Source organism: Lysinibacillus sp. NPDC093210 (assembly GCF_044753985.1).
Classification (GTDB): domain Bacteria; phylum Bacillota; class Bacilli; order Bacillales_A; family Planococcaceae; genus Lysinibacillus.
Genome location: NZ_JBIVOE010000004.1, coordinates 230,687 through 275,694, shown reverse-complemented (window position 1 = coordinate 275,694; position 45,008 = coordinate 230,687). Strand labels below are relative to the sequence as shown.

Genomic DNA, 45,008 nt, shown 5'->3' with positions numbered 1-45,008 from the left:
AGGCGAGTGACTCCTGCGGGAACAGCACAAAACGAAAGCCACAACAGACGGCGCGACAGCGACGGTTGTGGCTTACGATGTGCCCGCGGAAAGCACACGCTGTAGCGGACATCAAAGACGTGGCAAAAAAAGTGTTAGATTGATGGCATTTTTCCTTTATGTAATAAAAATGAAACCTTAGTGGGTCAATCTTTTGCAGTAAATCAAAAATTAGAAGTGAATGATGGTAGCGAAGGCGAGTGACTCCTGCGGGAACAGCACAAAACGAAAGCCACAACAGACGGCGCGACAGCGACGGTTGTGGCTTACGATGTGCCCGCGGAAAGCACGCGCCGTAGCGGACATCAAAGACGCGGCAAAAAGTGTTAGATTGATGGCATTTTTCCTTTATGTAATAAAAAGGAAACCTTAGTGGTTCAATCTTTTGCAGTAAATCAAAAATTAGAAGTGAATGATGGTCGCGAAGGCGAGTGACTCCTGCGGGAACAGCACAAAACGAAAGCCACAACAGACGGCGCGACAGCGACGGTTGTGGCTTTCGATGTGCCCGCGGAAAGCACGCGCCGGAGCGGACATCAAAGACGCGGCAAAAAAGTGTTAGATTGATTACACAATCTAACACTTTTTCCTTTTCCTCTATCTATTTTTAGATTTCAAAAAGGAAAAGGCATGATTTTTACATGGGATTGCAATAAATTTAACTTTTTATCATCTCATAATGAGATGAAATTAATATTTATTATGCATAATAAGTATTATTTATTGATTTTTAATAAAAAGCTAGTATATAATTCTTTTATCAGAAAATTCTATTAATAAAGGAGGTAACAAAAATGGAGCACATTTTTAACTCAAAATTTGAAACATATTTGATGGACCAGGAGTCGGAATTACAAATTACTGACCAAAATATTGAGGAGCAACCAATTCAAATACACTATGAAGAATATCCAGAGGGTTTTTTTACAAGTTTATAAATCATTTTTCGAAAGGCTGTGCTAAAAGTGGAACATTATCTTTTAGCACAGCCTTTTGTTATGTATAAGAAATGTACAGACACTATTTGTATGAAGTTTACATAAAGTAGGAAGAAGGTTTTAAACATTTTCTTAATATTAAGTTATATGATATTTAAATAAATATAGTACTAATTTCATATATACTTTTCTAAAAAGCTTTCATGTATAATGGGGGAGAAAAAAGGTATATCGAGGTGTAGTTATGACAAGTGCAGCAATGTTAGAAGAAACAATGTATCAATGGTTTGAACATTTTCATAATTATCCAGAAGTAAGCTGGAAGGAGTATGAGACAACAAAGAAAATTGCATCTATATTAGATGAGTTAAATGTTTCTTACCGTTTGTTAGGCGATGTACCAGGGCTAATTGCAGAAATTGGTACAGGCGATGAGATTGTTGCAGTACGTGCAGATATTGATGCACTATGGCAAGAGGTAGATGGGAAATGGCAGGCAAACCATTCATGTGGTCATGATGCCAATATTACAATGGTTCTAGGAGCATTATTGTTACTAAAAGATCGACCGCTACAACATCGTGTACGATTTATTTTCCAACCTGCTGAGGAAGTAGGAAATGGTGCTTGTGCCGCATTTGATCGTGGTGCTGTAGATGGTGTTTCACATTTATTTGGTGTCCATTTGAGACCTATTGAAGAGCTTCCTTTAGGAAAGGTTTCACCTGCTATCCATCATGGTGCTGCGTATTTTTTAGATGGGTCTATTCATGGTACGGATGCACATGGTGCAAGACCACACCAGGGGAAAAATGCGATTGATGTTATTATGGCTATTCAGTTAATGTTAAATAGCATCCATTTGTCACCGTTCGAGCCACACTCTGCAAAATTAACAAAGATTATTGCAGATGGTGGTAGCACGAATATTATCCCAGGTACTGCTAGCTTTGCAATGGATATTCGTGCACAGCATAATGATCAGCTTGAGTTGCTTCGAAGCCGTATTGAAGCAGGTTTGAAATCAATTCAGCAGCAGTTTGAAATTGAACTGAAATGGAAATGGGTCGATTTCACACCTGGTGCAGAAGTTTCTCCTATAGCTGCTCGTATGGCTAAAAATGCTATAGTAGAATCACTTGGCGAGCAATTTTTAGCTGAGGAAATTACAACACCGGGTAGCGATGATTTTCATTTTTATACAGTTAAAAAACCAGAGCTAAAGGCAACGATGATTGGAATTGGTGCTAATTTAGGCCCGGGGTTACATCACCCGAAGATGACTTTTGAACGAAGTGCATTAATAGATGCATCGAAAGTACTTGCGTGTGTATTAGAAAAACAGCCTGAAAATAAGTAGAATATTTTGAAAAGGTTCTATCCAACTGTTTACTTTGGGTAGAACCTTTTTAGTTTGCCTCAAAACTGTAGAAATGCATAAAGATACGCTGTTTTGAATGGTTTGTAAAAGCTATTTGGAAGCGTTTTTTTTCCCTTTAACAGTCATAATTGCTATAGAAGCATAAAATTTTTGCGTTGACTTTATATTTTTTGAATATTAAGCTAAAAAACGTAAAAATATATTTGCGCCTGTGAAATAGCAAATCGTATTTAGGTGCAAAAAAAGGGGATGGGACAATGAAAAAGGAAATTAGTGCGAGTTGGGCACTCCTAACTTTCGCAATAATGATTACTACGATGCTTGTTACAGTAGTTATGTTAGAGCAGAGTCCTCACGTGCCATTGATTGTTGGAACAATTGTAGCAGCGATTGTTGCCAAAATGCATGGCTTTAAGTGGATGGAAATTGAGGAAATGATGTATAAAGGTATCCGCCTAGCTCTTCCGGCCATTGTCATTATCATTTTAGTTGGTTTGACAATAGGAGCATGGATTGGTGGTGGAGTCGTTGCCACAATGATTTTCTACGGATTAAAATTAATTTCTCCAGCCTGGTTTTTAGTAACGATTTTGCTATTATGTTCGATCGTTTCGTTAGCAATTGGTAGCTCATGGTCAACGATGGCAACTATCGGTGTTGCTGGTATGGGTATCGGCTTAAGTATGGGTATTACTGCACCAATGATTGCAGGAGCAGTAATTTCAGGTTCTTATTTTGGTGATAAGATGTCACCATTATCTGATACTACAAATTTAGCAGCAGGTCTAACTAACACAGACTTGTTTGATCATATAAAACATATGCTTTTTACGACAATTCCTGCACTAATCATTACACTTGTCGCATTTGGCTTTATGGGAAGACGTTTTGCTGATGTATCAATGGATTCAGAAAAAATTATGACAACGCTCGATGTGATGGAAAAAAGCTTTGTGATTTCTCCTTGGTTATTACTTGTCCCAGTTGGCGTTATTGTGATGGTGGCAAAAAAGGTCCCGGCAATCCCAGCATTAGTTATTGGTATTATTTCAGGCTTCTTATTACAAATTTTTGTACAAGGTGGTTCACCAACTATGGCTGTCCATGCCTTACAAGAAGGGTTTGCAATTTCTACAGGAAATGAAATGGTGGACGAGCTCTTTAATCGTGGTGGCTTAGATTCAATGATGTATACGGTTTCAATGACAATTGTTGCCATGACATTTGGTGGGGTGCTAGAGTATTCGGGCATGTTGAAGGCTCTTATGGATGTTGTCGTTAAGTTTGCTAAATCTACAGGTAGCCTTATTGCTTCAACAATTGCTGCATGTATTACAACAAATGCGACATGTTCTGAGCAGTACATATCAATTGTTGTACCTTCACGAATGTTTGCTGACGTTTATCAAAAACGAGGCTTGCACTCAAAAAATTTATCGCGTGCTTTAGAAGATGGGGGAACATTAACATCTGTATTCTTCCCCTGGAACACTTGTGGTGTATTTATATTAGCGACATTAGGTGTAAGCGCTATGGAATACGCACCTTATGCAATTCTTAACTTTGCTGTGCCGATTATTTCAATCATTTATGGTTATGTTGGGTTTGCTATTGTAAAGATGACACCAGAAGAGATTGAAGAGGCAAAGCAACGAAAAAAAGAAGCGCAAGAACAAGAGATGAATAATATGGTTGTAGCAGACTAATAAAAATGAGTTTGACTTAAAAAGAGCTATTGCTCGAAGAATAGAGCTTATTAAAGGAAAACAGTACAAGCCCCATCACATAGATTGCTGTTGGAAAGTGAAGAGACGCTCTAAGCATGGTTGATGCCGTCGTATGAGATTCTTCGCTCGCCAATGAAAAGCGCTGTGAGGGGGCTTGCCTTGTATATTAATAGGTTGCAAAGTCCAATTCATAAATAGTGCGTGGTCGTCCTTGTTGGTGGGGCATTTCTTCGCCAACAACTTTAGCATAGCCATGATCAACTAATTTTTTGATAATACGTTCAGTAGTACGTCGTGTAACTTGTAAGTATTCTGAAAGATTCTGCGCTGTAAAATGTGATGTCTGTCGTTCTTTGCTAAATTGAATAATTTTAGATATGTTTAGAGGGCTTAAGCTTGTCTGTTTAGCCATTTCTAAAACAAACGGATCTTTTGTTTTTAAAGAGAGTTTATTCGCTGAGTTTGGGAATGGACCAGATAAATTTTTATGTTCATCCAAAATATAAATTTCAAAAGGTTTGGCAAATTTTAATGCATGTGTAGCATTTTCAGCTGCTTCAAAAATCGAATGACCATAGCCAAAAGCAAGCCTAAAGGGAACGTCAATTCGTTGTATAAGATGCTGCAAATTTTCTTTTTCGAGTGCATTTTGCAAATGCCCAGCTGTTGTATAAAGCTCAAAATAGTTAGGGCTAATTTGCTTATAGGTTGAATGTGTTGTTGCCGTTATTTGCTGTAAAATATCCGCGCAATGACTAGTTTCAGGAATATCTAAAAATCCAACGGCGGCCTTTGCAGATTCCGATTTAGTAAGAAGAGATTGTGATTTCGTTTCTTCTAGACATTGTATAATGGAGCTCGTTGCATCTAGCATTCGCATAGCAGGAATGTTTCGTAGCTGCAATTCATCAAATACTGTATGAATGCTTGTAACGATATAGTCAATTTGTTTGGACTCCCATAGAGCGATATGCTTTTGCAAAACATTGTCAGCTGTTTCTGTAATTGAAATAGAATGAACATATGGTTTTGTACCGGTATATTCTATCTCCGTTAGAACGTTATCAACGAATATAGGGTGCATGACATCGATAGAAAGCCTTTGTAAAGGAATTGCCTGGTTCGCTATAAGAGATAATAAAGTCGTAGAAATTGTCATCTCATCTTGTTTTAAATAATTCCATGGAATCGGTAATGTCGCTAAAGATGTTTGCGCATGTAAATACGGCAATGTTCCTCCAAACAATAGTGCATCACATGGCTTAATTTGTTTTAACAAGGACGGTGCATCAGAAGGCTGATTGTAAAGATAAAATTCTAATTGAATATTCTCTATGTTTTGTGCGATACTAATTATACGATTCTTAAAAGCTTTCGAACATATAATTGCTATTTTAGTAGACAAAGGCATCTGTCCTTTTCTATTATTTTTTGAACAATTAGCGACGTATTAACGACAACTATAAACTAAATAGGAGTATGATATAAAATGAAAATCCAACAAATAGAAATTTTTGCAATTCAATTACCACTTATTGATCCTTTTATTATAAGCTATGCTACATATGATACAATGCCTTCTATCATTTTGAAAATAACAACTGATACAGGTATTGTAGGATATGGAGAAGCAGTACCTGATGAACATGTTACAGGTGAGTCGTGGGAAAGTACGTATGCAATATTAAAAAACCAACTTGTACCTGCAATCATTGGAGAAAATCCTATGGCTTTTGAAAAGCTACACGATAAAATGAATCACATCGTAAAAGATGTACCTGCTGCTAAAGCGGCAATTGATATCGCATGTTTTGATATTGCTGGTAAAGCATTACAGGTTCCAGTTTATCAACTACTTGGCGGTCGCTATCATGAGAAATTCCCAATTACCCATGTGTTGAGTATCGGAACGCCTGAAGAAATGGCAAATGAGGCAGCTAAACGCGTGGAAATGGGCTATCAATCATTTAAAATGAAGGTGGGAACTGAAGTTAGACGTGATGTTGCCCGCATAAAAGCAGTACGTGAGCGTGTAGGTGAGGATATTGCGATACGTGTTGATGTAAACCAAGGATGGGGAAATGCTTCTACAACATTACAAGGATTACGAGCACTAAAGAATTTAAATATCGACTGGTTGGAACAGCCTGTTGATAGTGAAGACATTGATGGAATGGTAGAAATTAAATCGAAATCCGATGTACCGTTAATGATTGATGAGGGACTTCGCGGAGTACGTGAAATGCGTGAAATCATTTTGAAGCGCGCTGCAGACAAAGTGAATATTAAATTAATGAAATGCGGTGGGATTTACCCTGCTATGAAATTAGCAGTAATGGCAGAAATGGCAGGTATTGAATGTCAAATTGGTTCTATGGTTGAGTCTTCTGTAGGTTCTGCCGCTGGTTTCCATGTAGCATTTTCTAAAAAAATTATGACAAGTGTCGAATTAACAGGTCCATTAAAATTCTCAAAGGACATCGGCAATTTACACTATGATGTTCCATTCATTTGCTTAACAGAAAAACCAGGCTTAGGTGTAGATGTAGATGAAGAAATCCTGAAGGAACTAAGTGAATTTTCAACAACAGTAACAGCTTAAGGGGGCTTCGACATGGAAAGAATTTATGAAGGAATACTCGGAGAAACGCCTTTTTATGTTACTCAATTACAGCTGAAGCATTTACCAGCGATAGAAAAATTACAGCAAGAGGTATATGAAGCATTGCCCGACCAAAGTATTTTACAGCCATTAACTACAGAAGAATTCGAATACATTTTACAGGGAAATGGTTTGATGATCGGGGCATTCGTTAATAATGCGTTAATCGGTTTTCGGGCATTATTGAATCCACCTATTGATGACGAGCATCTTGGATATGATTGCGGCATTGTTGAGGATCAATTCCATCGCGTGTTATATCAAGAGATATCAAATGTTTCACCACATTATCGTGGCTACGGACTACAAAAAACGTTAGCGACTATTGTGATGAATGAAATTGATTTGGATTGCTATGACTATGTCTGTTCTACGGTTAAACCATATAATATACCAAGTTTAAAAGATAAGTTTTCTCAAGGGCTCGTGATAAAGGGCTTGAAGATTAAGTATGTTGATAAATTACGCTATATTTTTTATAAGAATTTACAACAGGAGCAACCTGTATATACTGAAAAAAGAGCTGTTTTGATGCGAGATACCGCCTTACAGCAGCAATTTTTGAAAGAGGGCTATACGGGAACTGCAATGTATGAAGAACAAAATGACTGGTTCGTTGTCTATGAAAAATAAACGTAATGTTAACTAACAAATATAGTTATATTTATTTAAAAAGAAGGCCTTACTTTTTCACGCAAATGTGAGAGTAAGGCTTTTTGTTATTTCTTAAGTGGACAAAATCCACATGCAAGTAGGCCGGGAATATCCTTTGAAAAGCAGCAGGATTTCCGTACAGGAACGTTAACTAAGTTTGTAGGGCTCTGACCGCCAGTATATTCCGCCCACCATGATTTTTGTGAAAAGCGAGCCCATGTTTTTGGGTTCTCTAAAATTTCAATATCATCCATTGCTTGATCTGCCAAGCCGGGGTTAGACAACAGTATATGATAATGCCAGAGGAGGTAGCCAAAGAAATTTTCCCAAATTGTTAAGGGTGAAATCGATGTTACTTTGCGCAGTTGCTGAACGATAACATGCCCGTCATATAAAATTTTTTCAATGACCGATTGTCGCTCCTCTTCATCCACATATCGCCAATCGTTAGGATTAACGAACATTGCGACAGTGAAACTATTGAATTCCTTAGCCGCATCAAAGCGAATTTCAATAGGTTTTCCATCCCATACTTCATCGTAGGCAGCAAGCATATAAAGCTGCATAGCGAAAAACATACCATAGCGACGTGCAAAATGGGAAATGGCTGCTGTTTCTGTTGCAGCATCTGTAATGCCCATCATTAGATTTAAAAAATCAGGATGGTAAAAGTCTTTATGTATATCAGCCAATGTAAATAATGTTCGTTTTGGCTCCGTTGTATAAATACTGTAGGAATTCAGTTGTCTGACTTGATCCATCGTTAAAGCGGGCATTGTCATCACCTTTTCTTTCAATCATTAACTTCAATTATAAGTTATTCATTTTTACTTCACAAATGGTATGCAATATAGTAAAATACATTAAACATATCTGAAAGGTAGGTTTTTAAATGTCATTGCCACATGCAATTCCACGTCCGCTCGTACGACTCAATCAGTGGACTATACTGATAAGTGTTATACTGACATGGCTAACAGGAATTGAAGAGATATTAGCGATTCCTTTAGTAGCAAATTTACTTGGTGTATTATGTGATTTTAATCCAATTATCCGATTTGGGAAGCTGTTTTTGAAAAAAGCTCCTACTGCGTATATACCAGAGGACGCACAGCAACAAAAGTTTAATTCAAGTATTGCAACCATATGTTTAGCTGGTGGTCTTGTCGCCTTTTTGTTTAATTGGCAAGTAGTAGGGTATGTGTTTACAACGATGGTAGCAATCGCTTCATCAGTTGCAATTGCTGGGTTTTGTATCGGTTGCTTTTTGCATTTTCAGCTAAAGCAATGGCAATATAGACGGAAACTTAAGAAAGCATTATAATCATTAAAAAAATTTTAAGATAATTAAAAGATAATAGTTGACATTTTAATTGATAATGATTATCATTATCATTGTAAAGATTATTCCTTCTCTGCAAAACAAGTGTAGAGAGGATGAACTTTAGCTACTTTTCTCCAGAAGTTTGCTAGTTCATAAAGCGCTCCTAAAACCCCCCTCATTTTTTGGGAACGTAAAATCTCTAGACGGCTTATTCATACGGAATGAGCCGTCCTTTTTTATTCGTAAATAAGTTCAACAGCCTTTGTTAAGTTGACTGCTCAGAAGGGCTAGATTGTTGAGGAATGCTTTTTTTTCCAAGCACCATCGTATAGTAGCTATGCAACAACATACCAACAATAATAATACCAAGTCCAGCAAGTGCAATTGGCTCTGGAAACGCAATTCCGAGTAATAACGCCTCACCAATAATGACAAATAGGATTTCAGTTGATTGAGTTGCCTCAACAGCGGCTAGTTTGCCTTGATGTTCACGAACGCGATCAGTTGCGATGAAAAATAGAATGGTTGCAATTACACCTGAGCTAATCCCAACTAGTAGAGATTGTAGAACTTGACTTAATGAAGGTAGTCCAACTGTTACAATGGCATAAATGGCCATCACAATCCATGCAGGCATTGAAGCAACTGTCATTCCAAGCACCCGCTGGAATGTATCAACACGTCCCCCGCATACCTCCATCATTTTGCGATTTCCGAGTGGGTAGGCAAATGCAGCAACTACAACAGGTAAAATCCCTAATAAAAGATTTTTTGTTGGAACAGACTGTGCCTGTGGTACTTGAATCAATAAAATTCCTGCTAAAATAACACATGAAATAAGCAAAGAAATTAACGGGATTTTTTGACGTACTGTTTTTCCAGCAATTACTGTTACAAAGAGGGGAGCGAGTAGAACACCTGCAACAATTGTAAATTGCCATGTTCCAGAAACGAGCCAGCCCGGACCGAATGCCGCAGCAAATGTAATTGGTGCATAAAATAGCACGAAGCCAACGAAGCTCCATAGTAGCCATGCCACAGGTCTACTTTTCATTTCATTCGTTAGTTGCGAAAAGCCTTTTCGATAAAAGACGATGGCTAATAAAAATGGCAACATGAAGAAATAACGAAGTGATGCACTCCATAGCCAACTGCCTCCTTGCATTTCCATCGCATGATTTAAAATAAAGGTCACTGCAAAAAAAAGTGAAGCTAAAATGCCTAATGCAATTTCTTTCAAAATCCATCATCCTAACTTTTATGTAATTTGAAAATTCAGTTATTATTATCGAGAAATCAACATCGACATAATGAGCAATCTTAAACTTGATTCAGTAGAATCCGCTAAATCAGTAAAAGGTGAAAAAAAGCCTTTATGAACGGTTTATGGTGATGATTCACCTACAATTAAAGGCCTCAGCATATGTAGCAGATTTTTTGAGGTGCTTTTCGAGCGGGCTATAAAAATTGTGGACGCAATTATGCCAAGACAAAATTGATTATTAAAGTAAAAATCCGCGTTGACTCCTAAGAAAAGAAAATGCACTGGCCTAGTAGCATCACTAGCCGTACCTTACCCATCAGGAGCGAAGCGGATTTTAGTATCTTGAAGACTTTTTAGAGCGCCCTCGCTTTAAATTGTTTCTTATCGCTCGAATTTAAAAATGACTTATTTGCCTTGCTGTTCAAATAATTGCACGATTTCAATAATAACTTGTGTAGCTTTTTCCATTGTTTCGGCAGATACATATTCGTATTTACCATGCATGTTCTCGCCACCTGCAAAAATGTTTGGCGTTGGTAAGCCCATATAAGAAAGTTGAGAGCCATCAGTACCACCACGAATCGGTAATGTATTCGGTGTAATATCTAATTTTTCCATTGCTTGACGTGCAATGTCAACAATTTCTTTTACAGGTTCAATTTTTTCACCCATGTTATAGTATTGATCCTCGATAGAAATTGTTAGTGCATCCTTACCAAACTGAGCTTGTAGTTTAGCAGCAGCATCACGCATTAATTGCTTTTTCGCCTCAAATTTTTGACGATCATGGTCACGTACAATATAAGAAAGCTCAGTATGTTCAATAGCGCCTTTAAAGCCCATTAAATGGATAAAACCTTCATAGCCTTCTGTTTTTTCAGGTACTGCATCTGTAGGCATTTCGTTTTGGAAAGCAATCGCCATTGTGATAGAGTTGACCATTTTATTTTTCGCCGAACCTGGGTGTACGCTTGTTCCTTTTGTGATGACTTTAACACCTGCAGCATTAAAGCTTTCGTACTGTAGTTCACCTAGTGGTCCGCCATCCATTGTATATGCGTAATCAGCTCCGAATGCAGCGACATCAAATTTATGCGGTCCACGGCCGATTTCCTCATCAGGAGTGAACGCTACACGTAATTTACCGTGCTTAATTGAAGGATTATTTATTAAATATTCCATAGCAGTCATAATTTCAGCAATGCCCGCTTTATCGTCCGCACCTAAAAGTGTTGTACCATCTGTTGTAATTAGTGTTTGCCCAATGTAATTTTTTAGTTCAGGGAATTCAGTTGGAGATATGGCTAAATTTTTGTTTAATTGAATGTCACCGCCATCATAATTGTCAATACGTTGCGGATTAACATTTGTACCAGTGTAGTCTGTTGCTGTATCCACATGCGCTAAAAAGCCGATAGTCGGTACTTCTTTATCTGTATTTGCTTCAAGTGTTGCAAATAAATAGCCATTGTCATCTAATGTAATGTCTGTTAAGCCGATTGTGGCAAGTTCATCCTTCAATACATGCAATAAGTCAAATTGCTTTTGAGTGGAAGGAGTTGTTTCACTTGTGAAATCTGATTGTGTATCGATTTTTGCGTAGCGAATTAATCGCTCGATTACTTGTTCTTTCATAGAATATACGGCCTCCTTTGTAGGTGTCTGGCACTCAAACAATTCAGAATTGTTTGAGTGCCAGGCACTTTCATTGTACCACTTTACTTCGGATTTCGGAATATTGAAGAATGCTCAATGCAATAAGTATTTGAGCACTATAATATGTGATCATAATAACTTCATGTGAAAAAGGTAATGGCATGACAAATTTATTAATCGCTAAATAGGAATCCGATGCGATAAATAATATTGCACCAATGATAGCCAAAGCAGAACCAGTGCGAATGGCAGTCCAGCCCATTGTTAAAATGATTGAAATATACGCTAAAACTGCAAAAGTGAGTATAGTTTCACCAGATTTAAAGACAGTAGTGGCAATCCAGCCCGCCATTAATACACCATATAGCAGTAATACAACCTTTGCCCAAGTTGGTACTGGCTGTTCATTTGTACTTGAAAAGGCAAAAATATAAAAAATATGGCCAATTAAGAAGCTTGTAAGACCAATAAGAAACCACTGTAATGTGTAGTCACCTACCATACAAAATAGTAGCCCAATAACTATTAATAGTTGATATTTTTTAATTGATTGTGCTTTTTGGGTTGCAGCCATAATTATAATCAAAATCATAGGAATGACTTTGAATATTAGTTTCAAACTTTGGTCAATATGTGAAAAGAAAAAAATATAATAAAGACCAAATAGTATGATGAACGTTAAAAAATTTTTTCTAGCCAAGTTTTTCAGCTCCTTTACAATGAAATTCTCTATCGTTGTTTAAATTTCCTTTTTCAAGTATAAGCTCTTTTTACCTCGCAATGTTCTTCTATTAAGGGTAAGGGGAGAGGTATCCAATTCAACTTATGTTTGAAACTTTTTTAATATGTAACCGTAAATAAGTAGACAGTAAGTGAGGAGAGGGTGAACGGTATGACTAAGCTATTGATAGCTTCTGTAGTCATTGCATTAATTGCGAGTGTACTATTAACACCGCTAATAACGAAGAAGCGTGAAGATGGAGAATCGAAAAAAGTAGTTGGTTACTTTTTCATTGGTGTTTTTGTAATAGGATTTATAGCGTCGGGTATTACGCTGTATGTTACAAAAATTGATGTTAACTGGCTTGTCTTTTGGCCAGTAATTATATTATTAACTTTATGTGGTGCATTTCTTGCAAGTGGTATTGAAAGAAAGATTAAAGGTGTTTTATTTTTAGCAAGCTTAGTTGTGGGGGTCTATGTATTATCCGCACCGCTGTGGAATGCTAACGATAAATTCAAATCAGCGGAAATGAAAGAAGAGGTTGAGATTAAGCCGTTTGATGAAACGCAAACACCGGCGAGTGTCCCACCTAAATTCGTCCGAAATAAAATGAAAAAAGCATTTGGGCAAGTACCGAATACAAGTTATTACGAGCTAGGACGTTTACAAATTCAGAAAGTAAATGGTGAGTATGTTTATATCGCTCCAGTTGAATTTTCTGGTTTCTTTAAATGGATGAATGGTAAGACGACACCAGGTTATTTTACGATGAGTGCTACTGACTCAGCTGACAATCCTAAATTTATCCCGCAGGAAATGAAATACGTTCCTTCTGCGTTTTTAAATGCTAATTTAGAGCGTCATATGCGCTTGCAACATCCATTCCTTATTTTCTATGGAGATGTTCAGCTAGAAATTGATGATGACGGTAAACCATACTATATCCGTTCGTATGGGGAATTTATTTCTGCACGAAATGGCTTTGATGTACAGGGCATTGTACTTGTGGATGCATTAACAGGCAAATCTGAGCTTGTAAAATTAGATGATGTTCCGGAATTTATTGATGGTGCCGTTTCACCAGAGACAGTAAGTTTACAAAATAGCTATTATGGAAAATACGTTCATGGTTACTGGAATAGTATGTTTGGTAAGAAAGATGTCAAGTTGCCTTCAGATGAAGGCACGGAATCAAATGTTAGCCCGATATTCGATGAGGCAGGCGATATGTATTATTTCACTGATTTCACAAGTCCGAAAGAGGGCGTGGATTCAATGCTTGGCTACTCATTAACGAATGCTCGAACTGGGGAAGCGACATATTACACAGGAAATCAAGATGAATCGTATATGGATTCACAAGGGAATTTGCAAATCATTGAAAAGAAATTTATTGAGAAAAAGTGGGCAGGAGAAATGCCTGTATTGTATAACTTTTATGGTGAGGCAAGTTGGTTAACAGCAGTGCTAGATGCTAATGGCTTCTTACAAAATTATTTCATCGTGTCCGCAGCAAATCCTGAAATTTCAGCCTATGCAACAACACCGAAAGAAGCGCTGAAATTATATAAAACAGCACTTAGCCGTGGTGGAAGTACGGTTGATGGTAGTTCAAATGCAGAAGAGAAAAACGCAAGTGGAACAGTACTACGCGTTTATAAGGAACGCCTCGGTGACTTTACCCTCGTATCGTTTTTACTGAATAATGGTGAAAACTATTTAGTAAGTGCAGAAACGGAGCCTCTTGCAATTTATTTACAAGAAGGTGACGAAGTAATACTAACTTATGGTGATACAGGAGAGCAATTTTTACCGGTACGCTCGCTAATAATTAAAGGCTTACAATAAAGAAAAGACGATCAGCACAATGAATTTTGTTGTCTTGATCGTCTTTTTTATGTAGTCTGATTCTCGATGTAACGTAGCATCTTTTCTTTATGATTAGAAAAGAGTGTTGCAGCATGATCGTTTAATGCAAAAATCTCTTGAATATAGCCTTGCAACAAATTATTTTCGTACTCTAAAGAATGTGTTGTTTCGTTTGCTATAATATGCTCCAATAAAAGCGCATGCAGCACAACCACTTCTAGGTTCTGTGTATTTGTCACAAATTTTAAGTTTAAAATAGTTGTATAGGAAACGAATTGATCGACATATGCAATAGCTTCTTTGTATTGATTGAGGTCGATATGTTGTTCAAGTCGCTTTCTTAATAGTAAGCATTCGTTATTTAAGTCTTGGATTTTTAAAAATAAACCTCTTACGCTTCTCTTATGTTGTTGTTCTAGGGTACGGGCAAGATGCTTATTAACAAAGGACATTTTTACAAAACTCCTTTCGAGATAGGGTCCTTCTATTAATATTAATGGAAATGTTGGAAAAGGGAAGAGTCTTTTCGTTTAATTTGTACCTGAATTTAACATATCCATCAAGTCAAAAATACTAGGTTGGCATTAAAAAAACGTTAAAAATATGAAAAAAGTGGAGTTATTATCAGACGATAGTAACCCCACTTAAGTAATGTTATTTCCAATTAAATCCTTTTTGTGCTAGGAAGCTATTAATGTGTGGACGACGCTGTTCAACTAAAAAATCAGCCATTTGCTTTGTCCAATTATCAATTTTCCGATTTGAGGAACGACTATTGTAATATTCTTCCATAATTTCGTTATAAGCAGGTAACAGTTCCTCATATTTTTCTGTATTGTACGCATTTTCATGGAGGATAGCAGCAACTGGTAAACGAGGCTTAACCTCATTGCGTCGAGCTGGAATGCCAATTGTTAAACCGAACAATGGGAAGACATAATCCGGTAGATTAAATAATTCACTAATTTCTTCAGGCTTATTACGTACACCGCCTATATAACAAATACCGTACCCCATAGATTCAGCTGCAATAACAAAGTTTTGCGCAAATAATGACACATCCGCTACGCCAACAAGAACGTTCTCAGCCGAATCTGCGACAATATCAACGCCTTCTAATCTCCCTGCCATTTGTAGGCGTTTAAAGTCTACACAAAATACAAAAGCACCACCTGAAGTTTCGTACTGACGTGGATTTCCTGACAGCAAACCTAGCTTTTCTTTTTTCTCCTCGTCTGTTACCCAAATTACGCTATATGCTTGTACAAAGTGAGAAGTTGCTGCCATCTGTGCAGTAGCAATTAAATCCTCAACGATTTCTTTAGATATAGGATTCCCATCATAAATACGAACCGAAGAGTGGTTACGTAATAATTCTTTAACCATCTATAAAGTCCCCTTTTCCCAATTAATATACCAAGAGCATATCACGATTTTTTGCTAAAATCGAATCAAATCCAATATAAAAAAGGGTGAACTATTAAGATAAAACTATTTTCAAATAAGTAAGACTAATTATAAATTTACTCGTAAAGTAAAATATTTTGTTGGATATAGCTTAAATGTTCTGAATAGTGTAAAATTATGTATGACGACAGGTTATTTATCTCCTGTTTTTTTACATTGGTTGGGTGTACCGATGTGGATGTGAAGGGCAAATAATCTAGTTGAAGTAAATAAATGTGGGATGGGGGAATAAGGTATGGATGAAAAGTTAGCAAAAAAGCTTCGTAATGAACAATTACGAAACAAAATCGTATCAGCAGAAGAAGCAGCATCTTGGATTAAGGACGGCATGGTACTTGGTATGAGTGGATTTACACGTGCAGGTGACGTAAAAGTAGTCCCGCTTGCACTTGTTGAGAAAGCAAAAACAGAAAGCTTCAAGGTAGATGTATATACAGGTGCATCACTTGGACCTGAAGTTGACCAGTACTTAGCAGAAGCTGGTGTGATTCGCAAGCGTGGACCTTTCCAAGGAGACGCAGGCATTCGAAACATGATTAATAGTGGAGAAGTCACTTATGTTGATGCCCATTTATCACACAATGCTGAATTAGTACGTCAGGGCATTATTGGTCCGATTGACTTTGCTATTATTGAAGCTGCTGCTATTACAGAAGATGGCTTATTAATTCCTACAACTTCAGTTGGTAACTCTCCAATTTTCGTACAAGAAGCAGACCAAGTTATCATCGAGCTAAACGTAGCACAGCTTGATGCATTAGAAGGTGTGCATGATATTTTTGTTCCAGGACCACAAGGTAAACGTGATCCAATTCCAATGCTAAATGTGTCAGATCGTCTTGGTACAATTGGCATTCCACTAAATTTAGACAAAGTAAAAGGCATTGTTATTTCAGATATTTTAGATGCGCCATCAATGATTGTTCCGGCTGATGAAGAAACAGATATAATGGCAAATCATCTACTGAATTTCTTAAGAGAAGAAATTAAAGTAGGTCGTTTAACGACGAGTTTACGCCCATTACAATCAGGTGTAGGTTCAGTGGCAAATGCTGTATTATTAGGTTTCAAAGATTCCGAGTTTGAAAATTTAGAAGTTTATTCGGAAGTACTACAGGATGCTGTATTTGAATTAATGGATGCTGGAAAAGTAAGTTTTGCATCTGCAACTTCTATTACCCTATCTGAAAAAGTAGGAAACCAAGTGTACGGAAATTTTGAAAAATATGCAGATAAATTAGTATTACGACCACAGGAAATTTCTAATCACCCAGAAATTATCCGTCGACTCGGCTTGATCTCTGTAAATACAGCGCTTGAATTAGATATTTACGGGAATGTAAATTCAACTCATGTTTCTGGTACAAAGATGATGAATGGTATTGGAGGTTCTGGAGATTTTGCTCGTAATGCACGATTAGGTATTTTCGTGACAAAATCGTATGCAAAAGGTGGGAAAATTTCTAGTATCGTTCCAATGGTTTCGCATGTAGACCATACTGAACATGATGTGGATGTTATCGTAACAGAGCAGGGTGTTGCAGATTTACGAGGTCTAGCACCTAAAGAGCGTGTCGGTCTAATCATTGAAAACTGTGCGCATCCAGATTATAAGGAGCAACTATGGGCGTACTTTAATGACGCAAATGAAGCAACAGGTGGTCACCATACACCGCATGATTTAGAAAAAGCACTTTCTTGGCATGTGAATTTAGCGAAGAACGGTACAATGCTAGATCCATCATTTGCTAAATAATAATATATTTAAAAAGTGTTAGATTGACTGTCATCGATCTAACACTTTTTGCTATGCGTTGATGTCCGCTTATACGGATGCATTTCACGGGCACACCGTAAGCCGCAACCGCTGCCGCGCTGTCACTTGCGTCTGACGTTTGTGTTGTTTCCACAGTAGTCACCGCCCTTAGTACCACCAACTAGTGTCCTCGAAGTTATATCTCATCCTCTTGTTTTATGCTGATTTTTTAAAGGCAGATGTTACTTTCGGTTCTGTTCCAAGGAATAGCCTTTTAATATTTTCGATATGCAAGATGAACGCTATACATAAAAGTAGAATGGAAATGATCGTTGGGCCAATTCCGGGTATCCATAAATAAGTTGCTGTACAAAATACAATATAAAATTCTAACACACCGACGATTAAATAGTTTGTTGCTAAAGATAAAATCACAAATAATATGAGTGCACATAAAGCAATTTTCCAATCGACAGCAAGTAAAATCCCGATAATGGAGGCGGTACCCTTGCCGCCTTTGAAGCCCATATGGAATGGGAAGTTGTGTCCTAAAATAACACTAGCAGCCATTGTATAGATTAAGAGCCACGTTTGTATTTCTGTGAATTGAGACGCATTAGAAGAAAAGTAGTAGATGGCACAGAGAATAGCACCAACGCCTTTACCAATATCAATCAGTGCCACTAATATGCCGTATTTCCAACCGAGAGAAAGCGTTGCATTTGAGGCACCAGCATTGCCATGACCAGTCTTTTTTAAATCAACACCTGAAAGAAATTGTGCCACTTTAGATCCGTGAATACAGCCTATTAAATAACCGATAACAATTATAATAAAAAAAATCATAGCTTTTTCCATAAAAAATGCTCCTTTCATTTTTATTTTTTATATAGTGTATGTGCTCTTATTACGTAAATTAGCAGACAGAAGTTTCAGAAAAAAATAAATTTTACTGTTGACAGAAAAAAAGTCTATGTTTATACTGTGTAACAACGATGGAAATTGAATCACATACTCTTATCAAGAGCGGCGGAGGGATAGGCCCTATGATGCCCGGCAACCAGTGAGTGACGAACTTGCTAAGGTGCTAATTCCTACAGATTCTTACTTGGATCTGGCAGATAAGGGGAGGAAAACTTGCAACCGCAACCCTCTTCTTAACTGAAGAGGGTTTTTGTTTTCTACACATAAATCCTCCTCATCTCCGGTACCATCGTAAAACCATTAAGGAGGAAGAAAATATGTCGAATTTCAAACCAGAAACATTACTATTACACGGTGGTCAAGAGCCAGACCCAGTGACAGGCTCTCGAACTGTACCAGTGTACCGTTCAACAGCCTTCGTATTTAAAGACACTGCTCATGCGCAACGTCTTTTTGCATTAGAAGAAGCGGGCAATATTTACACACGTATTACAAATCCAACTGTAGATGTTTTTGAAAAACGCGTCGCTTTATTGGAAGGCGGTACAGCAGCAGTAGCACTTTCATCAGGTGCAGCAGCTATCGCATTTTCAATTTTAAATCTAGCAGGAGCAGGGGATGAAATCGTAGCAGCAAGCTCTTTATACGGAGGAACATATAACTTATTAGCAAATACACTACCAAACTACGGTATTAAAACAATTTTTGTAGATGAAACAAACCCTGAGAATTTCCGATCTGCGATTAATGAAAACACAAAAGCAGTGTTTGCTGAAATTTACGGCAATCCAAGTTTAAAGGTTTTAGATGTTGAAGCAGTAGCAACGATTGCTCATGAAAATGGCTTGCCTTTAATTATTGATAGCACATTTGCTTCACCATATGGCGCAACGCCAATCGACTTTGGTGCAGATATAGTTGTTCACTCAGCGACAAAATGGATCGGCGGTCATGGTACAACTTTAGGCGGCGTAGTTGTAGATGCGGGGAAATTTGATTGGACACAAGGTAGATTCCCTAGATTTACAGAGCCAGACACATCTTATCATGGATTGCGATACGGTATTGATACTGCAGCGGCTGCATTTGCCACAAAACTGCGAGTGCAATTACTACGTGATTTTGGCCCAACATTAAGTGCTGATGCAGCTTTTAACTTACTACAAGGTTTAGAAACGCTTCATTTGCGTATTCCTAAACACAATGAAAATGCGTTAGCAGTCGCTGAATATTTACGTAACCACCCATCCGTGGAATATGTAAACTATAATGGATTAGAGGATTTTGCTTCCCATGACTTAGCGAAGAAATACTTGAAAAATGGCTTCGGATCAGTGCTTACATTTGGCATTAAAGGTGGACGAGAAGCAGGGCGTCAGCTAATAGATAGCGTGAAACTATTCTCACATGTAGCAAACGTTGGAGATGCAAAATCGTTAATTATTCACCCGGCATCGACAACCCATCAACAATTATCTGCTGAGGAATTAATCCAAACTGGCGTATCCGAGTCGCTCATTCGCTTATCAATCGGTTTAGAGGCAGTTGAGGATATTATTGCAGACTTAGAACAAGCAATTGCACAAGTAACACCTGCTGAACAAAAAGTAGAAGCTTAACATAAATTAATAAATTAGATTCATGTCGTAGCGTTAACGTATTTTCTCATTCGAAATGCCTCATTTGGTAATGCGTATAACGTTGCTACATCAATCATTACCTCATTCGGTAAGTTATCAGAAATTTCCTATAAATAATACCTAGTATTTTTATAAGTATTGTTGACTTGATTAAAACCATGCTATATACTAGGGATTAAGTTAAATGTTCGAATGGCTACCAACCTAGAACAATTTTAAAGAGTGTTGATGTTACGTAATTCTAAATCCCGCCACTGTTTTGGCGGTAACAACCAATTTGTTTTCATAAGTGCTCCCCCACTTTTGAATATATGAAAAGAGTGTAGCTACATAGCCAGTAGCTATGCTCGCTTTAAAAAACTGATCGAAAAGGAGTGTTATAAATGGGAAATGTTTATCGGGCACAAAATGTAACAGCTTATATAATTTATGAATTAAATGAAAGTCATCATTTTGTGAACAACCTTTCCATTCAAAACTTACTTTCGACAGTTGAAACAAAATGGCAACAAACTTTTGGACATAGTGCTTTTGAAGAAATCGTATATGCTAAAGAAGAAGGCTATATAGTCAAAGAAGTTTTTGAAGAGTATGAGGCTTACGGTACAAGTCATATTGCACTACCAGCGACAGAATATTATTTAAAATACGGATCGTTTCAATTAATTGAACGCACATATGCGGTACCGAACTTTACACAAGAAGAAGTAATGCTAGTGCAATCAGCTTTAGCGCAATATCGTTATCGATTATTTTTACAAGCAAGTTAACTTTCCCTTATATTTTTTAGCTCATTCTCTACTGCTATAGGGAATGAGCTTTTTGTTGCGTTTCACTTTGTGAAATTAGTTACTGCTTTTCAAAAACAACTTATTCTATAGCGGGTATCTTCATACATATATAATAGAAGAAAGACATTTCTTTTTTTAAAGAATTCGTCAAAAGTTGTTCAAAAATTATAGATTTAGTAATAAAACGTATAATAAAGGCAATGAAACCGATTTCTTTTGCACGCCTAGAGAAAACAAATGTCCATCCTAGAAAGATTTTTCTTGTGCAATATATTTATTTGCGTTACAATTTTCTTTAGGTTAAATTTTGAATTATTTGAATATGTGCTTGTAGGCACAGACTTTATATATATATAAAACTGGAGAAATGTACGTTGGAGGGAATAACAAGTATGGCAACTATAAAGGCAGCAATCTTAGGATTTGGAACTGTAGGTCAAGGTATCTATCATATATTGAATGAAAAGCGTGAAGAACTAAAACGGAAATTAGGCATTGAATTGGAAGTAGCAAAAATATTAGTAACGGATACTAGTCGTGAACGTGTTCCAGGTACTGCTCATTTATTAACAACAAGTATGGATGAGGTTTTAGCAGAGCCAGGCATGCAAGTTGTATTTGAAGCAATTGTCAATGAAGAACCGGCATTTGGTTATTTAAAGCGTGCAGTTGAACATAAGTGTCATGTGATTACAGCAAACAAGGTGATGTTTGCAAAACGTGGCTTAGAATTACAAGAGCTTGCAAAGTCAAATGGTGTATTCGTGGGCTTCGAAGCAACAACAGCAGGCGGCGTGCCTGTTATTAAAACAATGAAAAATATTTTGCTTGTAAATGATGTGAGCCGTATTCAAGGTGTTTTGAATGGAACATCAAATTATATTTTAACAAAAATGCGCGCACAGGGTTGGTCCTTTGAGAAAGCTTTAAAAGAGGCGCAAAACTTAGGTTACGCAGAAGCTGACCCGTATAATGATGTATCTGGTCAAGATGCTTTTAAAAAGTTAATGATTTTAAGCGCATTAGCATTTGGTGAACAACCAGATTGGGCTGACGTCGAAGTAATTGGTATTGACTGTATCTCAGCTGAGCAGGTAAAGGATGCTTGTGAAAAAGGCTTACGTTATCGCCATGTAGCTGAAGTGGAGAAACTTACAAATGGTAAAGTCGTAGCAAAGGTCGGTCCACAATTAGTAGATAAAGAGCATCCACTTTATCCGGTCGATGACGTTAATAATGCGGTTGCGCTCGAAACAAATTATATTGGTACATTAACATTAGTAGGTCCAGGCGCAGGCATGTATCCAACGGCAAGTGTGATGGTTGAGGACTACGCTGAGATTATCGGAAAACGTGCCGGATTTGTAGTAAGTATTTAGTTGAGTAGGTGCCAGGCACTCAAACAATTTTGAATTGTTTGAGTGCCTGGCACTTTTAAAGTTTAGTCTTCGTCCTTCACATCAATATCTTCAGGAATAGGTGTGTTACGCCAAATTTCTATTTCTTCTTTTATCCGTTCTAGCTGTTCAAAATAGGTACTAAATTGTCCACTATTAATCAATATTTGATCCCCATCATAAATTGAACGGATGCGTCCTTCATAAACAAGTCGTAGTATCTGCTCCTCAGGCATGCCAAGTTCTAGGGCTGTTTCTTCAATAGTTTTATACATAAACAGTCGCTCCTTTTAATGTTACTATTATACCTCCTCTGTTATAGAAAACATAATAATGGATTGTATGTAAGGAAAGTAAGTTGGGAATTGTTTGGTTTTGGATAAATCTGTATAGTTAACAGTAATAGTGTTAAAGGTTAGGAGGGAATCAACAATGGTCTATCCATATTTTTTTGTACTTCTAGCAGCTATTTTATGGGGAATGACAGGGACAGCACAAACTTTTTTAGATAATGGTGTATCGCCGTTTGCAGTGGCAACTATTCGCTCAGCAATCGGTGGTGGATTATTATTAGTTGTAGTAGTGTTGTTACGTAAAATTACTTTTCGAACATGGTCCTGGAAATGGACAATATTGGCGGCGGCAAGTATTGCTTTATTCCAAGGTCTTTTTTTTACATCTATCCGTCTAACAGGCATAGCGATTGGCACTGTTGTGACAATTGGTAGTGCCCCGATGTTTTCAGGCGTGCTGGAGTGGCTACTAATGAAAATGCGTCCAACAAAAGTATGGGGCGTCGCAACTGTTATGACAATTACAGGATGTATTCTATTGTTTATTAATAATGGAGATGGAACGATACATATGGGTGGCATAGGGCTAGCCATTTGTGCAGGTGTTTCTTTCGCAGTATATACAAATATAAGTAAAAAACTAATGGCACAGCAGGAAGCATTACCTGCAGTTGCTATGACGTTTTCAATTTGTGCACTATTATTACTACCGTTTTCAATTGGCAGTGGATTTAGCTGGCTATTAGATACACAAAACTTATGGACAATGCTTTTTATGGGCGTTATGTGTACAAGCATAGCGTATTTATTGTTTTTAAGTGGTCTTCAGAAAATTAGCTCGTCATCTGCTGTAACATTGTCCCTTGCGGAGCCCTTAACTGCAGCAATGTTAGGCGTAGTGCTAGTTGGCGAGCATTTAAGTGTAACATCTTGGTTTGGTGTTGCAATGCTACTTGGTGGCATTGTGGTTCTTACATTTGCAGGGAGGAAAAAATAGAAATAGTAAGAATGGAAAATGGTAAAAGCTTAAGAAATTCTTCATTTTTATCCTAGTTGGTTTTTAAGATTTTATATGTAGACTATTAGTTGAGAGCGAGGTGTATATCATGACGAAGTTAACAGTTCTTGTAACAGACGATGATCAAGATATTCGTGATGGTATTGAAATTTACTTAAAAAATGAAGGTTATCATGTCATTAAGGCAGCAGACGGTGTAGAAGCACTTGAAAAGCTGGAAAATAATGAAGTACATTTAATTATTTTAGATATTATGATGCCAAATATGGATGGTATTACGGCGACGTTTAAAATTAGAGCAGAACGCAACATTCCGATTATAATGCTTAGTGCGAAAGCTGAAGATGGTGACAAGATTCATGGCTTATCCGTTGGAGCTGATGATTACGTGACGAAACCTTTTCATCCATTAGAGCTGTTGGCGCGTGTTAAATCACAATTGCGTCGTTATGTACAACTTGGGACGTATAATGACGGCGCAGCAAAGGTAGAAATTGATGGTTTAGTGCTAGATGAAGATGCAAAGGAAGTAGTGTTGGAAGGCGAACCTGTTCGTTTAACGCCAATTGAATATAAAATTACAGAATTACTAATGAAAAATGCAGGACGTGTTTTTTCGATTCGAGAAATTTATGAACGTGTATGGAATGAGGAAGCTTACAATGCAGAAAATATTGTAGCTGTTCACATTCGGAAAATACGTGAAAAAATTGAGGCAGATCCGAAAAATCCGCGTTATTTAAAGGTGGTATGGGGCGTTGGCTATAAAATGGAAAAATAAAATAGAGAAGTATGCAACAATAGCAGGATTTGTGGCAGGTGTTATCGGTCTCGTTTATTTCGGTATTTATGCATATAAAATGGTAAATTCCCGCTCCTCCGAAATGCTACAATTTTTTGAAAAAATTTTTTAGAGGGGAGTTGAAAACATGATGAAAATTTGGAAGCCTCTTCTTGTACTTATTTGTTTAACATGGTTTATTTTTGGTGTATTTACGTTTTCTAAAATTGGCTATCAATATGTAGGGAAATCGTATTTTCAATCCGGAAATTTTCAAAATGAACTGGATAATTTTCAAGCAGAGCTAGGGCCGTTAGTGCTTAATTTACCAACTGCTGAGGAATTGAAGAGCAAGATTACAGTTTCAGAAAATGAAATTGAGGAACACCGCAATTATTATGGCTCATTAGGCACACAAATTGATAATATAAAGAGTCAATATGAAGAGAAGATTCAAGAAGCTGCTGATAATAATGCCAACGAATTAAAAACAAAGCTTGAAAATGAGCGAGATGCCAAAATAAAAGATATTACGAAAAACTTTGAAGATGATGAATATGTTCGGAAGAAAATTGCGGCGCAAAAGGGTGCGCTCATCGATAAATATATAAAAGCGGTAAAAGATGAAGCAAAAGATTTTACGAAAAACTATAACTATTTGTCTTATGAATTAACGAATGTCGAAACTGGAGAAACTTACCGATATGGAGATATTACTGACAGTAATGTATACAAAATAACATATGTACACCCTCCGCTAAGAACAGGTAGCATCAGTAACAATTCAAGTCATTTGTTATACGGTTCGGATGTGTACATTGAATCCGACGTATTAAATGAAACGAGTGAATACACAGGAACGATTACTATCTCTAAAAGAGCTGCACAATCTGCAGCGATAATGGATGGGTATGACCAATTTAAACGGAATCAATACATGTTTTTTGTTATTTGGCTTACAAGTCTAATAGCAGCATTCTTTGCTTGGAAAGGACGTAAAGAATTACTTCCTACTATAGGCAGCTTAAAGGAAAAAGAATCTTTAGCCAAGCTACGCATTGATATCCAAATAGTATTACTGTTCATTACAGGTTGTATATACTGGTTTTCTTCACATATTGCCTTCGAAGCAATTGAATATACGTATCAATACAATTATGTACGATTTTTAATTGACTTTGTATTTAAAGTATTAATTTTAATCATTATTGGTGTTGCATTTTTCGTGCAAGTTATTTGGTTGTATGATCGCGTAAATACAGTGAAAAAACTAAGTGAAAATGTACAAGAAAGTTATTTGTGGGGAATAGGGGAATCAATGACTGATTTATTTTTAAATCGATCGATTGCTTTACACTCAATTGTCTTGGTCGCAGCTGCCTTTTTTGGTGGTGGTAGTCTTGTTGCCAGTATGATGTCGGGCGGATTCCCAGTTCTAGTATTTGGAATATGTACGATTGTCGGCATCCCAGCAATGATTGTCTTCCTTTCTAAAATGGGCTATTTAAATCGCATTATGAAGGATACCAAGGATATGGCAGAAGGGCGCCTAAACCGAGATGTGAAAGTAAAGGGGAAATCCCCGCTAGCAGCACATGCAGAAAATCTAAATCATCTACGCGAAGGTGTCCGCACATCAATGCATGAACAGGCAAAGAGTGAACGTTTAAAAACAGAGTTAATTACAAATGTTAGCCATGATTTACGTACTCCTCTAACATCTATAATTACGTATACAGATTTACTGAAAAATCCGGATATTACGGAAGAGGAGCGTAAGCAGTATATTCATATTCTCGATAAAAAATCAGATCGTTTAAAAGTATTAATTGAGGATCTGTTTGAAGTATCCAAAATGGCGAGTGGCAATATTGAGCTTCATCGAAGTCGTGTTGATGTAACACAGCTTGTTCAGCAGGCAGTAGGAGAGCATGAGGAAGATTTAAGTAAAGCACGCTTAGATTTGCGCATGTCGATGTCTAATGATCCTATTTACGCTTATGTTGATGGACAAAAATGGTGGAGACTTATCGATAATTTAATTGTCAATGTATTGAAATATGCTTTAGAAGGTACACGTGTTTATGTTACGTTAAAGAGAACGACTAACGGTGATGCTGAATTCACTGTGAAAAATGTTGCGAAATATGAAATAAGCGAAAATGCTGATGAATTATTTGAACGCTTTAAGAGAGCAGATGCTTCACGTCATACAGAGGGCTCAGGGTTAGGTTTAGCCATTGCACAATCTATTGTAGATTTGCACGGTGCACGTATGAGCATAGACGTAGATGGAGATTTATTTAAAGTAATCGTTCGGATACCAGCAGTGTAAGAGACGAGCAGCTAGAACAAAAGAGAAAAAGTGTTAGATTGACTGCAATCAATCTAACACTTTTTACTATGCCGTTGTTGTCCGCTACGGCGGACGCTTTCAGCGGGCACACCGTAAGCCGCAACCCTCGCTAACGCGCGGTTTGTTTCGTCTTACTATGCTTGCGTTCCCGCAGGAGTCGCCGCCTACGCTACCAACAACTAGTTCTCACTTCTAATTATTTATTGATCGCAAAAGATAAATGGATCCTTCTTTAAAAATTTTAAAGTTTTATCTCTGCCTCTTATTAATTGGGGTCGCAATTCCTCGCAGCGACAATGCTTTTTATAGCCCTACATTTTTTGCAATAATCATTTTCATCACTTCATTTGTGCCAGCGTATATAGACATTACGGGAATATCACGATAACGTCGTGCAATTTTATATTCCTCCATATAACCGTAGCCACCATGTAACTGCATACACTGAGTAGATATCTCCCGAGCATTTTCAGTAATCCAGTATTTCGCCATAGAAACCTTTGTTACAACGTCTTTACCAGCAATATGTTCTTCGATTAAAGATTCTAAAAACGTTTTACCAAGTTCTACTTTTGTCGCCATTTCAGCAATTTTAAATTGTGTATTTTGGAAGTCGCTAATGGATTTTCCGAAAGCCTGACGTGATTTAACATAATCAATTGTTAAAGCGAGCATATCTTCGGCTGCGGATTGGGCTGCGACTGCTACAGCTAGACGCTCCTGCTGAAGCTTTTCCATCATGTAGGTAAAGCCTTTTCCTTCCTCACCTAACAAATTTTCTACTGGAACATGACAATCCTCAAAAAATAGTTCGGCCGTATCTTGCGCATGCATGCCTACTTTTTCAAGTTTACGCCCCTTCGTAAAGCCTGGTGTTCCTGCCTCAATAACGAGAAGGCTAATTCCTCGATGTTTTTTCTCAGCATGGGGGTTCGTTTTTACCGCGACAACGACTAAATTTGCATGAATCCCATTCGTAATAAAGGTCTTTTGACCATTAACTATATAGTGATCGCCATCTCGAATAGCAGTCGTTTGTATATTCGCTAAGTCGGAGCCTGTTCCTGGCTCTGTCATTGCGATGGCTGTAATAGTTTCACCTGTGACACATTTAGGGAGCCAGCGTGTTTTTTGTTTATCTGTTCCATATGCCTCAATGTAAGGGACAACGATATCATTATGCAAACCGACACCGATAAGGCTTGAACCTACGCGTTCTAACTCTTCTTGGATAATGACACCAAAGCTAAAATCTAACCCAAGACCCCCATACTGCTCTTCCACTTGTGGACATAGATAACCTAATTGTCCAAGCTTACGCCAAAAATCAAGCGGAATAAGGTGATCTTTTTCCCACTGATTATAATGTACCTCAGCCTCTTCTGCTAAAAACTTACGGAACGTTTTGCGGAATAACTCATGTTCTGTGGATTCAAATTTATACTTCCCCATCTGAGACAACACCCCTTCATTTGCTCGTTTATGCATAAATTTTCTAGTACACCTATAATGTTACTGAAATATTGTCTAAAATAAAAGAGCTTTTAAAAATACGATTTTCATCTGTAATGCTATAATCACTATGACTATATGAAAGTAGAGGACCTGGATATGGCAAAAATAAGCATGGGCGTTCTTTTTTTAGGTATATATAGCGCTTTAACGTTCTATTTAGGGTGGGGCTTAAAGCAGTGGCTTGTCGCAATGAATTGGTTTTACTACCCAGTTTTATATTGGCTGTTACTTTATATCGTTTCCTTTAGTGTTCTTATAGGAAGGATACATGAATCTTTACGAGTATTTTCTGTGATCGGTAATTATTGGATGTTTATATTCGAATATGGTTTATTGTTATGTTTAACAGTACAAATTGTTATGTGGCTAACGCCATTCAATAATCTTCGTGTTATTGGAAGTTTGGCTATCGTTACGTTCTTTGTACTGTGGGTTGTCGGTACGTATTTGGCATATTCTCCGGTTGTACGTAATTTAGACATTTCAATGGATAAAAGAGATAGTGAATTATCGTCGATGCGGGTTGTTATTGCTTCCGATTTTCATTTAGGTGTGTTATCAAATAAAAAGCATTTACAACGTTTTGTGAATTTATCGAATGAAGCGAAGCCAGATGTTGTTTTTTTAGCAGGAGACATTGTTGATGATGACCCAAAATGGTTTGTTGAAGAGGGAATGGCTGATGTGATGAAACAGCTTACGGCTACTTATGGTGTATATGGTGTACTTGGTAATCACGAATATTATGGAAAGAAAATTCCTGAATTTGTAGAGGAAATGAAAAAAGCTGGTGTGGAAATTTTACGAGATGAAACAATTCGGGTAGGCAATGCGTTTATAGTAACAGGCCAAGAAGATATTACGAATAAAGAGAGACAACAACTCGATGCTTTAAAATTGAAAGATCACTTGCCTTGGTTTGTTATGAATCATACACCGGATGATTTGGGAACACCGGAGCAGGCAGGGGTAGATCTCCATATGTCTGGTCATACGCATAAAGGGCAATTATGGCCTAATCAGTATATTACAGCACGTGTTTTTGAGCTGGATTATGGTTATAAGATGAAGGGACAAATGCATACAATTGTTTCATCAGGCTTTGGATTTTGGGGACCACCAATGCGTATAGGTAGTCGTTCTGAGCTATGGGTTGTTGATATTACTTTTCAGTAAAAGAGGTAGTATATGAAAAAAGAGTAGCTTATAATAAGTTGGTGCGTGCAAAAAACGATTATGGCCAAGTATTTGATGTTATTGTCATAATTAAAGTTAAATTGGTTTATGAAGAAGTACACAGCAGCTTTATTCAACATAAAGGCTGACTGTCTCCAACTGAAGCTAGCTTTCGTATGAGGTACTAGGAAGTCTATGAAAACTTCCTCACAATTGGCGTCTAATATAGAAGCTTCATTTGCCGCACATAGAACAACAGAAGAATAAAGTTAAAAGGTAAGGTGACAATGTGGATATAATAGAATTATTGAAGGCACTTATTTTAGGCTTTGTCGAAGGAATGACAGAGTTTGCACCAGTATCTTCTACAGGTCATATGATTATTGTGGATGATATGTGGTTAAAGACAGAGGAGTTTTTAGGAAAGTATCCGGCTAATACTTTTAAAATCGTTGTTCAGTTAGGGTCGATATTAGCGGTCGTAGTGGTTATGTGGAAGCGTATGCTAAGTCTCGTGGGTCTATATAATATTAGTGGACAATCACGATCAATGAAAGGTCGCTTTAACTTAATGCATGTAATTGTTGGTATGTTACCAGCAGTTGTATTAGGATTTGCGTTTAAAGATTTTATAGACGATCATTTATTTAAAGTAGAGCATGTTATTTATGCATTAGTAGCAGGTGCAATTTTAATGATTGCTGCCGACAAATTTGCACCAAGAAAACCTAAAGTCGAATCATTAGATGATATTTCTTATGGCATGGCGTTTAAAGTAGGTTTAGTACAGTGTTTATCTTTATGGCCAGGATTTTCTCGTTCGGGTGCAACTATTTCAGGTGGTGTCCTTTTCGGAATTAGTCACCGAGTAGCTGCTGATTTCACGTTTATTATGGCTGTTCCAATAATGGCAGGTGCAAGCCTTGTATCTGTATTGAAAAACTGGGATACCCTTTCAATGGATTATTTAGGATTTTATGTAGTCGGTTTTATTAGTTCATTTGTATTTGCATTACTATCCATTAAGTTTTTCTTAGCTCTTATCTCAAAAGTAAAACTAATGCCATTTGCGATTTATCGTTTGGTATTAGCTGCTATACTAAGTATTATTATTTTTATGTAAATGCAAAAAGTCACTCATTTGTCACAATAATGAGTGATTTTTTTTGTAGAGACAGAACTATTCATTAAGTCAGTGAATATAAAAGTGTTATTATTATCTAATTGTTGGCAAAAAATGATGGTAATATAGATAAAAAGGATTATAAAATTGGTGATAATGAGTGTCAATAGGTGGTGTAGTAGATAATTTTTACTGAACTATTGTATCTATTAATCAATACACTTTATAATCAATTATAGATAAGTTGCATACGAAAAAATAGAATGGCACAATATATTACTTTATGGGGTGGAAAGATGTTTCAATTTAGGAATAGACCTAAGCAAAATACAATTGTTATGCATGATGTGTCAAATACAGGTGTAACTATTCAAGATCAAGAACGTCTGCTACAGCTACAACTCGTCAATCTGACAAAACAAGATTTACAGTTAATAAAAAGTTTAAAGCCATACGTTGAGCAAAGTGTTGTGGAAGTGGTCGAAACATTTTATAAAGCAGTAGAGAGTGTACCAACTTTACGAGATGTTATTCAAAAGCACAGTTCGAGTGAGCGACTTCGCCAAACACTTCGCCATCATATAATTGAAATGTTTGAAGGGAAAATCGATGACAACTTTTTAGAAAAGCGTCGGAGTGTAGGAAAAATGCATGTAAAGATTAATTTATATCCGAAATGGTATCTAGCTGCTTTTCAAAATCTAGAAAAATCTTTGCGGAAAATCGTCTATAATTTGCATTTATCAAAAGAGGAAGAAGAAAAGTTATGTGATGCTATTAGTAAAATGTGTAATTTTGAACAGCAAATCGTTTTGGAGGAGTATAACAACTACTCTAATTCTATAGTAGAAGAGCAACGAAGCAGTATCCGTGCACATGTAAAAGATATAGTTGGTGGAATTTCGACGCAGTTAGAAGCCCAGTCTCATGAAACAAATGAATCGGTGATGGAGCTTATTTCTAGTACGAAGCAAGTAGATGCTTACTTAAAAGAAAGTATTGATGAAGCTAAGACGATGCAAAAGGTTTCCTCTGAAGGCTATTCGAAAATAGTATTATTAAATGAGCAAACTGGAAAAATTAATGATAAGACTGCTGAGATGGCGATAATGGTAGAGGAGTTAAACCATTCCTCTTCAAAAATTAATAAAGTAATCGAGATGGTGAAAAGCATTTCTGGACAAACTAATTTACTAGCGTTGAACTCTGCAATTGAAGCTGCACGAGCTGGGGAACATGGAAAAGGTTTTGCAGTAGTAGCCGATGAGGTACGTAAGTTAGCAGATCAAACGAAAGAATCAGTGGAACAAATTGCAGATCTGATCGGCATGTCCAATGGGATTACGAAACATGTTGTTCAGGCAATTCAAGAAATTCAAGAGCTCGTAAATAATAGTATCGAGCAAAATTTGAACTCATTAAAAGCATTCGATGCGATATCTGGCTCTGTTGAGGGCTCTATCGTAAACTTCCAAAATGTCGGAAGTCAAATAACTGAGTTGGCAAATGTAATTGAATCCATTGGCGAATCTTCGGAGGAATTAGAACGAGTTGCAAGTCGTCTTGATACGACGATTAAAGATTTCTAATTTATTGGAAGATAGTACTTAAAAAGAGTGCGGGAGATGCTTTTGGGCTCAACACAGCATAAGCGGTAACCTTGAACTTCTTGATGACTGTTCTCATAACTCTGAACTATGCACATAAAAGTTGCATAGTTTTTTTTATGGATAAAATTGTTGAAATAGAGGGTAGAGAAGTTATAAAAAAGGATAAAATCCCCTAACTGAAGGATAAAATTACTGATAGGAAGGATAGATTTAAAAAAAGCAGAAAACCGTATTTTTTAATCGTGCAAAATGGAAATATTGAATATAAAAGCTTGCTTGTGACGTTAGCATATTAGTGTTACGCTAAAGGCAAAATGGGGAATTGACTCAAAGGGGTGTTGGAATATGAAAAAGAAATTGTTTATTACACGAAAATTTCCGGCTCAGTTTGTTGAGCCTTTAGAGGAGCATTATGATATAGAACAATGGGAGGAAGAAGAAATCGTTATTCCGCGAGACAAACTTTTAGCAGCAGTAGCGGATTGTGAAGTATTGTGGGTAACGATTGCAGACCAAGTCGACGAAGAATTACTAAAACACGCCCCCAATTTAAAACTAGTGACAAATCTAGCAGTTGGTTTTAACAATATTGATGTACCTGCGTTGCGCAAAAGAGGCATAATGGCTACAAATACTCCAAACGTATTAACAAATACGACAGCTGATTTAGTATTCGGCTTATTGCTAGCAACAGCACGTAGAATACCAGAAAGCGAGCGTTATTTGCGTGATGGTAATTGGAAAAGCTGGTTCCCAATGCAATTAGTTGGTAAGGATGTATCGGGTGCTACGATAGGCATTATAGGCATGGGACGTATCGGGCAGGCTGTTGCGAGACGTGCGAAGGGCTTTGATATGAAAGTTTTATATCATAACCGCAGACGTCGCCATGAAGCGGAAGAAATGTATGGCTTCCGTTATGCATCCCTAGAGGAGCTTTTAACGAAATCTGATTTTGTTGTTATAATGACCCCTTATAATAGCGATACAGTAGGTTTAATCGGCACGAAGGAGCTTGCCTTAATGCAGGAAGATGCAGTATTGATCAATGCCTCTCGTGGAGGAATTATTGACGAGAATGCCCTTTATGACACGTTGAAAAATGGCAAGCTATGGGCTGCAGGGCTAGACGTTTTTGAACATGAGCCAGTTGCATTGGACCATCCACTGTTGACCTTACCAAATGTCGTTGCGCTTCCACATATCGGTAGTGCGTCATTAAAAACAAGAACAGCTATGCTAATGCTCAATGTCAATGCACTAATGGCATATGGAGAGGGCAAGCCAATATCGAATAGAATTGACTAAACAAATATTAAAGGGGTGCTTCCTCTTATTTGAGCGACCTCCAATAGAAACCAACTTTAACTTTAGTTGAGGTAGTCACAATAAGATAGCTTTCTAATTTTAATATTGAACAACGTAGGCGCAAGATCTAATGGATCGAGCGTCTTTTTTTGTACCAGATGGGATAATACTTTGGAATATTATTGAGAGCAATAAAAATATGGTAAATTTCATAAATGTGAATTTATTTCATAATTCATTGAATAATAAGCTGAAATGTATTATATTATTCACAATTATGAAATTTTGAGGAGGTGAAGTAATGAATATAGGGATGGAAATAAAGAAATTAAGAACGGAAAAAGGAATTACTTTGAAAGAGTTAAGTGAAAAAAGCGAACTATCTGTTGGATTTTTGTCTCAATTAGAAAGAGGTCTTACTACTATAGCAGTTGATTCACTTGAAAAGTTAGCTGATATTTTGGAAGTACACTTAACACATTTTTTTGATTATCCACATAAAAAGAAAGATATCGTTTTAAGGAGTTACGAACAAGAAATAATAGACGCCGTAGATGGTGGCTTTATTAAGTATAGTTTAAGTACAAACTTGGAAAATAAACAACTTGTACCTAGGCTTATCGAAATACTACCTCAAAAGAAAGATGAAGAAATATTATCCTATAAGCATGAGGGAGAAGAGTTCATCTATGTTTTAGAGGGTATATTAACTGTTTACATAAATGGTAAGAGCTATGAAGTGTATCCTGGTGATAGTATTCATATGGTCTCAAATATTGCTCACAATTGGGCAAATTATACAAATAAAAAGGTTAAGCTCATAGCTGTGAATACGCCTAATTTCTATCATAGTGGGTTAAATAATATAGCTTTGGATTAGTCAAAACGTTAAATAAAGTTAATAGAAAGTGAAAATAAAAATGGATAAATTTGTATTGCTCCTAATTGGCTCATTTTTTGTAATCGGAGGTATTGATTATATTACCGGTAATCATTTAAAACTGGGTCGGAAATTTGAGGAAGGCATAAAAACTATGGGGGCTTTAGGGCTTGGTATGATTGGAATACTTTCTTTAGCACCTATACTAGCAAACTTTTTATCCGCTAAGATTATTCCAATATGTCAAGTATTTCATTTAGATCCCTCTATCATTCCTGCAGCATTTTTAGCGGTAGATATGGGGGGCTATCAACTGGCTGAGAAGCTAGCAATGACAAAGGAAATGGGAGCATTCTCAGGAATTATCATAGCTTCTACATTAGGAGCCACAATTAGTTTTTCAATTCCTGTCGCTTTAGGAATGCTTTCGAAAGAAGATGAAAAATTTTTTTCTAAAGGTGTTTTGGTTGGAATTATTACGATACCCATAGGATGCCTTGCAGCAGGTTTATGGCAAAAAATAAATATCAATCTATTAGTATGGAATCTGGTACCAATATTTGTTTTTGCCATTATTTTAGGGGTTGGATTATTAAAAGCTCCACATGTGTTTATAAAAGTTTTTAATGTATTTGGCAAGCTTATAATGAGTCTAAGTGCTGTAGGATTACTTTTACAAGGTGTAGATGTGATATTTGGTGTAAGGCTTGTTTCAGGATTAGCACCTCTATCTGAATCTATGGTTATAGTAGGCAAAATCGCATTTATTTTAGCTGGTGCATATCCTATGCTAGAACTGATTAATCTAATATTTAAAAATAGGTTTGAAAAAATAGGGAAGAAATTTGGCATTAATTCTGCGGCGGTAGCAGGTATTATCGGAAATTTAGCTAGCAATTTATTAATATTTGGCACATACAAGGATATGAATCCTAAAGGAAAAGTGGTTTGTACTGCCTTTGGAGTAAGTGGAGCATTTGTATTTGGTGGCCAATTTGGATATGTGTCAGAAGTAGCCCCAGAAATGTTAGGTGCGTTTATAGTTTCGAAGCTTACAGCAGGCTTAATGAGTATAGTACTAGCCTTATGGCTGTATGATCGTGAAAATAAAAAATTTAGTCTTAAGAACAATGGAGGTATTAGTAATGAATATTAGAAATAGAGTCGAAAAGCTAAGAGAGCTAATGCAAGAAAATCAAATGGATGCTTATATAATTCCAAGTTTCGATGCACACCAGAGTGAATATATAGCAGAACATTGGAAATGTAGAGAATGGATATCAGGATTTACAGGATCTGCAGGTACTGTAGTTATTACGTTAAATGATGCTGGATTATGGACCGATGGCAGATACTATATTCAAGCTGAAAAGCAACTTGAGGACTCGGGTATTAGATTATTTAGAATGGTAGATCCAGGGGTACCATTTTATTCAGAATGGCTAGCAGATGTTCTGAATGAAGGAAGTGTTGTTGGCTTTGATGGGAATGTTTTTTCAATAGATATGGTTAAAAAGATGGAAGAAGATTTAAAAGCAAAAGGAATCGTATTAAAAATGAATCAAGATTTAATTGGTGATCTGTGGGAAGATAGACCGGATATTCCTAAAGGTTCGATTTTTGCGCATGACGTAAACTATGCAGGGAAATCACGATTAGAGAAATTAAATGAAGTAAGAGCAGAAATGAAAAATAAAGGGGCAAACTATTATATTTTAACTTCCCTTGATGATATTGCGTGGCTTTTAAATATAAGAGGTAACGATGTGCCTAACAATCCAGTTGCCATAGCCAATGTAATCGTAGCGGAACATAAATGTTATTTATTTATTGATTCGTGCAAGGTTCCCGCTTTGGTTAAATCGGAACTAGAAGCAGAAGGAATAGAAGTAAGAGAGAATGATGAAATACAAACATTCTTGGAAAATCTTTCGCACGAAGATGTCGTTATTTTAGATCCAAATAAAACAAATATCAGATTATTTAATGCCATTAATAACAAAACAAAGAAAATTGAAAGTCCTAACATTACGACGCATTTAAAAGCGATTAAAAATGACGTCGAGATAAAAAATTTAAAATGGTGTGAAATAAAAGATGGTTTAGCTATGGTGAAATTTATAAAGTGGCTAAAACACTTTGTTGATAAAGAAGAAATTACAGAGATTACAGCAGAAGAAAAATTAGAAGATTTCAGAAGTGAACAAGAAGGTTTTGTTGGACCTAGCTTTGATACGATTGCAGGTTATAAAGAACATGCAGCGATGATGCATTATAAAGCTAATCAACAATCGCAACATACTCTTAACAATGAAGGTCTATTTTTAATTGATTCAGGCGGACAGTATTATGATGGAACAACAGATATTACACGAACAATTGTTTTAGGAAAACTTACTGAAGAACAAAAAAGAGATTTTACTTTAGTGTTAAAAGGCTTTATTGCATTAAGCTCAGTAAAATACTTATACGGAGCAACAGGCTCTAACTTAGATGTTTTAGCAAGACAACCAATTTGGCAGTATGGTTTGGATTATAAATGCGGGACAGGACATGGGGTAGGTTTTTTCCTGAATGTTCATGAAGGACCACAAAGCATTCGAAATACTAATCATGTTACATTAGAAAAAGGCATGATTGTTACGAATGAACCTGGAATATATCTTGAAGGTAAATATGGAATTAGAATTGAAAATATGATGTTAGTAGTGGAAGACGAGAAAACAGAATTTGGTCAATTTATGAAGTTTGAAGCAGTTACATATTGCCCTATTGATTTAGCAGGTATCAATAAAGATATGTTAACAGAGAGTGAAAAGCAATGGTTAAACAATTATCATCAAGAGGTTTACACAAAGCTAGTTCCTTATTTAAATGAAGAAGAGCGTGCATGGTTAAAGGAAGAAACGAGAGAAATATAAAAGGGTATGGCGGACAAACAATATTAGCCAAAAGCACAAGAAGATTCGCGATGGGTGTCAGGCACTCAAACAATTTACATGATAGCCAAGGAAAAAATGCACGCAGCGAAAGACGCAACAGACCACGCGACAGCGGGGGTTGCGGCTTACTATGTGCCAGTGGAAAGTGAACAAGCTAAGTGCCAGGCACTCAAACAATTTTGAAAAAAGCCAAATGAAATATAAAAATGTAGGGTTGCTTGTTTCTTACAAAAGAACAAGCAACCCTACAAAGTAATCTATTACATTTTGAATAACCATGCTAGGTGAAACGTAACAGAACATGGACTATAACTATCGGAAAAGCACGAGTCCAGTTTAGCTAGCTATTTGCCTATGCGGATGATGACAGGAAGTATTTTTTGTGACTACAATTAGTTACTTATTGAACATATCGAATAGTCCACCGATACCACCTTCACCTGCTGAATGTCCGCCACCGCCTTGTGAAATGGGTGCAGCTGCAAAGACGCGACTTGCTAAACGGCTAAACGGTAATGATTGAACCCAAACAGTGCCAGGACCGCGCAAAGTTGCGAAGAAGATTCCTTCACCACCAAATAGTGCAGTTTTTACGCCTCCAACCATTTCAATATTGTAATCAACGTCAGAAGTCATCGCTACTAAACAACCTGTATCAACACGCAATACTTCGCCAGGCTGTAAAGTTTTTTGATGAATCGCGCCACCTGCATGTACGAAAGCCATACCGTCGCCTTCAAGTTTTTGCATAATGAAGCCTTCACCACCGAAGAACCCTACACCAATTTTTTTCTGGAATTCAACACCAACTGAAACGCCTTTAGCAGCCGCCAAAAAAGCATCCTTTTGACAAACAATTTTCCCTTTTAATTGACTTAAGTCCATAGGGATAATCTTCCCTGGATAGGGAGATGCAAAATAGACATGACGTTTACCTGAACCAGCGTTCGTAAATGTTGTCATGAATAAGCTTTCGCCTGTCACAAGACGTTTACCTGCTCCAAGTAATTTCCCCATAAAACCGCTTTGTGAACCACCTCTTGAGCCATCACCAAAAATTGTTTCCATCTGAATAGCATCGTCCATCATCATTAATGCTCCTGCTTCTGCTACTACCGTTTCTTGCGGATCAAGTTCAACTTGCACATATTGCATGTCATCACCAAATATTTTGTAGTCGATTTCATGGTTATTCATAGTGTAATTCCTCCAATATCATTTATTGTTATTGTATACGATTATTAGACAGGATAGTTTCATTACATAATTAATAATTTTAGAAAAAAAGGGAATAAGATAGAAAATGTCGAATATAAAAAACTAGAATGTGTATTATTTATCTTTGCGCCAGTTGTTTCTATATAGTGATGAAAGTATGCACTATCTATTTGAAATTGCTGGACAAAGATAAAGCCTTTGGCAAATGTCACCGATATTTTTTCACCAATGTTGCTTCGAGATTAGATTAATGCTCAAGGAGTTTCTTTAAAATGAAAATTCGGAATTTTGACATTTTTAACTGCGTATTTATAATGCAGTGCGCATAAGGAAGCAATAGCGGCAGATATTTTCTGTAGCGAAAGCAAAAGGTACGTGGAAGCCAAAGCATCATAGATTTATCAGGGGGTGTTTGTAATGGAAATTAAAAACTATATCGGCGGTAAATGGGTTACACATTCGCATTTACAAAGTATAGCAGTGACAAATCCTGCAAACGGAGAGCACTTAGCATCAATACCGCTTTCAACTGCAAATGAAGTGATGGAAGCGGTAGCTGTAGCGAAGGCTGCGCAAAAACAATGGGCACTTGTGCCAGCACCAAAGCGTGCAGATTATTTATATGCCATCGGTCAACAGATGAAGGAAAAGAAAGAATATTTGGCGACCGTTTTAACAAAAGAAATGGGTAAAGTGATTGAAGAAGCAAGAGGGGAAGTACAGGAAGGGATCGATATGGCTTATTATATGGCAGGGGAAGGGCGAAGGTTGTTTGGGGAGACAACACCGTCTGAGCTTGCCAATAAATTCGCCATGAGTGTGCGAGCACCAATAGGCGTAGTTGGATTAATAACACCGTGGAACTTCCCCGTTGCTATTGCTACGTGGAAATCTTTCCCTGCGCTTGTCGCGGGCAATACGTTCATTTGGAAGCCATCAAATGAAACACCGATGATGGCGTATGAAATGGGGAAAATTTTTGAGGAAGTGGGCTTACCGGAAGGGGTAGCGAATATTATTTTTGGTACAGGTCCGACTGTAGGAACAGCATTAATTGAGCATCCTGATGTAAAAGTAATTTCGTTTACAGGCTCTACCACAACGGGAAGTAAGGTGGCAGAACTTGGCGGGAAGCATTTAAAGAAAGTGTCACTAGAGATGGGTGGGAAAAATGCTGTAATTGTCATGGAAGATGCAGACTTACAGCTTGCTACAGAAGCAATATTATGGAGTGCATTTGGTACAGCGGGTCAACGTTGTACAGCATGTAGTCGTGTGATTGTGCATAAAGATGTAAGAGAAGAATTAGAAAACCGGCTATTAGAAGCAATGCAATTTTTAACAATTGGAGACGGTTTAGATGAAAGTGTGAAAATTGGTCCTGTGATTAATAGAGCGGCATTGGAAAAAATTAATCATTATGTACAGATTGGTAAACAGGAAGGTGCAACCTTATTAACAGGAGGCAAAATTTTAAACGAGGCTCCTTACGATAAAGGGTTTTACTATGAGCCAACGTTGTTTACTAATGTAAAGCCTCATATGATTATTGCACAAGAAGAAATTTTTGGACCGGTCGTCTCTCTTATTGAAGTTGCCAACTTAGATGAAGCAATTGAAGTCAATAATGGTGTGAAATTTGGCTTATCAAGCTCTATCTTCTCACAAAATATTAATACGATTTTCCGCGCTCAACGAGACTTAGATACAGGTATTGTTTATATCAATGCAGGTACGACAGGTGCTGAAATCCATTTGCCATTCGGGGGAACGAAAGGAACAGGAAATGGACATCGAGATTCTGGTGTAGCAGCATTGGATGTTTACACAGAATGGAAGAGCATATACGTTGACTACAGCGGCAAATTACAAAGAGCACAAATCGATACAAAGTAACAGATCAATGAAAGGGGATGTTCATGATGAAAGTTGTTGTATTAGGTGCAGGATTGATGGGGAAAGAAGTAGCTCGTGATTTAATAAAAAATAACAATGTTGAACGTGTCATTTTAGGGGATATCGACGTAAATACAGCTCAAAAATTTGTAGATACATTAAATACAGATAAAGTTGAAGTAGTAGAGCTACATGCGGAAAGTGATGACTCATTAACATCGGTTATTGCAAAAGGTAATGTTGTTGTGAATGCACTGTTCTATTCGTTCAATGAACGTGTGGCAAGGGCTGCGATAGAAGCAGGTGTTCATTCTGTAGATTTAGGGGGACATATCGGTGGTGTAACTGACAAGATTTTGGCATTACATGAGGAAGCAAAGGCAAAAGGTGTGACAATCATTCCTGATTTAGGTGTAGCACCGGGAATGGTGAACATATTAGCAGGCTATGGCGCAACAAAACTAGATGAAGTAGAGTCTATTAAACTTTATGTAGGAGGCATTCCTACAGAGCCGAAGCCACCTTTGCACTATACGCGTGTCTTTTCTCTTGATGGTGTATTTGACCACTATACACAGCCTTCTAAAATGATTCAAAAGGGCAAACTTGAAGAAGTTCCATCATTATCAGGAATTGAACCTATATATTTCGATGGTTTTGGTGTGCTTGAGGCATTTTATACATCGGGTGGCATTTCCACACTTTATAAGACATTCCCAAATGTCCACACATTAGAATATAAAACGATTCGTTATAAGGGGCATGCAGAGAAATTTAAATTGTTAGCAGACTTAGGATTTTTAGATGCTAGTAATAATGTAGAGCTAGAAAATCAAGAAGTGCCTGTAAGAGCGGTTGTCAGAGAAGCACTGAAGAAAAAACTTGAACTTGGAACGAAGCCTGATGCGGTGCTATTACGTGTAATTGTAGCGGGTGAAAAGGCGCAACAGCAGGTCACATATGAGTACGAAATGGTCGTACGTAAAGATATGACGATTAATGAGACAGCGATGGCTCGTGCTACAGCGAATACAATTTCTGTAGTAGCACAAATGATTGGAGATGGGCTTATTACAGAACGTGGAGTATTTGCTCCAGAAACCATTGTACCAGGTGAGCCGTATATTAAAGAAATGGCTAAGCGTGGTGTTGTCATTAAGGAAACATCTCATAAGTCTGCAATGATTGTGAAATGGTAGGTGAAGACCTTGAATTTCGAATTTACAACAGAGCAGGAAATACTAAGAAAAACCGTACGCCAGTTTGTTGATGATGAAATAATGCCACATATTGCAAAGTGGGATGCAGAGGGGAGCTTTGATGCAAGCATATGGTCAAGGCTTGCTGAGCTCGGATTTATGGGGGTATGCGTACCTGAAAAGTACGGTGGTAGTGGTATGGATTATAATGCACTTGCTATCGTTTGTGAGGAACTTGAACGAGGGGATACAGCCTTTCGAACGGCTGTATCCGTCCATATAGGTTTAAATAGTATGACATTAATGCAATGGGGCACTGAAGCGCAAAAACAGCAATACCTTGTGCCACAGGCGAAAGGTGAACGTATTGGGGCATTTGGGTTGACTGAGCCTGGTGCAGGTTCTGATGTAGCGGCAATGACAACCACTGCAGTCCGAGATGGTGATTTTTATGTGTTAAATGGGCAAAAAACGTGGATTTCTTTATGTGATATAGCTGATCACTTTCTTGTCTTTGCCTATACAGATAAATCGAAAAAACATCATGGTATTAGTGCCTTTATTGTTGAACGCTCAATGGATGGCTTTTCATCCAAGGCGATTAAAGGGAAGTACGGTATTCGCGCTGGCAATACAGGGGAACTTTTTTTCGAGGACTTGCGCATTCCAGTTGAAAATCGTTTAGGTGAAGAGGGAGAAGGCTTCAAAATTGCCATGTCTGCACTGGATAATGGTCGCTTTACAGTAGCAGCGGGTGCAGTTGGCCTTATTCAAGCGTGTATTGAGGCAAGTGTGAAATATTGTCATGAGCGTGAGACATTTGGCAAGCCAATTGGTGAGCATCAACTTGTCGGTCAAATGATTGCTAAAATGGAAGCAGGCTATCAAATGAGTCGTCTGCTTGTTTATCGAGTTGGTGAGTTGAAAAATAACGGTATTCGCAATACAAGGGAAACTTCGTTGGCAAAGTGGCAGGCTTGTGATTTTGCCAATAAGGCAGCAGATGATGCGCTACAAATTCATGGTGCGTACGGCTATTCAGATGAATACCCTGTTGCGCGTTATCTTCGTAACTCTAAAGCGCCAGTAATTTATGAAGGTACACGAGAAATTCATACCATTATGCAGGCCGATTATGTACTTGGTCGACGAAACGATAAGTCGTTAGCCAAAATGTTACCTAAGTGGCCATTTGATGAGTAAACGAGAGATATTATATTTTTTATGTTAAGCTAACTAATTATTAGTTCAGCTGAGATTCTCGACAAAAGGCGTCAAGATTAACTCTTGATGATGCCTTTTGTCATTTTTTTTAGGTGCCAGGCACTCACACAATTCTCACACAATTCTCACACAATTGTATGTATTGGTAAGAAAAAAGTTCACGAAGACTCCTGCGGTAATGCACCTAGTGTAAGACAGCAACAGGCGACGCGATAGCGACGGTTGGCTTACGTCGTGCCCACGGAAAGCCCAGCGCACAGTGCCAGGTACTAAAACAATTATACTAGTTGAGTGCAGCAGAAATAGCCTGCTCGTAATGTGAATCAACGGCAGTAGCAATCTACAGTCTGAATGGAACTCCATATAGGAAATTTTTGACCAAACTTTATTTAAATGCCACAGTAAGATATTTATAATAAAGTAGAATGTTCTTCCCGAATCAGCGCTTTAAGTTGATTTGAATTTCGGAGAAAGGAATCTTTGTATATGTCTAAAATGGTTAATATGCTTTCTATATTATGGCTCCTTAAAACAAGGAAACAATTGACTGCAAAGGAGCTAGCAGAAGAATTAGAAATTAGTATCCGTACGGTATACCGTTATATTGATACTCTATGTGCAAGTGGGGTACCAATCATTTCAGATGCAGGGCATAACGGTGGGTACAGTTTACTGAATGAATTTACAAAGGCACCTTTATTTTTTAACCCAGATGAGCAGAAAGCGCTGGTACACGCTGCAAAATTTGCAATAGATGCCGGGTATCCCTTTAGTGAAACTTTAGATGAAGCCATTTCTAAATTGAAAATGTATACAAACGAAGAACAACTGAATCATATTAATAATCATTTAAGAGGATTTGAAATCATACATCCGACTGTTGCACCTTCTTTAAAATCTATTCTTCAAGATTTAGAAATTGCTGTTGCAGACAGTTATAGTTTAAATATCGTTTATCATAAAGAAAGAGCGATTGAACCGCAATCTCGTCATATCGACCCTTATGGTATAGTATATTGGAAAAGTAAATGGTACACAGTAGCCTATTGCCATTTGCGAAAAGAAGTTCGAAGTTTTCGAATTGATCGTATTCAATCATTGTCCAAAACAGACCAAAAATTTGATCGACCTTTTGGATTCTCAGCACGTTCTTACTTTTTAAAAGACCTTTTACCTGATTCAAATCAGCTTGATAAACTCGTTTCAGTCCGTATCGAAGGTAATGCACATGTGCTAGATGATTTATGTCAACATTGGTTATTCAATCATGCCTTAATAGAACGAAATAATAATCAGGCTCTTTTTAAGGTTGATAAAGAGTCCATTCATAGTTTTGTACCTTACTTTCTTCTCCCATATGGTAAATCGCTTACTATTTTAGAGCCAACTTTATTACAAGAAAAATTGGCAACTATTAGCTTTGAGTTATTCAAGCATTATCAAAATACTTAACTTCACTGACCATAGTTGTCAGTGAAGTTTTTTTATACTGTAAATGTTCAAAATAAAATTATTAGGAGGTATAAAAATGATGAAGGAATTAAAGTATCAATTTTTTATTGCAGGTACACCTGATGACGTTTGGAAAGCACTTATCTCTCCTGAAGGTACAAAACAAATTTATTATGGTTCTGTCATTAACTCTACATTCCAAGTTGGAGATCTTTTGGAATATGTCGGTCCAGGGGTAGATGGAGATAAAACAGTACATGTATACGGCAATGTATTGGAATTTGAGCCAAATCGGTTACTGCGTTTTACTCACTTTCCTGGAAAGTCTTATGTAAAGGGAAATAAAGCATTGGAATCAAGAATATCTTATCTTTTAGAGCCTGTTGGATCATGCACGAAATTGACGCTCATTCATGACCAATGGAAAGAAGGCGATTCCTCCTATGACAACAGTGATATAGCTTGGTGGATGATTTTAAGTAATACGAAAACTTTAGTAGAAACAGGTAGCACGCTAGACTTTGGTGAATAAGAGGGAAGGGTAGGACAGTCCTTATTAGCAACAGTTAATAAATAACCCATTTTGATAATACTTTATCAAAATGGGTTATTTTATTTGCGGACAAGCTCCGCAAGGCTTGTTTCAATAATCGCTTCTATTTTTTATGAAATTTTTTCTTTAATTGTAACTTTATAACCTTTTAGCAGTCTAATTATAAAACAAGTATATGAAGGAGTGGAAAATAATGAGAGGTAAATGGCTAGCCATAATGATTATCGTCGTTTTAGCTGTTTTGCCAGGGG

41 protein-coding genes and 1 riboswitch (1 of these 42 cut by a window edge) are annotated in these 45,008 nt (G+C 37.2%); of the genes, 29 read left to right on the top strand and 12 right to left on the bottom strand.

What is annotated here, in order from left to right; translation table 11 throughout:
• Nucleotides 1-622: hypothetical protein (locus ACIP9C_RS12685; RefSeq protein ID WP_401011089.1), on the bottom strand; the 622-nt coding region annotated here is incomplete at its 3' end.
• 211 nt (nucleotides 623-833) lie between these two features.
• On the opposite strand from ACIP9C_RS12685, the gene ACIP9C_RS12680 reads away from it, so the two are divergent.
• The 3 genes from ACIP9C_RS12680 to nhaC all read left to right on the top strand — a co-directional run bounded on the left by ACIP9C_RS12680 (nucleotide 834) and on the right by nhaC (nucleotide 4,064).
• Nucleotides 834-977: a hypothetical protein gene (locus tag ACIP9C_RS12680; RefSeq protein WP_401011087.1), complete on the top strand. Its 144-nt coding sequence runs from the start codon at nucleotides 834-836 to the stop codon at nucleotides 975-977.
• Between the two features lie 244 nt (nucleotides 978-1,221).
• Nucleotides 1,222-2,337: an amidohydrolase gene (locus tag ACIP9C_RS12675; RefSeq protein WP_401011085.1), complete on the top strand. Its 1,116-nt coding sequence runs from the start codon at nucleotides 1,222-1,224 to the stop codon at nucleotides 2,335-2,337.
• A gap of 278 nt (nucleotides 2,338-2,615) precedes the next feature.
• A complete protein-coding gene (gene nhaC / locus ACIP9C_RS12670; protein ID WP_401011084.1) occupies nucleotides 2,616-4,064 on the top strand; it encodes a Na+/H+ antiporter NhaC in 1,449 nt (482 codons plus the stop codon).
• A 187-nt stretch (nucleotides 4,065-4,251) separates the two neighbouring features.
• Here nhaC and ACIP9C_RS12665 read toward each other — a convergent pair whose 3' ends face one another.
• On the bottom strand, nucleotides 4,252-5,496 hold the full coding sequence (locus ACIP9C_RS12665) for a hypothetical protein (RefSeq protein WP_401011082.1): 1,245 nt from the start codon (nucleotides 5,494-5,496) through the stop codon (nucleotides 4,252-4,254).
• A gap of 78 nt (nucleotides 5,497-5,574) precedes the next feature.
• On the opposite strand from ACIP9C_RS12665, the gene ACIP9C_RS12660 reads away from it, so the two are divergent.
• Together ACIP9C_RS12660 and ACIP9C_RS12655 are read left to right on the top strand one after the other, a co-directional pair.
• On the top strand, nucleotides 5,575-6,687 hold the full coding sequence (locus ACIP9C_RS12660; protein ID WP_401011080.1) for a mandelate racemase/muconate lactonizing enzyme family protein: 1,113 nt from the start codon (nucleotides 5,575-5,577) through the stop codon (nucleotides 6,685-6,687).
• Nucleotides 6,688-6,699: 12 nt separating this feature from the next.
• Entirely contained in the window at nucleotides 6,700-7,380 is a 681-nt protein-coding gene (locus tag ACIP9C_RS12655; RefSeq protein ID WP_401011078.1) for a GNAT family N-acetyltransferase, read from the top strand.
• Between the two features lie 86 nt (nucleotides 7,381-7,466).
• Here the strand turns inward: ACIP9C_RS12655 and ACIP9C_RS12650 are convergent, their stop codons facing one another.
• Nucleotides 7,467-8,177 carry a Fe-S oxidoreductase gene (locus ACIP9C_RS12650; RefSeq protein WP_401011263.1) on the bottom strand — a complete coding sequence of 237 codons (711 nt, stop codon included), beginning with the start codon at nucleotides 8,175-8,177 and terminating at the stop codon, nucleotides 7,467-7,469.
• Nucleotides 8,178-8,293: 116 nt separating this feature from the next.
• Here ACIP9C_RS12650 and ACIP9C_RS12645 point away from each other — a divergent pair, with 116 nt between their 5' ends.
• Nucleotides 8,294-8,725 carry a DUF4395 domain-containing protein gene (locus tag ACIP9C_RS12645; protein ID WP_401011076.1) on the top strand — a complete coding sequence of 144 codons (432 nt, stop codon included), beginning with the start codon at nucleotides 8,294-8,296 and terminating at the stop codon, nucleotides 8,723-8,725.
• Between the two features lie 265 nt (nucleotides 8,726-8,990).
• Here the strand turns inward: ACIP9C_RS12645 and ACIP9C_RS12640 are convergent, their stop codons facing one another.
• From ACIP9C_RS12640 to ACIP9C_RS12630, 3 genes are all read right to left on the bottom strand, one after another.
• The gene (locus ACIP9C_RS12640; protein WP_401011074.1) at nucleotides 8,991-9,965 is read right to left on the bottom strand and encodes a DMT family transporter; all 975 of its coding nucleotides are present in this window, start codon (nucleotides 9,963-9,965) and stop codon (nucleotides 8,991-8,993) included.
• 429 nt (nucleotides 9,966-10,394) lie between these two features.
• A complete protein-coding gene (gene pepT / locus ACIP9C_RS12635; protein WP_401011072.1) occupies nucleotides 10,395-11,624 on the bottom strand; it encodes a peptidase T in 1,230 nt (409 codons plus the stop codon).
• Between the two features lie 70 nt (nucleotides 11,625-11,694).
• Nucleotides 11,695-12,345 carry a lysoplasmalogenase gene (locus tag ACIP9C_RS12630; RefSeq protein WP_401011070.1) on the bottom strand — a complete coding sequence of 217 codons (651 nt, stop codon included), beginning with the start codon at nucleotides 12,343-12,345 and terminating at the stop codon, nucleotides 11,695-11,697.
• A 192-nt stretch (nucleotides 12,346-12,537) separates the two neighbouring features.
• Here ACIP9C_RS12630 and ACIP9C_RS12625 point away from each other — a divergent pair, with 192 nt between their 5' ends.
• Nucleotides 12,538-14,217: a hypothetical protein gene (locus ACIP9C_RS12625; RefSeq protein ID WP_401011068.1), complete on the top strand. Its 1,680-nt coding sequence runs from the start codon at nucleotides 12,538-12,540 to the stop codon at nucleotides 14,215-14,217.
• Nucleotides 14,218-14,264: 47 nt separating this feature from the next.
• Here ACIP9C_RS12625 and ACIP9C_RS12620 read toward each other — a convergent pair whose 3' ends face one another.
• Together ACIP9C_RS12620 and chrR are read right to left on the bottom strand one after the other, a co-directional pair.
• Nucleotides 14,265-14,690 carry a hypothetical protein gene (locus ACIP9C_RS12620; RefSeq protein WP_401011067.1) on the bottom strand — a complete coding sequence of 142 codons (426 nt, stop codon included), beginning with the start codon at nucleotides 14,688-14,690 and terminating at the stop codon, nucleotides 14,265-14,267.
• A 202-nt stretch (nucleotides 14,691-14,892) separates the two neighbouring features.
• Complete coding sequence (gene chrR, locus ACIP9C_RS12615; RefSeq protein ID WP_401011066.1) at nucleotides 14,893-15,624, bottom strand: class II chromate reductase ChrR; 732 nt, start codon at nucleotides 15,622-15,624, stop codon at nucleotides 14,893-14,895.
• A 316-nt stretch (nucleotides 15,625-15,940) separates the two neighbouring features.
• On the opposite strand from chrR, the gene scpC reads away from it, so the two are divergent.
• The gene (gene scpC / locus ACIP9C_RS12610) at nucleotides 15,941-17,461 is read left to right on the top strand and encodes a succinyl-CoA:acetate CoA-transferase ScpC (protein WP_401011064.1); all 1,521 of its coding nucleotides are present in this window, start codon (nucleotides 15,941-15,943) and stop codon (nucleotides 17,459-17,461) included.
• A gap of 216 nt (nucleotides 17,462-17,677) precedes the next feature.
• Here scpC and ACIP9C_RS12605 read toward each other — a convergent pair whose 3' ends face one another.
• The gene (locus tag ACIP9C_RS12605) at nucleotides 17,678-18,319 is read right to left on the bottom strand and encodes a glycerol-3-phosphate acyltransferase (protein ID WP_401011063.1); all 642 of its coding nucleotides are present in this window, start codon (nucleotides 18,317-18,319) and stop codon (nucleotides 17,678-17,680) included.
• A gap of 156 nt (nucleotides 18,320-18,475) precedes the next feature.
• A riboswitch (SAM riboswitch) is annotated at nucleotides 18,476-18,589 on the top strand.
• A 113-nt stretch (nucleotides 18,590-18,702) separates the two neighbouring features.
• Here ACIP9C_RS12605 and ACIP9C_RS12600 point away from each other — a divergent pair.
• From ACIP9C_RS12600 to ACIP9C_RS12590, 3 genes are all read left to right on the top strand, one after another.
• Complete coding sequence (locus ACIP9C_RS12600) at nucleotides 18,703-20,004, top strand: O-acetylhomoserine aminocarboxypropyltransferase/cysteine synthase family protein (RefSeq protein ID WP_401011061.1); 1,302 nt, start codon at nucleotides 18,703-18,705, stop codon at nucleotides 20,002-20,004.
• Nucleotides 20,005-20,408: 404 nt separating this feature from the next.
• Nucleotides 20,409-20,795, top strand: coding sequence for a hypothetical protein (locus ACIP9C_RS12595; protein WP_401011059.1), 387 nt, complete (start codon nucleotides 20,409-20,411; stop codon nucleotides 20,793-20,795).
• Between the two features lie 413 nt (nucleotides 20,796-21,208).
• The gene (locus ACIP9C_RS12590; protein ID WP_401011058.1) at nucleotides 21,209-22,195 is read left to right on the top strand and encodes a homoserine dehydrogenase; all 987 of its coding nucleotides are present in this window, start codon (nucleotides 21,209-21,211) and stop codon (nucleotides 22,193-22,195) included.
• Nucleotides 22,196-22,257: 62 nt separating this feature from the next.
• On the opposite strand, the gene ACIP9C_RS12585 is transcribed toward ACIP9C_RS12590, so the two are convergent.
• The gene (locus ACIP9C_RS12585; RefSeq protein ID WP_401011056.1) at nucleotides 22,258-22,488 is read right to left on the bottom strand and encodes a MerR family transcriptional regulator; all 231 of its coding nucleotides are present in this window, start codon (nucleotides 22,486-22,488) and stop codon (nucleotides 22,258-22,260) included.
• Between the two features lie 157 nt (nucleotides 22,489-22,645).
• Between ACIP9C_RS12585 and ACIP9C_RS12580 the strand changes: the two genes are divergently transcribed.
• From ACIP9C_RS12580 to ACIP9C_RS12565, 4 genes are all read left to right on the top strand, one after another.
• The gene (locus tag ACIP9C_RS12580; protein ID WP_401011054.1) at nucleotides 22,646-23,503 is read left to right on the top strand and encodes a DMT family transporter; all 858 of its coding nucleotides are present in this window, start codon (nucleotides 22,646-22,648) and stop codon (nucleotides 23,501-23,503) included.
• A gap of 109 nt (nucleotides 23,504-23,612) precedes the next feature.
• Nucleotides 23,613-24,305: a response regulator transcription factor gene (locus ACIP9C_RS12575; protein WP_340821152.1), complete on the top strand. Its 693-nt coding sequence runs from the start codon at nucleotides 23,613-23,615 to the stop codon at nucleotides 24,303-24,305.
• Nucleotides 24,283-24,438, top strand: a complete 156-nt coding sequence (locus ACIP9C_RS12570; protein WP_401011052.1) for a hypothetical protein — start codon at nucleotides 24,283-24,285, stop codon at nucleotides 24,436-24,438. The genes ACIP9C_RS12575 and ACIP9C_RS12570 overlap by 23 nt, the downstream gene beginning before the upstream one ends.
• Nucleotides 24,439-24,453: 15 nt before the next feature.
• Nucleotides 24,454-26,640 (top strand): histidine kinase dimerization/phospho-acceptor domain-containing protein, encoded by a 2,187-nt coding sequence (locus ACIP9C_RS12565; protein WP_401011050.1) that lies wholly within the window; start codon nucleotides 24,454-24,456, stop codon nucleotides 26,638-26,640.
• Nucleotides 26,641-26,964: 324 nt separating this feature from the next.
• On the opposite strand, the gene ACIP9C_RS12560 is transcribed toward ACIP9C_RS12565, so the two are convergent.
• Nucleotides 26,965-28,113: an acyl-CoA dehydrogenase family protein gene (locus ACIP9C_RS12560; protein ID WP_401011048.1), complete on the bottom strand. Its 1,149-nt coding sequence runs from the start codon at nucleotides 28,111-28,113 to the stop codon at nucleotides 26,965-26,967.
• Nucleotides 28,114-28,272: 159 nt separating this feature from the next.
• Here ACIP9C_RS12560 and ACIP9C_RS12555 point away from each other — a divergent pair, with 159 nt between their 5' ends.
• From ACIP9C_RS12555 to ACIP9C_RS12520, 8 genes are all read left to right on the top strand, one after another.
• Nucleotides 28,273-29,352, top strand: coding sequence for a metallophosphoesterase (locus tag ACIP9C_RS12555; protein ID WP_401011046.1), 1,080 nt, complete (start codon nucleotides 28,273-28,275; stop codon nucleotides 29,350-29,352).
• A gap of 289 nt (nucleotides 29,353-29,641) precedes the next feature.
• On the top strand, nucleotides 29,642-30,475 hold the full coding sequence (locus ACIP9C_RS12550; RefSeq protein ID WP_340821147.1) for an undecaprenyl-diphosphate phosphatase: 834 nt from the start codon (nucleotides 29,642-29,644) through the stop codon (nucleotides 30,473-30,475).
• Nucleotides 30,476-30,771: 296 nt separating this feature from the next.
• The gene (locus tag ACIP9C_RS12545) at nucleotides 30,772-32,064 is read left to right on the top strand and encodes a protoglobin domain-containing protein (protein ID WP_401011044.1); all 1,293 of its coding nucleotides are present in this window, start codon (nucleotides 30,772-30,774) and stop codon (nucleotides 32,062-32,064) included.
• 366 nt (nucleotides 32,065-32,430) lie between these two features.
• Entirely contained in the window at nucleotides 32,431-33,393 is a 963-nt protein-coding gene (locus ACIP9C_RS12540) for a 2-hydroxyacid dehydrogenase (protein ID WP_401011042.1), read from the top strand.
• A 301-nt stretch (nucleotides 33,394-33,694) separates the two neighbouring features.
• The gene (locus ACIP9C_RS12535; RefSeq protein ID WP_401011040.1) at nucleotides 33,695-34,273 is read left to right on the top strand and encodes a helix-turn-helix domain-containing protein; all 579 of its coding nucleotides are present in this window, start codon (nucleotides 33,695-33,697) and stop codon (nucleotides 34,271-34,273) included.
• A 40-nt stretch (nucleotides 34,274-34,313) separates the two neighbouring features.
• Nucleotides 34,314-35,429: an ethanolamine utilization protein EutH gene (eutH, locus tag ACIP9C_RS12530; protein ID WP_401011038.1), complete on the top strand. Its 1,116-nt coding sequence runs from the start codon at nucleotides 34,314-34,316 to the stop codon at nucleotides 35,427-35,429.
• Complete coding sequence (locus tag ACIP9C_RS12525; protein WP_401011036.1) at nucleotides 35,419-37,194, top strand: aminopeptidase P family protein; 1,776 nt, start codon at nucleotides 35,419-35,421, stop codon at nucleotides 37,192-37,194. Before eutH ends, ACIP9C_RS12525 begins: the two co-directional genes overlap by 11 nt.
• 54 nt (nucleotides 37,195-37,248) lie before the next feature.
• The gene (locus ACIP9C_RS12520) at nucleotides 37,249-37,398 is read left to right on the top strand and encodes a hypothetical protein (protein ID WP_401011034.1); all 150 of its coding nucleotides are present in this window, start codon (nucleotides 37,249-37,251) and stop codon (nucleotides 37,396-37,398) included.
• A 213-nt stretch (nucleotides 37,399-37,611) separates the two neighbouring features.
• Here ACIP9C_RS12520 and ACIP9C_RS12515 read toward each other — a convergent pair whose 3' ends face one another.
• Nucleotides 37,612-38,412: a TIGR00266 family protein gene (locus tag ACIP9C_RS12515; protein WP_401011032.1), complete on the bottom strand. Its 801-nt coding sequence runs from the start codon at nucleotides 38,410-38,412 to the stop codon at nucleotides 37,612-37,614.
• Between the two features lie 438 nt (nucleotides 38,413-38,850).
• On the opposite strand from ACIP9C_RS12515, the gene ACIP9C_RS12510 reads away from it, so the two are divergent.
• The 6 genes from ACIP9C_RS12510 to ACIP9C_RS12485 all read left to right on the top strand — a co-directional run.
• Nucleotides 38,851-40,329, top strand: a complete 1,479-nt coding sequence (locus ACIP9C_RS12510) for an aldehyde dehydrogenase family protein (RefSeq protein ID WP_401011030.1) — start codon at nucleotides 38,851-38,853, stop codon at nucleotides 40,327-40,329.
• A gap of 26 nt (nucleotides 40,330-40,355) precedes the next feature.
• Nucleotides 40,356-41,528, top strand: a complete 1,173-nt coding sequence (locus ACIP9C_RS12505) for a saccharopine dehydrogenase family protein (protein ID WP_340826378.1) — start codon at nucleotides 40,356-40,358, stop codon at nucleotides 41,526-41,528.
• Nucleotides 41,529-41,537: 9 nt separating this feature from the next.
• Complete coding sequence (locus ACIP9C_RS12500) at nucleotides 41,538-42,731, top strand: acyl-CoA dehydrogenase family protein (protein ID WP_401011029.1); 1,194 nt, start codon at nucleotides 41,538-41,540, stop codon at nucleotides 42,729-42,731.
• Between the two features lie 507 nt (nucleotides 42,732-43,238).
• Nucleotides 43,239-44,204: a helix-turn-helix transcriptional regulator gene (locus ACIP9C_RS12495; RefSeq protein WP_401011028.1), complete on the top strand. Its 966-nt coding sequence runs from the start codon at nucleotides 43,239-43,241 to the stop codon at nucleotides 44,202-44,204.
• 79 nt (nucleotides 44,205-44,283) lie between these two features.
• A complete protein-coding gene (locus ACIP9C_RS12490; RefSeq protein WP_401011261.1) occupies nucleotides 44,284-44,736 on the top strand; it encodes an SRPBCC domain-containing protein in 453 nt (150 codons plus the stop codon).
• 214 nt (nucleotides 44,737-44,950) lie between these two features.
• A protein-coding gene (locus ACIP9C_RS12485; protein ID WP_401011026.1) for a beta-propeller domain-containing protein crosses the window boundary here: on the top strand, nucleotides 44,951-45,008 show its start. The gene runs 2,042 nt beyond the window's last position; the window shows 58 of its 2,100 coding nt (coding positions 1-58); its start codon is at nucleotides 44,951-44,953; its stop codon lies beyond the right edge, outside the window.

Bases quoted from the DNA above. Each gene is read 5' to 3' on its own strand.
- ACIP9C_RS12680 (WP_401011087.1), top strand. From the start codon at position 834: ATGGAGCACATTTTTAACTCAAAATTTGAAACATATTTGATGGACCAG.
- ACIP9C_RS12675 (WP_401011085.1), top strand. From the start codon at position 1,222: ATGACAAGTGCAGCAATGTTAGAAGAAACAATGTATCAATGGTTTGAA.
- nhaC (WP_401011084.1), top strand. From the start codon at position 2,616: ATGAAAAAGGAAATTAGTGCGAGTTGGGCACTCCTAACTTTCGCAATA.
- ACIP9C_RS12665 (WP_401011082.1), bottom strand. From the start codon at position 5,496: ATGCCTTTGTCTACTAAAATAGCAATTATATGTTCGAAAGCTTTTAAG.
- ACIP9C_RS12660 (WP_401011080.1), top strand. From the start codon at position 5,575: ATGAAAATCCAACAAATAGAAATTTTTGCAATTCAATTACCACTTATT.
- ACIP9C_RS12655 (WP_401011078.1), top strand. From the start codon at position 6,700: ATGGAAAGAATTTATGAAGGAATACTCGGAGAAACGCCTTTTTATGTT.
- ACIP9C_RS12650 (WP_401011263.1), bottom strand. From the start codon at position 8,177: ATGCCCGCTTTAACGATGGATCAAGTCAGACAACTGAATTCCTACAGT.
- ACIP9C_RS12645 (WP_401011076.1), top strand. From the start codon at position 8,294: ATGTCATTGCCACATGCAATTCCACGTCCGCTCGTACGACTCAATCAG.
- pepT (WP_401011072.1), bottom strand. From the start codon at position 11,624: ATGAAAGAACAAGTAATCGAGCGATTAATTCGCTACGCAAAAATCGAT.
- ACIP9C_RS12625 (WP_401011068.1), top strand. From the start codon at position 12,538: ATGACTAAGCTATTGATAGCTTCTGTAGTCATTGCATTAATTGCGAGT.
- ACIP9C_RS12620 (WP_401011067.1), bottom strand. From the start codon at position 14,690: ATGTCCTTTGTTAATAAGCATCTTGCCCGTACCCTAGAACAACAACAT.
- chrR (WP_401011066.1), bottom strand. From the start codon at position 15,624: ATGGTTAAAGAATTATTACGTAACCACTCTTCGGTTCGTATTTATGAT.
- scpC (WP_401011064.1), top strand. From the start codon at position 15,941: ATGGATGAAAAGTTAGCAAAAAAGCTTCGTAATGAACAATTACGAAAC.
- ACIP9C_RS12605 (WP_401011063.1), bottom strand. From the start codon at position 18,319: ATGGAAAAAGCTATGATTTTTTTTATTATAATTGTTATCGGTTATTTA.
- ACIP9C_RS12600 (WP_401011061.1), top strand. From the start codon at position 18,703: ATGTCGAATTTCAAACCAGAAACATTACTATTACACGGTGGTCAAGAG.
- ACIP9C_RS12595 (WP_401011059.1), top strand. From the start codon at position 20,409: ATGGGAAATGTTTATCGGGCACAAAATGTAACAGCTTATATAATTTAT.
- ACIP9C_RS12590 (WP_401011058.1), top strand. From the start codon at position 21,209: ATGGCAACTATAAAGGCAGCAATCTTAGGATTTGGAACTGTAGGTCAA.
- ACIP9C_RS12585 (WP_401011056.1), bottom strand. From the start codon at position 22,488: ATGTATAAAACTATTGAAGAAACAGCCCTAGAACTTGGCATGCCTGAG.
- ACIP9C_RS12580 (WP_401011054.1), top strand. From the start codon at position 22,646: ATGGTCTATCCATATTTTTTTGTACTTCTAGCAGCTATTTTATGGGGA.
- ACIP9C_RS12575 (WP_340821152.1), top strand. From the start codon at position 23,613: ATGACGAAGTTAACAGTTCTTGTAACAGACGATGATCAAGATATTCGT.
- ACIP9C_RS12565 (WP_401011050.1), top strand. From the start codon at position 24,454: ATGATGAAAATTTGGAAGCCTCTTCTTGTACTTATTTGTTTAACATGG.
- ACIP9C_RS12560 (WP_401011048.1), bottom strand. From the start codon at position 28,113: ATGGGGAAGTATAAATTTGAATCCACAGAACATGAGTTATTCCGCAAA.
- ACIP9C_RS12555 (WP_401011046.1), top strand. From the start codon at position 28,273: ATGGCAAAAATAAGCATGGGCGTTCTTTTTTTAGGTATATATAGCGCT.
- ACIP9C_RS12545 (WP_401011044.1), top strand. From the start codon at position 30,772: ATGTTTCAATTTAGGAATAGACCTAAGCAAAATACAATTGTTATGCAT.
- ACIP9C_RS12540 (WP_401011042.1), top strand. From the start codon at position 32,431: ATGAAAAAGAAATTGTTTATTACACGAAAATTTCCGGCTCAGTTTGTT.
- ACIP9C_RS12535 (WP_401011040.1), top strand. From the start codon at position 33,695: ATGAATATAGGGATGGAAATAAAGAAATTAAGAACGGAAAAAGGAATT.
- eutH (WP_401011038.1), top strand. From the start codon at position 34,314: ATGGATAAATTTGTATTGCTCCTAATTGGCTCATTTTTTGTAATCGGA.
- ACIP9C_RS12525 (WP_401011036.1), top strand. From the start codon at position 35,419: ATGAATATTAGAAATAGAGTCGAAAAGCTAAGAGAGCTAATGCAAGAA.
- ACIP9C_RS12515 (WP_401011032.1), bottom strand. From the start codon at position 38,412: ATGAATAACCATGAAATCGACTACAAAATATTTGGTGATGACATGCAA.
- ACIP9C_RS12510 (WP_401011030.1), top strand. From the start codon at position 38,851: ATGGAAATTAAAAACTATATCGGCGGTAAATGGGTTACACATTCGCAT.
- ACIP9C_RS12505 (WP_340826378.1), top strand. From the start codon at position 40,356: ATGAAAGTTGTTGTATTAGGTGCAGGATTGATGGGGAAAGAAGTAGCT.
- ACIP9C_RS12495 (WP_401011028.1), top strand. From the start codon at position 43,239: ATGTCTAAAATGGTTAATATGCTTTCTATATTATGGCTCCTTAAAACA.
- ACIP9C_RS12490 (WP_401011261.1), top strand. From the start codon at position 44,284: ATGAAGGAATTAAAGTATCAATTTTTTATTGCAGGTACACCTGATGAC.